36 protein-coding genes (1 of these 36 only partly in view) are annotated in these 44,596 nt (G+C 52.2%); 13 read left to right on the top strand and 23 right to left on the bottom strand.

What is annotated here, in order from left to right:
• The 8 genes from NAZ64_RS19950 to napF form a co-directional block, all read right to left on the bottom strand.
• Positions 1-129: ATP-binding cassette domain-containing protein (locus tag NAZ64_RS19950; protein WP_031569207.1), on the bottom strand; the 129-nt coding region annotated here is incomplete at its 3' end.
• A gap of 20 nt (positions 130-149) precedes the next feature.
• A complete protein-coding gene (napC, locus tag NAZ64_RS19945; RefSeq protein WP_024158649.1) occupies positions 150-752 on the bottom strand; it encodes a cytochrome c-type protein NapC in 603 nt (200 codons plus the stop codon).
• Positions 753-761: 9 nt separating this feature from the next.
• Positions 762-1,211, bottom strand: a complete 450-nt coding sequence (gene napB / locus NAZ64_RS19940; protein ID WP_000835182.1) for a nitrate reductase cytochrome c-type subunit — start codon at positions 1,209-1,211, stop codon at positions 762-764.
• Positions 1,212-1,326: 115 nt separating this feature from the next.
• On the bottom strand, positions 1,327-2,196 hold the full coding sequence (napH, locus tag NAZ64_RS19935; protein WP_000013533.1) for a quinol dehydrogenase ferredoxin subunit NapH: 870 nt from the start codon (positions 2,194-2,196) through the stop codon (positions 1,327-1,329).
• Positions 2,183-2,878 (bottom strand): ferredoxin-type protein NapG, encoded by a 696-nt coding sequence (gene napG / locus NAZ64_RS19930; protein WP_000091679.1) that lies wholly within the window; start codon positions 2,876-2,878, stop codon positions 2,183-2,185. The genes napH and napG overlap by 14 nt, the downstream gene beginning before the upstream one ends.
• Before the next feature lie 6 nt (positions 2,879-2,884).
• Positions 2,885-5,371: a nitrate reductase catalytic subunit NapA gene (napA, locus tag NAZ64_RS19925; protein ID WP_000778097.1), complete on the bottom strand. Its 2,487-nt coding sequence runs from the start codon at positions 5,369-5,371 to the stop codon at positions 2,885-2,887.
• Positions 5,368-5,631 (bottom strand): chaperone NapD, encoded by a 264-nt coding sequence (gene napD / locus NAZ64_RS19920; RefSeq protein ID WP_001260057.1) that lies wholly within the window; start codon positions 5,629-5,631, stop codon positions 5,368-5,370. The genes napA and napD overlap by 4 nt, the downstream gene beginning before the upstream one ends.
• Positions 5,621-6,112 (bottom strand): ferredoxin-type protein NapF, encoded by a 492-nt coding sequence (gene napF / locus NAZ64_RS19915; RefSeq protein WP_220569765.1) that lies wholly within the window; start codon positions 6,110-6,112, stop codon positions 5,621-5,623. The genes napD and napF overlap by 11 nt, the downstream gene beginning before the upstream one ends.
• A gap of 413 nt (positions 6,113-6,525) precedes the next feature.
• Between napF and eco the strand changes: the two genes are divergently transcribed.
• Positions 6,526-7,020 carry a serine protease inhibitor ecotin gene (eco, locus tag NAZ64_RS19910; RefSeq protein ID WP_220569911.1) on the top strand — a complete coding sequence of 165 codons (495 nt, stop codon included), beginning with the start codon at positions 6,526-6,528 and terminating at the stop codon, positions 7,018-7,020.
• 191 nt (positions 7,021-7,211) lie between these two features.
• Here eco and NAZ64_RS19905 read toward each other — a convergent pair whose 3' ends face one another.
• The 5 genes from NAZ64_RS19905 to NAZ64_RS19885 all read right to left on the bottom strand — a co-directional run bounded on the left by NAZ64_RS19905 (position 7,212) and on the right by NAZ64_RS19885 (position 13,029).
• Positions 7,212-8,855: a multidrug ABC transporter permease/ATP-binding protein gene (locus NAZ64_RS19905; RefSeq protein WP_000421577.1), complete on the bottom strand. Its 1,644-nt coding sequence runs from the start codon at positions 8,853-8,855 to the stop codon at positions 7,212-7,214.
• A gap of 75 nt (positions 8,856-8,930) precedes the next feature.
• Complete coding sequence (alkB, locus tag NAZ64_RS19900; protein WP_000884991.1) at positions 8,931-9,581, bottom strand: DNA oxidative demethylase AlkB; 651 nt, start codon at positions 9,579-9,581, stop codon at positions 8,931-8,933.
• A 2-nt stretch (positions 9,582-9,583) separates the two neighbouring features.
• Positions 9,584-10,645, bottom strand: a complete 1,062-nt coding sequence (gene ada / locus NAZ64_RS19895) for a bifunctional DNA-binding transcriptional regulator/O6-methylguanine-DNA methyltransferase Ada (RefSeq protein WP_000975970.1) — start codon at positions 10,643-10,645, stop codon at positions 9,584-9,586.
• An 80-nt stretch (positions 10,646-10,725) separates the two neighbouring features.
• Entirely contained in the window at positions 10,726-11,778 is a 1,053-nt protein-coding gene (gene apbE, locus NAZ64_RS19890; RefSeq protein WP_079980515.1) for an FAD:protein FMN transferase ApbE, read from the bottom strand.
• 114 nt (positions 11,779-11,892) lie between these two features.
• Positions 11,893-13,029 carry a porin OmpC gene (locus tag NAZ64_RS19885; protein WP_000865526.1) on the bottom strand — a complete coding sequence of 379 codons (1,137 nt, stop codon included), beginning with the start codon at positions 13,027-13,029 and terminating at the stop codon, positions 11,893-11,895.
• 728 nt (positions 13,030-13,757) lie between these two features.
• Between NAZ64_RS19885 and rcsD the strand changes: the two genes are divergently transcribed.
• Both rcsD and rcsB read left to right on the top strand, forming a co-directional pair.
• The gene (gene rcsD, locus NAZ64_RS19880) at positions 13,758-16,427 is read left to right on the top strand and encodes a phosphotransferase RcsD (protein WP_000083201.1); all 2,670 of its coding nucleotides are present in this window, start codon (positions 13,758-13,760) and stop codon (positions 16,425-16,427) included.
• A 16-nt stretch (positions 16,428-16,443) separates the two neighbouring features.
• The gene (gene rcsB / locus NAZ64_RS19875; protein WP_001061919.1) at positions 16,444-17,094 is read left to right on the top strand and encodes a response regulator transcription factor RcsB; all 651 of its coding nucleotides are present in this window, start codon (positions 16,444-16,446) and stop codon (positions 17,092-17,094) included.
• A 102-nt stretch (positions 17,095-17,196) separates the two neighbouring features.
• Here the strand turns inward: rcsB and rcsC are convergent, their stop codons facing one another.
• From rcsC to NAZ64_RS19855, 4 genes are all read right to left on the bottom strand, one after another.
• The gene (gene rcsC / locus NAZ64_RS19870) at positions 17,197-20,043 is read right to left on the bottom strand and encodes a two-component system sensor histidine kinase RcsC (RefSeq protein ID WP_000876075.1); all 2,847 of its coding nucleotides are present in this window, start codon (positions 20,041-20,043) and stop codon (positions 17,197-17,199) included.
• A 117-nt stretch (positions 20,044-20,160) separates the two neighbouring features.
• Positions 20,161-22,797, bottom strand: a complete 2,637-nt coding sequence (gene gyrA / locus NAZ64_RS19865; protein ID WP_016716060.1) for a DNA topoisomerase (ATP-hydrolyzing) subunit A — start codon at positions 22,795-22,797, stop codon at positions 20,161-20,163.
• 409 nt (positions 22,798-23,206) lie between these two features.
• Positions 23,207-24,409, bottom strand: coding sequence for a mandelate racemase/muconate lactonizing enzyme family protein (locus NAZ64_RS19860; RefSeq protein ID WP_000705581.1), 1,203 nt, complete (start codon positions 24,407-24,409; stop codon positions 23,207-23,209).
• Between the two features lie 14 nt (positions 24,410-24,423).
• Complete coding sequence (locus NAZ64_RS19855) at positions 24,424-25,749, bottom strand: MFS transporter (RefSeq protein ID WP_000098078.1); 1,326 nt, start codon at positions 25,747-25,749, stop codon at positions 24,424-24,426.
• 49 nt (positions 25,750-25,798) lie between these two features.
• Between NAZ64_RS19855 and NAZ64_RS19850 the strand changes: the two genes are divergently transcribed.
• From NAZ64_RS19850 to yfaE, 5 genes are all read left to right on the top strand, one after another.
• Positions 25,799-26,683, top strand: a complete 885-nt coding sequence (locus NAZ64_RS19850; protein ID WP_000944714.1) for a GntR family transcriptional regulator — start codon at positions 25,799-25,801, stop codon at positions 26,681-26,683.
• Positions 26,684-26,765: 82 nt separating this feature from the next.
• Complete coding sequence (ubiG, locus tag NAZ64_RS19845) at positions 26,766-27,494, top strand: bifunctional 2-polyprenyl-6-hydroxyphenol methylase/3-demethylubiquinol 3-O-methyltransferase UbiG (RefSeq protein WP_001091009.1); 729 nt, start codon at positions 26,766-26,768, stop codon at positions 27,492-27,494.
• A 355-nt stretch (positions 27,495-27,849) separates the two neighbouring features.
• Positions 27,850-30,135 carry a class 1a ribonucleoside-diphosphate reductase subunit alpha gene (gene nrdA, locus NAZ64_RS19840; protein WP_001076491.1) on the top strand — a complete coding sequence of 762 codons (2,286 nt, stop codon included), beginning with the start codon at positions 27,850-27,852 and terminating at the stop codon, positions 30,133-30,135.
• Positions 30,136-30,247: 112 nt separating this feature from the next.
• A complete protein-coding gene (gene nrdB / locus NAZ64_RS19835) occupies positions 30,248-31,378 on the top strand; it encodes a class Ia ribonucleoside-diphosphate reductase subunit beta (protein ID WP_000332026.1) in 1,131 nt (376 codons plus the stop codon).
• Positions 31,378-31,632, top strand: a complete 255-nt coding sequence (yfaE, locus tag NAZ64_RS19830; RefSeq protein ID WP_000533921.1) for a ferredoxin-like diferric-tyrosyl radical cofactor maintenance protein YfaE — start codon at positions 31,378-31,380, stop codon at positions 31,630-31,632. Before nrdB ends, yfaE begins: the two co-directional genes overlap by 1 nt.
• Before the next feature lies 1 nt (position 31,633).
• Here the strand turns inward: yfaE and NAZ64_RS19825 are convergent, their stop codons facing one another.
• Complete coding sequence (locus tag NAZ64_RS19825; RefSeq protein ID WP_000660247.1) at positions 31,634-32,824, bottom strand: MFS transporter; 1,191 nt, start codon at positions 32,822-32,824, stop codon at positions 31,634-31,636.
• A gap of 161 nt (positions 32,825-32,985) precedes the next feature.
• Here NAZ64_RS19825 and NAZ64_RS19820 point away from each other — a divergent pair, with 161 nt between their 5' ends.
• On the top strand, positions 32,986-33,864 hold the full coding sequence (locus tag NAZ64_RS19820; RefSeq protein ID WP_000176719.1) for a LysR family transcriptional regulator: 879 nt from the start codon (positions 32,986-32,988) through the stop codon (positions 33,862-33,864).
• Between the two features lie 115 nt (positions 33,865-33,979).
• On the opposite strand, the gene glpQ is transcribed toward NAZ64_RS19820, so the two are convergent.
• Both glpQ and glpT read right to left on the bottom strand, forming a co-directional pair.
• Positions 33,980-35,050 carry a glycerophosphodiester phosphodiesterase gene (glpQ, locus tag NAZ64_RS19815; RefSeq protein WP_023136795.1) on the bottom strand — a complete coding sequence of 357 codons (1,071 nt, stop codon included), beginning with the start codon at positions 35,048-35,050 and terminating at the stop codon, positions 33,980-33,982.
• A 4-nt stretch (positions 35,051-35,054) separates the two neighbouring features.
• Complete coding sequence (gene glpT, locus NAZ64_RS19810; RefSeq protein WP_000948739.1) at positions 35,055-36,413, bottom strand: glycerol-3-phosphate transporter; 1,359 nt, start codon at positions 36,411-36,413, stop codon at positions 35,055-35,057.
• Between the two features lie 272 nt (positions 36,414-36,685).
• Here glpT and glpA point away from each other — a divergent pair, with 272 nt between their 5' ends.
• The 4 genes from glpA to sseL all read left to right on the top strand — a co-directional run bounded on the left by glpA (position 36,686) and on the right by sseL (position 42,198).
• Complete coding sequence (gene glpA, locus NAZ64_RS19805; RefSeq protein ID WP_000857205.1) at positions 36,686-38,314, top strand: anaerobic glycerol-3-phosphate dehydrogenase subunit A; 1,629 nt, start codon at positions 36,686-36,688, stop codon at positions 38,312-38,314.
• The gene (glpB, locus tag NAZ64_RS19800) at positions 38,304-39,563 is read left to right on the top strand and encodes a glycerol-3-phosphate dehydrogenase subunit GlpB (RefSeq protein WP_000667152.1); all 1,260 of its coding nucleotides are present in this window, start codon (positions 38,304-38,306) and stop codon (positions 39,561-39,563) included. The genes glpA and glpB overlap by 11 nt, the downstream gene beginning before the upstream one ends.
• Complete coding sequence (glpC, locus tag NAZ64_RS19795; protein ID WP_001285726.1) at positions 39,560-40,750, top strand: anaerobic glycerol-3-phosphate dehydrogenase subunit GlpC; 1,191 nt, start codon at positions 39,560-39,562, stop codon at positions 40,748-40,750. The genes glpB and glpC overlap by 4 nt, the downstream gene beginning before the upstream one ends.
• A 425-nt stretch (positions 40,751-41,175) precedes the next feature.
• Positions 41,176-42,198, top strand: coding sequence for an SPI-2 type III secretion system effector deubiquitinase SseL (sseL, locus tag NAZ64_RS19790; RefSeq protein WP_220569759.1), 1,023 nt, complete (start codon positions 41,176-41,178; stop codon positions 42,196-42,198).
• A 233-nt stretch (positions 42,199-42,431) separates the two neighbouring features.
• Here the strand turns inward: sseL and NAZ64_RS19785 are convergent, their stop codons facing one another.
• The 3 genes in view from NAZ64_RS19785 to NAZ64_RS19775 are tightly spaced (at most 25 nt apart) and all read right to left on the bottom strand, a layout consistent with a single transcriptional unit that may run on beyond the window.
• The gene (locus tag NAZ64_RS19785; RefSeq protein WP_001112766.1) at positions 42,432-42,608 is read right to left on the bottom strand and encodes a hypothetical protein; all 177 of its coding nucleotides are present in this window, start codon (positions 42,606-42,608) and stop codon (positions 42,432-42,434) included.
• A 5-nt stretch (positions 42,609-42,613) separates the two neighbouring features.
• Positions 42,614-43,417, bottom strand: a complete 804-nt coding sequence (gene yfaU / locus NAZ64_RS19780) for a 2-keto-3-deoxy-L-rhamnonate aldolase (protein ID WP_000992941.1) — start codon at positions 43,415-43,417, stop codon at positions 42,614-42,616.
• Between the two features lie 25 nt (positions 43,418-43,442).
• Positions 43,443-44,596, bottom strand: the 3' portion of a protein-coding gene (locus tag NAZ64_RS19775; RefSeq protein WP_000028931.1) for an MFS transporter. Its footprint extends 136 nt past the window's final position; only the last 1,154 of its 1,290 coding nucleotides appear in the window; the start codon falls outside the window, past its right edge; it ends in the stop codon at positions 43,443-43,445.

Here is a 44,596-nt window from a genome sequence, read left to right as displayed (position 1 = left end):
CAGGGTGGTTTTTCCGGCGCCGTTGCCGCCGGTGACCTGCACCCACTCCCCGGCGTCCACGGTGAACGACAGCCCGCGAAACAGCGTCCTCTCGTCCCGCTCGCAGTACAGATCTCTGGCTTCAAGCATTCCCACTCATCAACGCCCTGTCAGAAACCTAGTTTAACATCACGCATATCCGGCAGTTTATGCGCGATCCCTTTGTGGCAATCGATACAGGTCTGTCCGTCTTTGACCGCCTGATCGTGCATTTTCGCCGCGACGCCTTTTTGCGCGGTCAGATCCATAAAGTCGAAATTGTGGCAATTACGGCATTCCTGCGAGTTGTTGTCTTTCATGCGCCGCCACTCATTTTGTGCCATTGTCAGGCGATGAGCTTCAAATTTCTGCGGTGTATCTATCAGCCCAAATACCTTCGCGTACAGTTCTTTACTGGCTTTGATCTTACGGATCATCTTCGGCCCCCACTCATGCGGCACATGGCAGTCAGGACAGGTGGCACGAACGCCGCTACGGTTGTTGTAGTGGACGGTTTCCATATACTCCTCATACACCGTGTTGCGCATTTCATGGCAGCTAATACAAAACTCTTCGGTGTTAGCCTTTTCCATCCCGGTATTGAAGCCGCCCCAGAAGATGATGCCGCCGATAAAACCGATTAACAGCAGCGTCCCCAGCGCCAGGCGGCTGGGGCTGCGCCACCATCGCCAGACGCGCTTTATCCAGCCAGGTTTACGGTTAGAATTTTCCATAATGACCTCTTATTTCCCGTAACCTTGCGAGGGGGTAAAGGTATTGTCGATAATCGGCGCGGTATCAGACTGCGGTACGTGGCACTGCAGGCAGAAATAACGACGCGGCGCGACGTTGCCCGACACTTTACCGTCGCTGTCCATAAAGTGCGTCGGGCTGATACGCGGCGCGCCCGTCGTACGATAACTTTCCACGCCGTGGCATTGCAGACAGCGGTTGGTATTGGTCGTCACCTGGTAGCCCTCGACGCTGTGCGGGATCATCGGCGGCTGGTTGACGTAATTTAGCGGCATACGTTCCTGCTCTTTCGGCATACGAATCGCCCCTTCCTGCGTCCCGGATACTTCCGGCGACTGGCTCAGATCCACTCCGTTTGCCGCCCAAACCGCACCACTTACCACCAGGGCAAGCGTGGCCATCCATTGACACAGCGCTTTCATCAGGTCATGGCTTTTCATTGTTTCGCTCCCGAACTCCATCGCATTTACACTTCATCCTTCGAGCTGCCTCTTTGTTGGCTGCGCTCGAAAATCCCAGTCACATCGTTATCTATGCTCCTGGGGATTTCCTCGCTTACCGCCGCGATGCATCCCGAATGATGTTGCGTATCGTTATTGTAAAAACATCCTCAGAACAGACATCCACGCAGCGACCGCAGGTCATGCAGTCGCGGTGAGTGACCTGTGCCGGGCTTTGCTCATCCAGCACCGGCGCACGTAGCACATGCGGTTCCGGGCAAACATGAAAACAATCCATACAGCGATTACATTTCTCACGTTTTTTGGCCGTCACGGTCACTACGCCTTTACTGCCCAACACGCCATACAGCGCGCCCATCGGGCAAATATGCCCGCACCAACCGTGCTCAACGACTAATAAATCAAATAAAAACAAAGCAATAATCAGCAACGCGCCGCTACTAAATCCCATAACCAGACTACGGCCTAACAGCGACACGGGATTAATCCATTCCCACAGCAGCGTGCCGGTCAACGCCGAACCGATTAACACCACCACCAGAAGGACGTACCGTATATGGCGTGGAATCGTCGCAGACTGGTTCAGGTCAAATTTCCTGCGCATCCAGTTAGCCAAATCGGTAACGGGGTTTAGCGGGCAAACCCAACTGCAAAATAATCGCTTTCCCGCCAGCGCATACAGCACAGCGATAATCACTGCTCCCGTCAGCGCCACGGTAGCGGGAAGATGTCCACTGGCGAGACTTTCCAGGGTAATCAGCGGATCGGTCAACGGGAGGGTATCGAACAGCAAACTACTGCTGTAGTTGCCATGCAAAACCCAAAAGCCCAGCCACGGGCCGCTGAGAAACATCCCCAGCACCATAAACTGGCTGATACGCCGTAACACCAGCCAGCGGTGGCTACGCCACCAGCCTTTTTTCGCCCGCGCTTCTCGCCCGGCGTCGCGTTTACGATTTGCCATCTTTCCCCTCCAGCCAGCCGAAGCGGTAATGGTGTCCTAACTCCCCTTTCGCCAATGACAACGGCAACACTTTTATCGCTGGTTGCTCCAGTACGCAGACTTTTTCGCATTTGCCGCAGCCGGTACAGGCGTCGCTGTGTACGGTGGGCAGAAAGCGCGCATGTTTGCCGGTGCGCATGTTGCGATCCAGCTCCAGCGTGATGGCCTCATCGATTTTCGGGCATTCGCGGTAACAAACGTCGCAGCGCAGCCCCTGAAAGTTGAGGCAGTTTTCCTGATCCAGCAGCACCGCCAGCCCCATGCGCGAGTCATCAATGGAGGCGATATCTTTATTCAGCGCCCCGCTGGGGCAGACTTTGGCGCACGGAATGTCTTCACACATTTCGCAGGGGATGTCGCGAGCGACGAAATAGGGCGTACCTGCCGATAGCCCGGAGGCCAGCGTCGCCAGTTTTAGCGTGTCGTATGGACACGCCTGAACGCACTGCCCGCAGCGCACACAGGCGCTGGCGAAGACATTTTCATTCAGCGCGCCAGGCGGACGCAGCCGCACGCCCGTTGCGCGCGCGGTTTGCTGTTGCAAGCCCAGCGCCACGCCAACCGCCGCCAGCCCGCCCGCAGTGCGCACAACATCACGCAGGAAGCGGCGGCGGCCATTTTGGGGTTTCGCTGTACGGGACATAACGCGTTACACCTTCGCCAGCTTAACGGCGCACTTCTTGAAGTCCGTCTCTTTAGAGAGCGGGTCCGTCGCATCCAGCGTCAGGTTGTTCACTAGCTGAGCGGCATCGAAGAACGGCATATACACCAGTCCCTGCGGCGGACGGTTACGTCCACGCGTTTCGACAATCGAAATCACTTCGCCGCGGCGGGACGACACTTTAACCTTATCCCCACGACGCAGATCGCGCGCTTTCGCATCCAGCGGGTGAATAAAGACCACTGCTTCCGGGAAGGCGCGATGCAATTCAGGCACGCGGCGCGTCATACTGCCGGTATGCCAGTGTTCCAGCACGCGACCGGTGGAAAGCCACAGATCGTACTCGTTGTCCGGCGACTCCGCCGCGGGTTCAAATGGCAGCGCGAAGATCACCGCTTTGCCATCCGGTTTACCGTAGAATTTGTACCCTTCCCCCGCTTTTACATACGGGTCGTTGCCTTCGCTGTAACGCCATTGCGTCTCTTTGCCTTCGACGACCGGCCAGCGCAGACCGCGCGCGTTGTGGTAATCGTCGAACGGCGCCAGATCGTGACCGTGGCCACGTCCAAACCAGGCGTATTCTTCAAACAACCCTTTTTGCAGATAGAAGCCCAGCTCACGAGACTCATCGTTTAACTGATCCTCTTTCAGCTCGCTCAGCGGGAATTTGCTGACCGCAGGCGTGGCGAACAGAACGTCATACAGCGTTTTACCGCGCAGCTCCGGCTTCTGGGCCAGCAACGCCTCCGGCCAGACCTCCTCAGTTTTAAAACGACGGGAGAACTGCACCAGTTGCCAGAGGTCGGATTTAGCTTCGCCCGGCGCTTTAATTTGCTGACGCCAGAACTGCGTGCGGCGTTCGGCGTTGCCGTAAGCGCCTTCTTTCTCAACCCACATGGCGGTCGGCAGGATCAGATCCGCAGACAGCGCGCTCACCGTCGGGTAAGGATCGGAGACAATGATAAAGTTACGCGGATCGCGCCAGCCCGGCATTCGATCTTCATTGATGTTCGGCCCGGCCTGCATATTGTTATTACACATTACCCAGTAGACGTTCAGCTTGCCGTCTTTCAACGCGCGATCCTGCGCCACCGCATGTAAACCCACTTTTGCCGGGATAGTGCCAGCGGGGATCTGCCAGTGTTTTTCGCAGATATCACGGTGTTTTTCGTTCGTCACGACCATGTCTGCGGGCAGACGGTGTGAGAAGGTTCCCACTTCACGCGCCGTACCGCAGGCGGAAGGCTGGCCGGTCAGCGAGAAAGGACCGCAGCCAGGCTGGGAGATTTTTCCGGTCAGCAGATGGAGGTTGTAAACCAGGTTATTCGCCCACACGCCGCGGGTATGCTGGTTAAAACCCATCGTCCAGTAAGAGATCACGCGCTTATTCGGATCGGCGTAGAGCTGCGCCAACTGTTCCAGCTGATCTTTCGGCACGCCGGTCATTTCAGCGGTCTTGTCCAGCGTATATTCCGCCACGAAGGCTTTATACTCATCGAAGCTCATCGGCTCGGAAGCATCGGAGCCCGGATTCTTCGCCGCTTTTTCCAGCGGGTGCGTCGGGCGTAAGCCGTAGCCGATATCCGTCGCCCCTTTACGCAGATTCACATGCTTTGTGAAGAAATCCTGATTTACCGCGTTGTTCTGAATAATGTAATTCGCGATATAGTTAAGGATCACCAGATCGCTTTGCGGGGTAAAGACAATACCGTTGTCCGCCAGCTCAAAGCTACGGTGCTGGAAGGTGGAGAGGACAGCGACTTTCACATTCGGGTCGGACAAACGGCGGTTAGTGATGCGCGACCATAAAATCGGGTGCATCTCCGCCATGTTGGAACCCCACAGCACAAACGCATCGGCCTGCTCAATATCGTCGTAGCAGCCCATCGGTTCATCCATGCCAAAGGTGCGCATAAAGCCCACCACCGCCGAGGCCATGCAGTGACGCGCGTTCGGGTCGATGTTGTTAGAGCGGAAACCAGCCTTGAACAGTTTCGCGGCGGCATAGCCTTCCCAGATGGTCCATTGACCCGATCCAAACATGCCGATCGCTTCTGGTCCTTTCTCTTTCAGGGAGGTTTTAAACTTCTCCTCCATCACATCGAAGGCCTGTTCCCAGCTCACCGGCGTAAACTCGCCGTCTTTGTGATAGCTGCCGTCTTTCATGCGCAGCATCGGCTGCGTCAGACGATCTTTACCGTACATGATTTTGGGCAGGAAGTAGCCTTTAATGCAGTTCAGACCACGGTTGACCGGCGCGTCGGGGTCGCCCTGGCAGGCGACCACACGGCCCTGCTGCGTTCCCACTAACACACCGCACCCCGTTCCGCAAAAACGGCACGGCGCTTTATCCCATTTGATGGCTTCCTGCTGCCCGACAACGGCGCGGGCGACGCCCGGCACGCTCAGACCGGCAGCCGCCGCAGCGGCCGCAACGGCGTTAGCTTTCATAAAGCTACGACGACTGAGTTTCATGGTGTTTCCTCACCTTGCTCATCCTGCTGGTGATAAACCAGCGACACCGCCAGTACGCCCTCGACATTGCGTACTGACTCAATTGTTTGCATCAGCGTTTCACTCTGATCTGCTTCCACCACCACGATCAGTTGCCCGCTTTCAATGTCGCTTAACGCGACTTCGCAACCCGGCAACGTGTTCAACTGTGTGCCAATGGCGGCGATGTTCTGACTTTTGGCCTGCACGACCAGGCTACAGACCTGCCAGTTAGTGCGCATGGTGGTTCTCCGCTTTGATGGCTGACACGGGACAGATAGCCACACACGCCCCACATCCGTTACAGGCCTGCGAGTCAAGCTGCGGCTGGTAAATGCCGGATAGCGTGGGACGAAAGGTAATGGCCATAGGTTCACAACTGTCCTGGCAGCGATGGCATTCAACCGATTGCCTGGCGAGGCAGTTTTCCGTGAGCGTAAAAACCAGATCCCAGGCCCTGGTGTGGCGCGGAAGAAAAAGCGATTCAGTACAGGCCTGCGCACAGGCATAACAAAAGCTGCACTCGCCCCGTTTGAAATCTACGCTCGGATATCCCCCCGCCCCTCGCTGCAGGATGTCGGCCTCACACGCCTGGATGCAGGCGTCGCAACGCAGACAATGTGCGAGAAAATAGGTCGTTTCTCTGGCCCACGGCGGAAGAATCCCATCGCTGGCGTTGCGCCAACTGCCGGTCAACATGCTTCGACGGGATAAATCAACCATGATATCGCCCTTCCATAACGACACGCTTCCATAGGGAGTGAATACCAATAAAAACCGTACAATTTATGAGTAGTTGTTTTTGTAAATAAGATATTTCAGGATGTGTAAGAGATGCATACCCCGATAGAGGTAAATGCTGTTGCCGGATCAAAAGAGTGCCAGGTAAAGACCCGTAAACGTGCTTTTTCTCACATTTCAATTAGTTATATAGATGCTTATATAACGAAAATCACTAATAGTTGATAATTTCATTTACATTATCAATATCGGAATATTCCACTATATAAAAAGACGCTATTTTATTAATAATCTTGAAAATATGAGTAAATACAGATTAATAGACAATATGAATATGTTAATCTGTTGCCCGTGCATACCGAAAACAGCAGAAAGGAAATACTGTGAACAATCAAATGAAGATGTTTGTCCCTGCCGTTGTCTTCGCCGCCCTCGCCAGCGCCTCTGCCTGGGCTAACAATGGTGATACCGCCCAGCCGCTGGAAAAAATCGCCCCCTATCCGCATGCGGAAAAAGGAATGAAGCGGCAAGTGATAACCCTTACCCCTCAGCAGGATGAATCTACCCTCAAAGTGGAACTGTTGATTGGTCAAACGCTGAATGTGGATTGTAACCAGCATCGCCTCGGCGGCACGCTGGAAACAAAAACGCTGGAAGGCTGGGGCTATGACTATTATGTCTTTGATAACGTCACCTCTCCGGTATCAACCATGATGGCCTGCCCTGAAGGTAAGAAAGAGCAAAAATTCGTCACCGCCTGGCTGGGTGAAGACGGGATGCTGCGCTACAACAGCAAGCTGCCGATCGTGGTGTATACCCCAGCGAATGTGGACGTGAAATACCGCATCTGGAAAGCGGACGCTAACGTACAGAACGCCGTCGCGCGATAATGTTACGCTGCCCGGTCACACTTACCGGGCATCTGAACACGCCGGCTCACGCAGCGCTCCGGGGTTCTTTTCAAAACACGTCTGGAAATCCGCTCGCCCGATGCCTGGTGGCGACGCGTAGCATCTTATCAGGCCTACCCGCGTGCGGACGTAGGGCTGCCATCAGGCGGTTCATCCGGCGCCATAGTCCATTACGCAGTACGCGCAACCGCATCACGCGAGGCGGCATCACGTTCGTCGCCGGTGAGTTCGGTTAGCTGTCCGTTACGCATTTCAAGCAGACGATCGGCGTGAATAAAATAGTGATCATCATGGCTGATGGCGAAAATGGTTTTGCCCATTTCCTGCATTAACGGCAACAGTACCTGATAAAACTCCCGGCGGAAATGCGGGTCCTGATCGGCGGCCCACTCATCCAGCAAAATAATATCGCGCTCTTCCGCCAGCGCCAGCAGCAGCGCAATGCGCTTTTTTTGCCCTTTCGACAGTTTAAGATTCAAAATGCGCCCGTCGTTTAGCTCCAGCTTGTGCGTCATTTTCAGGTGCTCAAGCCACTTTTCGACCAGAGCGGGATTGGCGGGTTTCCCCTGCGGCCCCAGCAGGCGGTCGAATAACCACACATCGGTGAACACCGCAGAAAACAGTTTGCGATAATCTTCCGGCTGCCCGGCGGCAATAGGTTGACCATCAAGTAAAATCGTTCCCGATTGCGGCTGGTATAATCCGGTCAATAACATGGCCAGCGTCGATTTCCCGCTACCGTTGCCGCCAATTAAAAACAGCAGTTCGCCGCGGTGAATCGTCAGGTTGATGGGCCCCACGGAAAACGCGTTATCCTGATAGTGAAAAACCACGTTGCGCAGCTCCAGCGTCTTCCAGTCGGGAAAGGCTTTCGGCTGCGGAAAATCAGGCTTATACGGGGCGAGCGCGAATTTATTCAGTTTATTAAACGCCACTTGGGCGGTCAGTAGCGTTGGCAACGCCCCCACCGCAGACAGTAGCGGCGTGCGCAGGAACAGCAACGTCAGTGAATAGGTCGCCGCGACGTTGGTATCCGCCCAGCCGAGACTATTCGCCATCCAGAAGACCAGGCCTATCGCCCCCAGCATCATGATATTCGACCAGTTGACGGCGCTCAGGTGAAAAGTATCGGCACGGATAATGTGATGACGGTACTCTTTGGCGTCCGGGGTATAGCATTGCTGAAAAATCTGCTCCGCACGCTCGCGGTTTAGCGTCAGCTCTTTGCGTCCTTCCAGCACCGTCTGATAGTCGTTGTACAGCTTATCTTCGGTCTCGCGCAGGGTCGCCATATGCTGGTAAACCCGCGCCACCAGCACAAATCCGCCCCAGATAGTGACCGCCATCCAGATAGCCGTAACCAGCAGCATTTTTGTCGATAGCATCGCCAGATACGCCGCCGAGCCGACGGTGAGGATAATGCCCTGCACCAGCTCAGGCAGACGCACAAAGGCGATAGTAATATTGCGAATATCGCTGGTCAGACCGGCCAGTAAAGAGGCGCTGCCCAGTTGCTCAATGCGTTCAACGTGCGTATCCAGAATGCGCTTGATAAATTCGCTGCGCAGGCGGTATACGAAATGGTGTCCCAGAGTGGTGAGCGCCAGTTGGGAACCTAATGTGACGACCATTAGCAACAGGAGCAGGCCGAGAAATTCCGGCAGCACCATGACGTTGGTGTCCACCGTTTCAATCAGGCGCTGATTGATAAACGCGATCAGGCCAATCCCCAGCGCCGCGCTGGCGAGGCTCAGCGCCATCACGCTAATAAATGGCCAGCGGTACTGCCGCCAGACAAGAATAAGAAGTTCCATGCATACAACCCGGACCGATAATAACAGCCCGCAGTTTAACTAACTCCACCTGCACAGCAATAATAATTCTTATTTTTATTCTTTTTCAGCCGCCTGACGGAAGGTGAGATTGTAACGAAATTCACCGGTCATGGGATGAAAGCCCGCTTTAAGCGGCTGGATACCATGATAAAACAGACGGGACTCGCCGCCCCAGACCACGATATCGCCATGCTCCAGTAAGATCCGCTGAAGCGGATCGCTGCGACGCAGGCCGCCAAACTGAAAAACCGCCGGCACCCCCAACGAAACTGAGACGATAGGCGCGCGCAGATCCGGCTCGTCTTTATCCTGATGCAGCGACAGTTTTGCGCCGGGCGCGTAGCGATTGATCAGGCAGGCGTCCGGTTGGAAGCTCGCATACCCTGCCGCGATTGCCGCCTGACGACATACGCTGGCAAACGATAACGGCAGCGCAGGCCAGGGTTTATCGGTCAACGGATCGCGCACGGCATAACAATAACCGTGACGATCGGTGGTCCACCCTAACGCGCCGCAGTTGGTCATCGCCACCGACATGGTGTAACCGCCCGGCGTCACCATCTGACGAAACGGAGACTGACTGGCGACAAACCCGATATCATCTAATAGCGACTGCGCCGCGCGAAACGCAAAGCGGCGCAACACCACCGCGCCAGGCGCCAGGGGCTCTTGCCAGGGCGCTTCATCAGCAAATAGATCCAGCATTGCTACTCCTCTTTTTGCGCTTCTCGCTTTAATAGCTGCGCTTTTCGACGCACGCCCCAACGATAACCGGAGAGCGCGCCATCGCGACGCACGACCCGATGACACGGGATCACCATCGCCAGTTTATTCGCGCCGCACGCGCTGGCGACCGCGCGTACTGCCGTGGGTTTACCGATAGTCGCGGCAAGCTGTTGATAGCTTACGGTTTCGCCGCAGGGAATCGCGCATAACGCCTGCCAGACCTGCTGTTGAAACGCGGTTCCCTGAATATCCAGCGGCAACGAGAGCAGCACATCGCGTGTGTTGATAGCCGCGACAACCTGCCGCACCCGTTGCTGAAAAGGCGCGTCAGCAGGTTCGTGGCGGGCCGCCGGGAAAAGGGTGTGTAATTCAGCCAGTAGCGCATCGTCGCTATCACCGGGGAGAATCGCGCAAATCCCCCGCTCGCTCTCCGCCACCAGGCACCGTCCGTAAACCCAGTCCGTCAGCGCATAGCGAACGGAGACATTATCGCCGCCTTTGCGAAACTGTTTTGCCGTCATGCCCAGCGTCTGGTCGGCATGTCGGTAGTAGCTACTGCTATCCGGGAAGCCGGCGCGGTAAATAGCCGCCGTGATCGGCTCTCCTTTCGCCAACGCCTCACGCAGCCGCCGGGCGCGCCACGCCTGCTGCCACCCTTTCGGCGTCATTCCGGTGCTCGCTTTAAACAGACGGTGCAGATGAAACGGGCTCATCGCCACCGCCTGCGCCAGAGACGCCAGCGTTACCGGCGTCTCCTGCTCAAGCAAACGGCAGGCGCAGGCAATCTTATCCAACCGCCGTTGCTGCGCGCGCGCATTATCCGGCTGACAGCGCTTGCAGGGGCGAAAACCGGCGTCCAGCGCCTGCTGCGCGTTGGCAAAAAAGCGAACATTTTTACGTAACGCCCGCTTCGAGCGACAAGAAGGGCGGCAAAAAACGCCGGTGGTTCGCACCGCAAAAACGAAACGCCCATCCGCGCTGGCATCGCGCGCCTGCACCCGCAGCCAGCATTCATCATCGGTAAGTAACGCTTTTTTCATCATAGACTCCTTCATTAAGCATAGTGCTTGCTTATATGCAGTGTGTCCGTAAATCCGCCCACAAAAACCCGTAATCTTGCGTTTTAATTCTTATCGCTCACCAGGAACGTTTTGAACTGCGGCGACATCCAGGTTTTAAAGCCCTCACCTTCTTTCATGATCATAAAGACCGCCAGCCCTTCCCGCCGCACGACCTCTTGCGCCTTTTGCGTACCAAGCACCATCAGGCCGGTGTCCCAGCCGTCCGCTTCCAGCGCCGTTGGCGCGATAACCGTAACCGATACCAGATTGTGTTCAATGGGGCGCCCCGTTTGCGGATCGATAACGTGCGAGATACGCTTGCCATCCAGCTCATAATAGTTGCGGTAGCTGCCGGAGGTGCTGATGCCATGCCCGTTGATATCCACAATCGCCTGCACCGCATTTTCCCGGTCGGTCGGCTTCTGAATCGCGACGCGCCACGGCTGCCCCTGCGCATTCATCCCGCGACTGCTTAATGCGCCGCCCACCGAGACCAGATAACGCGCAATGCCCTCCTGCTCCATCAGACGCGCCAGATGATCCGCCGCATAGCCCTCCCCGACCGTGGAGAGATCAACATAAAGATCCGGCAGATCTTTTTGCAAAAACTGATGTCCAGCCCTGTCGATAACCTGCAAATGTTGTAGGCCTGTTTTCGCTTTTGCCGCATCGATTTGTGCTGGTGTTGGGATATGCAGCGGCTGCCGATCCGGTCCAAACCCCCACAGATTGACCAGCGGGCCCACGGTGATATCCATCGCGCCATCCGTCTTCGCGCCAATACGTAGCGCCGAGGTCACGATATCCGCCATGGCTTCGCTGACCGGCCAGGGCGCAAGGCTGCGTGAATGGTTAAAACGCATCAGCGCGGAGTCATTTTTATAGGTAGAAAGCAACCAATCATCAGCATCAAGCTGAGTCTGGATTTTAGTCTGTAACTCTGCGGCGCGTTTCGCATCGATACCAACCACGCTCACCCGCCAGAGGGTCCCCATCGTTTTACCTTCCAGCACCTGAGCGGCAGGTGACGCTGTTGTCGTTTCGGGAGCCTCATCGCAGCCCATAAGTAAAAAAGCCGCCGCCAGACACACGGCCCGGCAAAAAGTCATTTTCATCGCTGTTTATCCTCATTCGAATGGACGCAAGCGTATATCAAAACGTCGTATTTGTACGCCGGAATAAGGCATGAAAAAAGGGCCCGCAGGCCCTTTAGCAACATCTTTTGCTGATTAGAACTGGTAAACCAGACCCAGCGCTACGATGTCGTCGGTGTTGATGCCCGCATCGCGGGTAAAGTCGTTTTTATCCAGCAGGTTGATTTTGTAATCAACATAGGTGGACATGTTTTTGTTGAAGTAGTAAGTCGCGCCGACATCAACATATTTTACGATGTCCTGGTCGCCATAGCTGGCGCCGTAGCCGTTGCTGATGTCCTTACCTTTAGACTGCAGGTAAGCCACAGACGGACGCAGACCAAAGTCGAACTGGTACTGAGCAACCACTTCAAAGTTCTGCGCTTTGTTGGCAAAACCATAAGAGGTGGACGGGTTGCTACCGTTAGAGGTACCAAAACGGGTTGCGTTATAGGTCTGAGAATACTGCGCTGCCAGATAGATGTTGTTCGCATCGTATTTCAGGCCGCCGGTGTAAACCGTGGCGCGATCGCCGTTACCATACAGGCGAGCGTTAGCGGTGTTGTTCTGATCGGCAGTACGTTTAGACGTGGTGATAGCGCCACCGACAGAGAAGCCTTCGCCGATTGCATAAGTCAGCGATCCGCCGTAACCGTCGCCGTTCTGGTTCAGCAGGCTGCGACCGTTGGTGTTTTCACCGCTCACGCTGCCGTTTTTGCCCTGATACTGCAACGCGAAGTCCAGACCATCCACCAGGCCGAAGAAGTCGGTGTTACGGTAGGTAGCATAGCCATTACCACGCTGCTGCATAAAGTTGTCAGCGCCGTAGGTGTCGCCGCCGAACTCCGGCAGAACGTCGGTCCAGGAGGTCACGTCATAGGTTACGCCGTAGTTACGACCATAATCGAAGGAACCTGCGTCAGCGAATTTCAGACCCGCAAACGCCACACGCGTCCAGGAGTCGTTGCTGCCTTCAGTCTGGTTGCCCTGAATCTGATATTCCCACTGGCCATAACCGGTCAGCTGATCGTTAACCTGCGTTTCGCCTTTGAAGCCGATACGCATGTAGGTCTGGTCGCCGTCGCTGCCTTTGTCGTCAGAGAAGTAGTGCAGGCCATCAACTTTACCAAACAGGTCTAATTTGTTGCCGTCTTTATTATAAATTTCAGCCGCATTCGCTGCGCCCGCCACCAGCAGAGCTGGTACCAGGAGGGACAGTACTTTAACTTTCATGTTATTAACCCTCTGTTATATGCCTTTATTGCTTTTTTATGCCACTGCTTACTGGTTAACCCTCATTAACCAGTCGGCAAGTCCATTCTCCGCAAAAATACAGAATAATCCAACACGAATATGATACTAAAACTTTTAAGATGTTACAGTTATCTACATAGATGTTTCAAAATATGAATTTTACGGAACTTTTTTAAAGCAAAAATCAAGTAAAAATAAGCACAAATAGACAAAATATATTCACGAAACTTTTAAAATCAACGGGTTAAATTGATGAAATTCATAGCACTGAATGATAAAACAGAATCTTCATTCGCAACTAAAATAGTGACCGCTATCATCATTAACTTTATTTATTACCGTCATTCACTTCTGAATGTCTGTTTACCCCTATTTCAACCGGATGCTTCGCATTCGGTTTTTTTTACCCTTTTTCAGACACACCCGGCTGATTTATGCTACCTGCCTAAAACTATCACGGTTATTCACTACCCTCCCCTGCTCGACCGTTCGTAAGACATTAGCAAATAATTTCTTGATATTTAGTGCTAAACATTTATAAGTAGTCTTTATATTTGTACCATTCTGCGAAGGTTGTACGCTTTTCCCGTCCCGCCGACGGAGCGCGTGTTAAGTTGCCCGGCATGACGTAAGAGTCTGGAAATTCATTCATTACCCTTTATACTGCCCTTCACCTTCAGCGTTGCTTTTACAGGTCGTAAACATAAATGAGTCAGTCTGACACAACGGTCTCTACCCGATTCTCCCTTCTACCGGGAAGCATTACCCGTTTCTTCTTATTGCTGATCATTGTGCTGCTGGTAACGATGGGCGTTATGGTACAGAGCGCCGTCAACGCCTGGTTGAAAGACAAAAGCTATCAAATTGTCGATATCACCCACGCTATTCATAAACGCGTGGATACCTGGCGGTATGTTACCTGGCAAATTTATGACAACATCGCCGCGACCACTACGCCATCGACAGGTGAAGGACTTCAGGAAACGCGTCTGAAGCAGGATGTGTATTATCTTGAAAAGCCGCGACGTAAAACTGAAGCGCTGATTTTCGGTTCCCATGACAGCGCCACGCTGGAAATGACGCAGCGTATGTCAACCTATCTGGATACGCTGTGGGGCGCGGAAAACGTGCCGTGGTCAATGTATTACCTCAACGGACAGGATAACAGCCTGATTCTTATCTCTACCCTACCGTTGAAAGATCTCTCTTCCGGCTTTAAAGAGTCCACTATTGGCAATATCGTCGATTCCCGCCGGGCAGAGATGTTGCAGCAGGCGAATGCGCTGGATGAGCGCGAAAGTTTCTCCTCATTGCGAAAACTGGCCTGGCAAAACGGTCACTATTTTACGCTGCGCACGACCTTCAATCAGCCAGGACATCTGGCAACCGTGGTGGCGTTTGATCTGCCCATTAATGATTTAATCCCGCCGGGAATGCCGCTGGACAGTTTTCGGATAGAGCCTGACGCAACCCAGGCGACGGGGCGAAGCAGTGAAAAGGAAGCGCCTGATAGCGTCACGATTAGCTTTAACGGTTCAAAAATTGAGATCTCCTCAGCGCTTAACTCTACCGGAATGCGCCTGATCTGGCAGGTACCGTTCGGTACGCTTTTGCTTGATACGCTGCAAAATATTTTGCTGCCTTTACTGCTGAACATCGGGCTGCTGGCGTTGGCGTTATTTGGCTACGCCACGTTCCGTCATCAGCCGGGACGGTCGACGGAATCGACATCCGGCAACGCGGCGAATAATGAGCTTCGCGTCTTACGCGCCATTAATGAAGAGATCGTTTCTCTGCTGCCGCTGGGTCTGCTGGTCTACGATCAGGAAGGCAACCGCACCGTGATCAGCAATAAAATCGCCGATCATCTGTTGCCGCATCTTAACCTGCAAAATATTACCAGCATGGCGGAACAGCATCAGGGCGTGATTCAGGCGACAATTAATAACGAACTGTATGAGATCCGTCTGTTTCGCAGCCAGATCGCTCCCCGCACGCAGATCTTTATTATTCGCGATCAGGACCGGGAAGTGCTGGTGAATAAGAAGCTTAAACAGGCGCAGCGTTTGTATGAGAAGAATCAGCAGGGCCGCGCCGCCTTTATGCAAAATATCAGCAACACGCTTAAAGAGCCCGTACGCCAACTGGCGGTTAACGCCGCGGCAGTCACCACGCCGGAAAGCCTGAAACTGGCGGATCAGGCGGATGTATTGGTACGTATGATCGATGAAATCCAACTGGCGAATATGCTGGAAAATGACGCATGGAAGAGCGAAGCAACGCTGTTCTCCCTGCAGGATCTTATTGACGAAGTCGTGCCGGAAGTGCTGCCCGCCATTAAGCGTAAAGGGCTGCAACTGCTGATTAATAACCATCTTAGCGGCAACGATGAACGCTGGGGCGATCGCGACGCCCTGCGCCGGATTTTGCTGCTGTTGATTCAGTATGCCGTCACGACGACCGCTATGGGTAAAATTACGCTTGAAGTCGAGCAGGATGAATCTATCGCGGAGCGTCTGACTTTCCGTATTCTGGATACGGGCGAAGGTGTAACGTTAAACGAGATTGATAATCTGCATTTCCCGTATATGAATGAAACGCAGGGCGATCGTTACGGCAAAGCGAATCCGCTCACCTTCTGGCTGTGCAATCAACTGGCGCGCAAACTGGGCGGTCATCTCAACATTAAAGCGCGAGAAACGCTGGGCACGCGCTATACCGTTCATGTCAAAATGCTTCCTCACGATCAGCATACTCAGGTCGAAGAGCGCCTGCTGGACGACGTGAGCGTGATGGTCGATGTGACGTCCAACGAGGTTCGCGCGATTGTGCTGCGTCAGTTAGAAAACTGGGGCGCCACCTGCATCACGCCGGATGAAAGGCAGATAAGTCAAGAATATGATCTCTTTTTAACGGATAATCCGTCTAATCTTACTGCCTCGGGCTTGCTTTTAAGCGATGATGAGTCAGGCGTGCGGAAAATTGGCCCGGGTCAGTTGCGCGTCAACTTTAATATGAGCAATGCTATGCAGGAAGCTGTACTACAACTTATCGAAGAGCAGCTGGCGCAGGAAGAGATTCCCGCCTCCCCGCTCGGCGGAGATGAAAATGCCGAGCTTCATGCCAGCGGCTATTATGCGCTATTTGTAGACACAGTACCGGATGATGTTAAGAGGTTGTATACTGAGGCGGCAACCAGCGATTTCGCTGCGCTGGCCCAAACGGCCCACCGCCTGAAAGGGGTGTTTGCCATGCTTAATCTGGTACCCGGCAAGCAGTTATGTGAAACGCTGGAACATCTGATTCGTGAGAAAGATGCTCCAGGTATAGAAAAATATATCAGCGACATTGACGCCTACGTCAAAAGCTTGCTGTAGCAAGGTAGCCCAATACATGAACAATATGAACGTAATTATTGCCGATGACCACCCGATTGTACTGTTCGGTATTCGCAAATCACTTGAACAAATCGAGTGGGTGAATGTTGTCGGCGAATTTGAAGATTCCACAGCATTGATCAACAACCTGCCGAAATTAGATGCGCATGTGTTGATCACTGACCTCTCCATGCCGGGAGATAAATACGGCGATGGGATCACCTTGATCAAGTACATCAAGCGTCATTTTCCGAGCCTGTCTATTATCGTTCTGACCATGAACAACAATCCGGCGATCCTGAGCGCCGTGTTGGATCTTGATATTGAAGGGATCGTACTCAAACAGGGTGCGCCAACCGATCTGCCTAAGGCGCTGGCCGCGCTGCAAAAAGGCAAAAAATTCACCCCGGAAAGCGTTTCTCGTCTGCTGGAGAAAATCAGCGCAGGCGGTTACGGCGATAAGCGCCTGTCGCCAAAAGAGAGCGAAGTATTACGCCTGTTCGCCGAGGGCTTCCTGGTCACCGAAATCGCCAAGAAGCTCAACCGCAGCATTAAGACCATCAGCAGCCAGAAGAAATCGGCGATGATGAAACTGGGCGTAGAGAATGATATCGCGCTGCTCAACTATCTCTCTTCCGTCACCCTGAGTCCGACAGACAAAGAATAAATCGCTTTTATGTTACCCAGCCTGATGGCGCTACGCTTATCAGGCCTACCAGTCGACTCATCTTTTACAGGCCGGACAGGCGACGCCGCCATCCGGCATTTTTTATGCCCGCGTTTTACGTACCCGCTCGGCATACACCGCCAGCGTCTGTTTCAACACATCCAGCGTCACAGGCTTCGACAAACAGCTGTCCATACCGGACTCCAGGCAACGTTGTTTCTCTTCCGCCAGCGCGTTCGCCGTCACGCCGACGACCGGCAGCGTCAGCCCAAGCTGACGGATACGCTGCGTCAGGCGATAGCCGTCCATGTTCGGCATGTTCACATCGCTCAGAACAATATCGATAGCATTTTTACTCAGAACATTCAGAGCGTCCACACCATCATTGGCTGTCTTACACTGATATCCCAGCGATCCCAGTTGATCGGCCAGCAAGCGGCGATTGATCGGATGATCGTCAACGACCAGAATCATCATGTCGTCATTTGAATCTGCGGTTTTATCCGTCGTCGGCAATGCGCTGGAAAGCGCTTCACTATCCAGCTCAATACTATAAATACGCGCCAACAGTGCGGGCAACTCATGCACCGACGCCACACTATGCACCCACTCGCCCGGCGCTCTTTCCAATGGAATCCCGATATGACGGCGGCAAAAGACGACCGCCGCCCTCCCCTGCCAGGTATGCTCCAGCGCGTCATCGACAATCAAAATATCGTCCGCGGCGGGTTCTTGCCCTTCATAACGCTGTGTATGAACGCCGCTACGCGCCAGACTGGTCTCAATAAACTGGCACAAAGAAGTATTGCGCACCGCCAGCCAACAGCAGGTTCCGGCGAGTCCTTCCACGCTCTTTTTCACAGGGTATTGCGCGCCATAAAGCGGGATGCGCAGCGTAAACTGGCTTCCCATGCCCGGCTCCGAATCGACGGAAATATCGCCGTCCATCATGCTGATCAATTTTTCGCAAATCGCCAGCCCCAGACCGGTCCCCTGAAAGTTACGCTGTACGCCGGTTCCCACCTGGAAGAAGGGATCGAACAGGCGAACCACCTCTTTTGCCGGAATACCGACGCCGGTATCCCGCACGCGAATGCTGAGATAATCCCCATCACAGCGCACATGCAGCACGATGCAGCCAATATCGGTAAACTTAATGGCGTTGCTCAACAGGTTTGAAATGACCTGCTGTAAACGCATCGGGTCGCCGTTCAGCGATACCGGCACGTCAGGCTCAATAAAACAATACAGGCCGAGCTGCTTACGCACCACCAGCGGCAGATAATTGGCGGTGATATGGTTCATCACCTCTCGCGGTGAAAATTCGCGCGGCTCAATCTTTAGCTGTTCCGACTCAATTTTCGAGAAGTCGAGAATGTCGCTGATAATTTTCAGCAACAGGCTGGAGGAGTTATTCATCGCCGTGACCAGCCGATCCACGCCTTTTGGCAACTCTTTGGTTTGCAGCAGATCGAGATTGCCAATGATACCGTACAGCGGTGTGCGCAATTCATGGCTGACCGTCGCAAGGAACATGGATTTAGACTGGCTAGCCTGCTCCGCTGCCTGCGCCATCTCCTGCAGCGACTCTTCCATTTTGACGCGCGTACTCACATCTACCAACACGCAAATCGCGACGTTTTCATTGCGATAGCGGGAATGGACGAAGCTAATTTGCAAATTGGTATTATTACTGGTCAATACATCAACGAAGTTAACCTGCTGGCCGCAAATGATTTGCGTCAGGCGCTGTCTGTCTTCATGCGTGAGCATGTTCAGGTAGGTGTGCGCCAGTTCGTTACTCAGAATATTGACACCATCGATAGTGCGCAGAATACAGATCCCCACCGGCGCGGAGGCGACGATTTTACGGTTGAACTGTTCATGTTCTTCCAGGCGCTGAGCATCGCTCTCCGCCGGAATGAAAATTCGCCGCTCATACATCCGCGCAAGCGTAAACAGCCCTGCGCCCACCAGCACGTTCAGCAGGATAGCGTTCAGGATAAGAATACGAATACGCTCCAGGACTAAATCTACAGGCACAGAATAGACAATACTGAGCGAGGATGGCGGCAGGCTTTTTTTGAGTACCAGTTCGCGAAAACCTGGCGTATAACCAAACCAGGAACGCTCCTGCATCCAGCGCGGCTCCGCTTTAATAATGCCGTCAGGACCGGTCAACGAAATCAGCGAATGGCCGTTCTCATCAATAATAGTGACGCCCATCGGCAAACTGCCCGGCGTGAAAAAATTTTCCATACGGATGGACTGCTCGACGCCCAGCAGCGCCTGCAGACGGTTGGCCAGATACACCGGCGTCAGCGCATAAAAGTAGCCCACGCCCTGACGCGCGCCCTGGCTTATCCAGAAAAGGTTATTCCCACTTTCTTCCTGCGGCGCGTTGCGGTATTTCATAATCCGCTCATGTAACGCTTTTAACGCATCATCGCGCTCCACGGGCATTTCACGCAGGCCGAAATTCGCCATACAGAGGTTATCGCTGCCAATCAGGAAAACGCGGTTAAGATCATACGCCGCTGAAAAGTTGTCGCGCCAGTAACGCATAAACCATGCCAGCGACTCCAGCGATCCGCGCCAGGCGGAGCCCATCGCCGCACAGTCTGAGTCGGCGAATAGCGGTTCAAAGTCCGGCACCACCATTTTGTCATCACGCGCACGCGACGACATGACGCCGTTTTCCGCCGTTAAACGGTTCTCGGCAATATATTTGAGCTCTTTCATCACATCCGACGTGCGCTGGATAAAACGCTGCGCCTGATCGGAGCTAAGGTTGAACTCCTGACGAATTTCAGATTCCCGCTGGTGCAAGGCATTGACGATGTAAAACACCGAAACAAAGGCGATTAAGAGCCAAATGAGTAACGCTAACGCTCTGAATAAGTAGCGCGAGACTTTCAGCGTAGTTCGAAAGGAAGCAAGGTATTTCAAAGGGGCGAAGCTCCGCCTCAGGATGTAAATAGAGTGTGACTAAGGTAGCGGTAAATGACGCAGCCCGCAACGGCAAAGAAAAAGGGCCGGATATCCGGCCCTCGCACAGTAATAACATTACTCGTCAGCGTCATCCGCAACGTCGTCATCGCTTTCCGCTTCCGGGGCGATATCCTCATCCCCTTCCGCCACGCTACCGTCGATAGCGTCGAGTTCTTCGTCATCTACCGGTTCAGCAACGCGTTGCAGACCCACCACGTTTTCATCTTCCGCCGTGCGGATAAGGATAACGCCCTGGGTATTACGTCCCACTACGCTGATCTCGGACACTCGGGTACGCACCAGAGTACCGGCATCCGTGATCATCATGATCTGGTCGCAATCGTCTACCTGTACCGCGCCGACAACGGAACCGTTGCGCTCGGTCACTTTGATAGAGATAACGCCCTGCGTCGCACGAGACTTGGTCGGGTACTCGTCCGCTGCGGTACGCTTCCCGTAGCCGTTTTGCGTTACGGTCAGAATAGCGCCTTCGCCGCGTGGGATGATCAGAGAGACGACTTTATCGTCTCCCGCCAGCTTAATACCGCGCACACCGGTCGCGGTACGCCCCATCGCACGGACGGCGTCTTCTTTGAAGCGCACCACTTTGCCCGCGGCCGAGAACAGCATGACTTCGTCAGAACCAGAAGTCAGGTCAACGCCAATCAGCTCGTCGCCGTCGTTGAGGTTCACCGCGATAATACCGGCGGAACGCGGACGGCTGAATTCGGTCAGCGCCGTTTTCTTCACGGTACCGCTGGCGGTCGCCATAAAGACGTTGACGCCTTCTTCGTACTCACGAACCGGCAGAATCGCGGTGATACGTTCGTTGGCTTCCAGCGGCAGCAGGTTAACGATCGGACGACCGCGCGCGCCACGGCTGGCTTCCGGCAACTGATAGACCTTCATCCAGTACAGACGGCCCCGGCTGGAGAAGCAGAGGATAGTGTCATGGGTGTTGGCCACCAGCAGGCGGTCGATAAAGTCTTCTTCTTTAATACGCGCGGCAGATTTACCTTTCCCACCACGACGTTGCGCTTCGTAATCCGTCAGCGGTTGATATTTGACGTAACCCTGGTGAGACAGCGTCACGACAACATCTTCCTGGCTAATCAGATCTTCGATATTAATATCGGCGCTGTTGGCGGTGATTTCGGTACGACGCTCATCGCCGAACTGATCGCGAATTAACTCCATCTCTTCACGGATCACTTCCATCAGGCGATCGGCGCTGCCCAGAATGTGCAGCAGTTCAGCAATCTGCTCCAGCAACTCTTTGTATTCGTCGAGCAGTTTTTCATGCTCCAGGCCGGTCAGTTTCTGCAAACGCAGATCCAGAATCGCCTGCGCCTGCTGTTCAGTCAGGTAGTACTGACCGTCACGCACGCCAAATTCTGGCTCCAGCCATTCCGGACGCGCGGCGTCATCACCAGCGCGCTCCAGCATCGCAGCAACGTTGCCCAGATCCCACGGACGCGAAATCAGCGCCGCTTTCGCTTCCGCCGGCGTCGGCGCGCGGCGAATCAGTTCGATAATCGGGTCGATGTTGGCCAGCGCAATCGCCAGAGCTTCAAGGATATGCGCGCGGTCACGGGCTTTACGCAGTTCAAAAATAGTACGACGCGTCACCACTTCACGGCGGTGGCGCACGAACGCTGAAATGATATCTTTCAGGTTCATGATCTTCGGCTGGCCGTGATGCAGCGCCACCATGTTAATACCGAAGGAAACCTGTAGCTGGGTCTGGGAGTAGAGATTATTAAGCACCACCTCGCCCACCGCATCGCGTTTTACTTCAATCACGATGCGCATCCCGTCTTTGTCGGATTCGTCACGCAGCGCGCTGATGCCTTCCACGCGCTTATCTTTCACCAGCTCGGCGATTTTCTCGATCAGGCGCGCTTTGTTCACCTGATAGGGAATTTCATGGACGATGATGGTTTCACGGCCCGTTTTGGCGTCAACTTCAACTTCCGCGCGGGCGCGAATGTACACTTTGCCACGACCGGTACGGTAGGCTTCTTCGATACCACGACGACCGTTGATGATCGCGGCGGTCGGGAAGTCCGGACCCGGAATATGTTCCATCAGCCCTTCAATGCTGATGTCTTCGTTGTCGATATACGCCAGGCAGCCGTTAATCACTTCCGTCAGGTTGTGCGGCGGGATATTCGTCGCCATACCAACTGCGATACCGGAAGAACCGTTCACCAGCAGATTCGGAATTTTGGTCGGCATGACGTCCGGAATTTTTTCCGTACCGTCATAGTTATCCACGAAATCCACCGTCTCTTTTTCGAGATCGGCCATCAGTTCGTGGGCGATTTTCGCCAGACGGATCTCCGTATAACGCATTGCCGCCGCGGAGTCGCCGTCAATAGAACCGAAGTTACCCTGACCATCCACCAGCATGTAACGCAGCGAGAATGGCTGCGCCATACGAACGATGGTGTCATACACTGCGGAATCGCCGTGGGGATGGTATTTACCGATTACGTCACCAACGACACGGGCAGATTTTTTATAGGCTTTGTTCCAGTCATTGCCCAATACGTTCATGGCGTAAAGTACGCGACGGTGTACCGGCTTCAGGCCATCTCGGACATCCGGCAGCGCACGGCCAACAATGACCGACATCGCATAATCCAGATAGGAGCTCTTCAGCTCTTCCTCAATGTTGACCGGTGTAATTTCTCTCGCAAGGTCGCTCATCTAACCGCTATCCCTCTACTGTATCCCGGATTCAAAGGTCGCAAATTATAACACATTCGCCCACGTACTGGTAAACGGAATGCAGCCAGACAATGCTTTATTCGGGTGCCGCATGCTCTCTTCATTTATAAGCGTGGTCTCGGCGTTTATCGGCGATCGGCTTCAGAGGCGACACAGGGGAGATCGGGGCCTGGCCAGGAAGAGGTTAGAAAATCAATACCTCCCGTGTATACCCGTCATACTTCAAGTTTCATGTGCGTTGGCAGCGAGTTACTCGGCCCATCCCTGGGCCTCGCCCCGTCGGGGTTAGCGCAAGCGCTGTTCAAGACGGTTAACCGTTTTATCCTGCAACTCGAATTATTTAGGGGATATGCCGGGAGGCATAAACCATAATCAGTATCACCAGATGCTATTTAATCACATAGGCCAGATATTCTTTCACTACCTCATCGTTTAATTCCTGACCCAATCCGGGCTGTTCTGGCGCGACATAATAGCCATTTTCCGGCTGATAATCGTGGGTACAAAGTTCCCGAATAGATGCTTTCATCGCATTGGTATGATGCTCATGAATAATAAAGTTGGGAATTGCTGTTTCCATATGCAGCGCGGCTACCGTGGAAACAGGACCGCCGCAAACATGCACCTGTACAGTGGTGTCATAAATATTAGCATAGTCACAGATTTTCTTTCCTTCGGTAATTCCGCCGCAGAGACACAAATCAGGTTGCGCTACGGCAATAGACTGCTTCTCCAGTAATTCCCTGTATCCCCATCTTGTGTAGGAACGCTCGCCAGTGGCGATTGGAATCGTTGTTGAACGGGAAACTTTCTGCATATTATCAGAATTTAATGGATGAATCGGTTCTTCATAAAGAAAGATACGATACTTTTCTATCGCCTTCGCAAATTGAATAGCTGAGTTTGTACCGAGAAGAGAATGGATTTCCACGATAATATCAGCATCATCCCCCATTGCTTCACGCATAGCGGCAATTCGCGCTTCCCCCATTTTTAATTGATCGGCCAGTAACAATCCTGAATAGTTACGATTTTTATTCTGAAAAACACAGTCATCGCCATTACGATCGATTTCGAGTGGATCCACTTTAATCGCATCATATCCATCGTCAAGAGCCGCACGCGCCGCCTCAGCATATTCATCAGGTGTCACTAATATCTGGCGTTTATCCCCCCAACCAAATTGTAACTGACTAGCATAGGTTCTTAATTTTTCATTAGTTTTCCCGCCAAGGAGCTGATAAACAGGTACACCTAAATATTTACCTTTGATATCCCAAAGAGCAATATCAATAGCGCTCATTCCGGCATAAAAAACGTTCCCGCCCCCCATCCCCCAAAAAGTCTTTCTAAAAAAGAACTCCCAAATTTTTTCGATATTTAGTGGATCTTCACCCACAATCAATGGCGCCAGATCTCTGATGATCCCTACGCCAGCTTTAGCGCCTGCGCCATAGGCCAGTCCTACTTCGCCAATACCACTTAATCCTGAGTCGGTATTCACCCGAATAAGTACTGGATTATAGGAGGACATCGTTTGATCTCTTTTTTTTAATTCACAGTCAAAAACTTCAATAGACGTAATTTTCATAATTTCTCCATTTATCAGGTTCGTGATACAACATTTGTTTGTTGGCTTTTTTCTTTTTTCACATCAATTTTCATTAACGCCAGAACGGCTACCGCAGCGAAGCAAAGTATTGCCTCTACAATAAATATTCCTGTCGCACCATAATGAGTAGAAACGAATCCCAGTGATTTATTAATCAGGAATCCGCCAAGACTTGAACATGAGTTAATAAACGCAATGCTGATAGCCAACCCTGACGGCGACAATAATGCAGAAGGCAGCGCCCAGTAAGGTCCGTAATAGCTGAGGATCCCAACACCATAGAACGTTAGCCCCAGCATTCTCAACGACATTGAGGGGACAAGAGCAATCATCAGAAAACCACAGCCTGCCAGAAACATGGGTAATGCAGCATGCCATTTTCGTTCATTCTTTTTATCGGAATGCCAGCCCCACCAGGGCATGCTGAACATAGCGAAAATAAACGGAATACTCATGATTAAACCAACGTCAGTATCCGTAAAATCAGCTGAAAATCCCTTCACCAACCCCGGCAACCAGTAGTTTGCCGCCAGAGCAGCCGCCTGAATCAACATGTAGGCGAAAGAAAGCTGAAGCAAAACTGGATTTTTGATTACTGAAAGAAAGGATGAGTTGGTATTTTTATTTAATGCCGCTGCGGTTTCATTGTCAGTGCGTAATTTATTAACTAAGGCCGATATCTGCTGTGGCGTAAGCCATTTAGCCTTTTCTGGACTGTCAGGCAGTAAATAAAATGTCAGGATGCCAAGGAATACGGTAGGGATACCTTCAATAGCAAAAAGCCAGCGCCAGCCTTCATAATCCGGGGTATTCAAATGCTCGATGATCCAACCAGACATCGGTGCAGCCAATACCGATGCTACAGCAATAGATAACATGAAGAAACTATTGACTTTTCCGCGTTCACGAGCCGGGAACCAGCATGCAAGATAATAAACCATGCCTGGGAAAAAGCCAGCTTCAAATACCCCCAAAAAAATGCGAGCCAGCAAAATATGTTGAGTATCTTTAGCAAAAAAAATCAGCCCAGTTACCGCTCCCCAGCCGATAATAATGGAACTAATCCATTTTCTTGCGCCAAGCTTTTGCAAGCCAATGCTACTCGGAATTTGAAAGATTAAATATGATATGAAGAATATAGAAGAAATATTAGCGAAATCCTCAGGCGTAATACCGAGAGATTCATTCATGCGTAATGCAGCAAACCCAATATTGACACGATCCATATAGTTAAAAAAGTAAAGAATAAAGGCCAAAGGAATGATTTTCCTTTTTACAATACGAATTGCATCGTATAAATTTTCTTGTGGACTACTCATTTTGCATCACCTTTTATGATTCAATGAATAAGGGTATTGACCGGAATCGATGTTACGTAAAAAACAATACAATTCAAAAGCTAATGTGTCATATCTGATATATCAGCAAGCAAACTTAATGAAATATACAATAACAACAATAAAGTATGTAAATTTTCTTATATCTGATATATTAGATCCGTTAATTTTGAATAAATTAATTACAATGGAGCCTGGTTTAACCATGGAGGAGAAGAAAATGAAAAATAGATTAAAGCGTGACTTTAGTCACATATCAATTGAAATACCCAAATCCATCACCCAGGTGATTAAAGAGAAAATAAGGGAGATGATTATCCATGGCGATTTCGATCTTGGGCAAGCGATCAGTGAAAATGAACTATCAAATATTCTGATGGTAAGTAAAACACCAATTCGTGAAGCTTTTATTTGGCTGAGCTATAATGAAAACCTGGTCAACATCATTCCCCGCAGTGGGACATTTGTTTTTTCTGTCACCGACGAGGATATCAATGATCTCATCAAAATGAGGGTTATCCTTGAACAGGGCGCAATTCGTGAAGCGATGGAGAAAAATGCTAACAATGTCATAGTCGAATTAAGCAATATTTTATCGAAGTCAGCAAAAATTAATGCAGAGCGAGATACGCAAGCTTACCTCAAACTGGATCATGATTTTCATTATGTTTTTGTGAAATATGCCGATAATAAATACATTTCACAAGCACACCTGTTGATCTCAGCACGTTTATTGGCAATTCGCTACAGACTGGATTTTACCGCTGAATATATCACCAGCTCTAACCGTGGACATGCCACTATTTTGGATATGTTAAAAAACAACAACGTCGAGGGCGTCTGTAATTTTATCACGCACCACATCGGTAGCGGTTTTACAGAACGCGCAAGAAAACTTCTTGCGCTGAAAGCGTAATAAAGACGGCAGTAGATATAACGCAGCGACTTTGCACCTGCTATACTGCCCCGATAGATCAATAGCGGAATCTCATGTACTCATGAACACTGAAAAACCGTCGGTAGCTCACAACGTTGACCATAATGAAATCGCCAAATTCGAAGCCGTCGCGTCGCGCTGGTGGGATCTGGAGGGCGAATTCAAGCCATTGCATCGCATCAACCCCCTACGCCTTGGCTACATTACTGAGCGCTCAGGCGGCCTGTTCGGTAAAAAGGTGCTCGACGTCGGCTGTGGCGGCGGTATTCTGGCGGAGAGCATGGCGCGCGAAGGCGCTACCGTTACCGGGCTGGATATGGGCTTTGAGCCTTTGCAGGTCGCCAAACTGCATGCGCTGGAAAGCGGCATTGAGGTAGAGTACGTGCAGGAGACGGTTGAGGAACATGCGGCAAAACACGCCCAGCAATACGACGTCGTCACATGTATGGAAATGCTGGAGCATGTTCCCGATCCGCAATCGGTCGTCCACGCCTGCGCCCAACTGGTTAAACCCGGCGGCGAGGTGTTCTTCTCAACGTTGAACCGCAATGGGAAATCCTGGCTGATGGCGGTCGTCGGCGCTGAGTATATTCTGCGCATGGTGCCAAAAGGCACGCACGACGTGAAGAAATTCATTAAGCCGGCTGAACTGTTAAGCTGGGTAGATGAAACCGTCCTGAAAGAGCAACATATCACCGGGCTGCACTACAACCCGATAACCAATACTTTCAAACTCGGTCCCGGAGTAGACGTTAACTACATGTTGCATACCCGCGCTAAAAAAGCCTGACATCAAAGAATTTTCCTATAAGGGTTGCGTTAGATCATCGGGCGCAACCTTTCTCTTCGATGAAGAAATCAGCATTCGATCAAATTTTGATTTTTTTTTATGAATTGTTGACATCCTCTCCAGGCCTTATCAGACGCGCATTTAGCGATTCTTACTCTTTTACAACCGCAATTTAACGCCAAAATCAACTCTTGTACTCAAAAGAATCCCTACTAGAATACTCACCATATAGCGTTTCACTTATCGATTACCCCCTATATATAGTATTTATCCACAGAGTTAGTCACAACGTGGCGTTGTGGATAAGCGGGGGGATATTTTTCTTTCACGGACAGGTAAACAGGTAGAAAACCACATGAATCAGAGTCTGCTGGTGACAAAGCGTGACGGCCGTACTGAGCGCATCAATCTCGACAAAATTCATCGCGTGCTTGATTGGGCGGCAGAAGGACTGAATAACGTATCGGTTTCTCAGGTCGAGCTACGCTCGCATATTCAGTTTTATGATGGGATTAAGACCTCCGATATCCATGAAACTATCATTAAGGCCGCCGCAGACCTGATCTCTCGCGATGCGCCGGATTATCAATACCTGGCTGCGCGTCTGGCGATTTTCCACCTGCGTAAGAAAGCCTTCGGCCAGTTTGAGCCGCCCGCACTTTACCACCATGTGGTAAAAATGGTTGAGCTTGGCAAATACGACAATCATCTGCTGGAAGACTACACGGAAGAAGAGTTCAAGCAGATGGATTCGTTTATCGTTCACGATCGCGATATGACCTTCTCCTACGCTGCCGTTAAGCAGCTGGAAGGGAAATATCTGGTGCAAAACCGCGTGACCGGCGAAATCTATGAAAGCGCGCAGTTCCTCTACATTCTGGTAGCGGCCTGCCTGTTCTCGAACTACCCGCGTGAAACGCGTCTTGACTATGTAAAACGTTTTTACGATGCGGTCTCTACGTTCAAAATCTCGCTGCCGACGCCCATCATGTCCGGTGTGCGTACCCCAACCCGTCAGTTCAGCTCCTGCGTACTGATCGAGTGTGGCGACAGTCTGGATTCCATCAACGCCACCTCCAGCGCTATCGTGAAATACGTTTCTCAGCGCGCCGGTATCGGTATCAACGCGGGACGCATTCGTGCGCTGGGCAGCCCGATTCGCGGCGGCGAAGCGTTCCACACCGGCTGTATTCCGTTCTACAAGCACTTCCAGACGGCGGTGAAATCCTGTTCGCAGGGCGGCGTGCGCGGCGGCGCGGCGACACTGTTCTATCCGATGTGGCACCTGGAAGTGGAAAGCCTGCTGGTACTGAAAAACAACCGTGGCGTGGAAGGCAACCGCGTACGTCACATGGATTACGGCGTACAGATCAACAAACTGATGTATACCCGCCTGCTGAAGGGCGGCGACATTACGCTGTTCAGTCCGTCCGATGTACCCGGGCTATACGATGCGTTCTTCGCCGACCAGGACGAATTCGAACGCCTGTACGTGAAATATGAAAACGACGACAGCATCCGCAAACAGCGTGTGAAAGCGGTCGAACTGTTCTCGCTGATGATGCAGGAACGCGCCTCTACCGGTCGTATCTATATCCAGAACGTTGACCACTGCAATACTCACAGTCCGTTCGATCCGGTTGTCGCCCCGGTACGCCAGTCTAACCTGTGTCTGGAGATTGCCCTGCCGACCAAACCGCTGCACGATGTCAACGATGAAAACGGCGAAATTGCGTTGTGTACGTTGTCTGCATTCAACCTGGGCGCCATTAAAACTCTGGACGAGCTGGAAGAACTGGCTATTCTGGCAGTACGCGCTTTGGATGCTCTGCTCGATTATCAGGATTACCCGATTCCGGCTGCCAAACGCGGCGCAATGGGCCGTCGTACGCTGGGCATTGGCGTGATTAACTTCGCCTACTGGCTGGCGAAAAACGGTAAACGTTATTCCGACGGCAGCGCCAATAATCTGACGCATAAAACCTTCGAAGCCATTCAATACTATCTGCTTAAAGCGTCCAACGAACTGGCGAAAGAGCAAGGCGCCTGCCCATGGTTCAACGAAACCACCTATGCAAAAGGCATTTTGCCGATCGACACCTACAAAAAAGATCTGGATGCGATCGTCAACGAACCGCTGCACTACGACTGGGAACAGCTGCGTGAGTCGATCAAAACCCACGGTCTGCGTAACTCCACGCTATCGGCGCTAATGCCATCGGAAACGTCGTCCCAGATCTCCAACGCCACTAACGGCATTGAGCCGCCGCGCGGCTACGTCAGCATCAAGGCCTCGAAAGACGGTATTTTGCGTCAGGTCGTGCCGGATTATGAGCATCTAAAAGACGCTTACGAACTGTTGTGGGAGATGCCGAACAACGACGGTTATCTGCAACTGGTGGGTATCATGCAGAAGTTTATCGATCAGTCGATTTCCGCCAATACCAACTACGATCCGTCACGTTTCCCGTCAGGAAAAGTGCCGATGCAGCAACTGCTGAAAGATTTGCTCACCGCGTATAAGTTTGGCGTGAAAACTCTGTACTATCAAAATACCCGCGACGGCGCGGAAGATGCGCAGGACGATTTGGCGCCTTCTATTCAGGACGATGGCTGCGAAAGCGGCGCTTGTAAGATCTGATGAATAGTGCCGGGTAGCGCTATGCTTACCCGGCCTACGATTGTACGGTTTGTAGGCCGGATAAGGCGCTTGCGCCGCCATCCGGCGCTCATCCCATAAAGGATTCACTTCAATGGCATACACCACTTTTTCACAGACGAAAAACGATCAGCTCAAGGAACCCATGTTCTTTGGCCAGCCGGTCAACGTTGCACGCTATGACCAGCAGAAATATGACATCTTCGAAAAACTGATCGAAAAACAGCTCTCTTTCTTCTGGCGTCCGGAAGAGGTCGACGTCTCCCGCGATCGTATCGATTATCAGGCGTTGCCGGAGCACGAAAAACATATCTTCATCAGCAACCTCAAATACCAGACGCTGCTGGATTCCATTCAGGGACGTAGCCCGAACGTCGCCCTGCTGCCGCTCATTTCCATCCCGGAGCTGGAGACGTGGGTAGAGACCTGGGCGTTTTCTGAGACGATTCACTCACGATCCTACACCCACATTATTCGTAACATCGTCAACGATCCGGCGGTCGTTTTTGACGATATCGTGACCAATGAGCAAATTCAGAAGCGCGCCGAAGGGATCTCCGCCTACTACGACGAACTTATTGAGATGACCAGTTACTGGCATCTGCTCGGTGAAGGCACCCATACCGTTAATGGCAAAACGGTTGTCGTGAATCTGCGTGAGCTGAAGAAAAAACTGTATCTGTGCCTGATGAGCGTGAACGCGCTGGAAGCCATTCGCTTCTACGTCAGCTTCGCCTGCTCTTTCGCATTTGCCGAGCGTGAACTGATGGAAGGCAACGCCAAAATTATCCGTCTGATCGCCCGTGACGAAGCTCTGCATCTGACCGGCACGCAACATATGCTGAACCTGTTGCGTAGCGGCGTGGACGACCCGGAGATGGCGGAAATCGCCGAAGAGTGTAAACAGGAATGTTATGACCTGTTCGTGCAGGCGGCGCAGCAGGAAAAAGAGTGGGCGGACTATCTGTTCCGCGACGGTTCGATGATCGGCCTGAATAAAGATATCCTGTGTCAATACGTTGAATATATTACTAATATTCGTATGCAGGCGGTAGGGCTGGATCTGCCGTTCCAGACCCGCTCCAACCCAATCCCGTGGATCAATACCTGGCTGGTGTCCGATAACGTTCAGGTCGCGCCACAGGAAGTGGAAGTTAGCTCTTATCTGGTCGGACAAATCGATTCGGAAGTCGATACCGACGATCTGAGTAATTTCCAGCTCTGATGGGACGCGTCACGCTGCGTATCACTGGCACACAGCTGCTGTGCCAGGATGAACACCCTTCTCTGCTGGCCGCGCTGGAATCGCATAACGTTGAGGTGGAGTATCAGTGCCGCGAAGGATATTGCGGCTCCTGTCGTACCCGGCTGGTTGCCGGTCAGGTTGACTGGATTACGGAACCTTTAGCGTTTATCCAGCCGGGAGAGATTTTGCCCTGCTGCTGCAGGGCAAAAGGCGATATCGAAATCGAGATGTAACTCAGTGCAACTCGCTGGTGGAAACCAAAGGCATCACGCCACGTTTTTTCATCTGCACGGCATACAGTGCGCCAGCGAGTACCACCAGCACCGCGCCAGCGACATAAATCATACGATAGCCAACCGACTCAACCATCATTCCCATGATAAAGGCGCCAATCGCCATTCCGGCATCCATCGCGTTAAAGAACAGTGAATTCGCCACGCCGATTTTATGCGGTTCAACCGAGCTGATAATTTGCGTCTGGAAAACCGGCGTGACCGAACCGTAGCCGATACCGATGAGACCGCCGGAAATAATCATCATGATGCTGCCATTGGTGTAGCCCAGCGCCACCAGACCGATGGTAAAAGCCAACAGGCATGGGAAAACAACATATTTCGGCCCTTTTTTATCACAAATATTCCCGGTGAAGGTACGGCATATCATCAGGAAAATCGCGTAGCACAGCAGGAAATTACTGGCCGCCGCCATTAAATCCAGCTCACGCGCATACAGCGCCAGGAAAGCCGACACGCCGGCATAGGAGAAAGTCATAAAAAAGGTGACCAGCGCAAAAGGCAAGGCGGCGCGGTCAAACATCGCGGCAAAACCCAGATTCGGTTTCGAACCATCGGCATGACGAATTACCGGAGGGACCGTCACAATCAGGGAAAGCACAATCCCTAACGCCGCTACAGCGGAACAAAGCCAGAATGCGGCAGTGAACGCGTTCCAGCGGGCCATATTCAAACCGATCCACGGTCCGACGACCATCGCCAGGCCCATCGCTAAAGAGAAAAAGCTGATGCCCTCTCCACGTCGGGAGGCCGGAATTAACCGCGCTGAAATAGTTCCTTTTACCGTGGTAATAACACCAAACGTAATCCCATGAAGTACGCGGATAAAGAGCAGCGACTCGATAGAATGGCAAACCGGATACAGCGCGGTAATCACCAAAAAAGCCAGAGAAGAGAGCACCAGAATCTTTTTATTCGAATATTTTCCCACCCATTGTCCGGCAAATGGCCGAATAACAATTGCCGCGGCCAGGAAACATGTCACTAACAGCCCGGCCTTATCTGCAGAAGCATGCAGGCGGTCAGCGATATAAATGGGTAATAAAGTTAGCAGTACATAAAAAACAAAAAAGATAATAAAACTGACTATGGTGATTGCCCAAAAATCCTTCGTCCATAATTTTTCTTTCATTCTTAACGACCCGTTCAGATGGCGCACGCAGGCAACGCTCAGCTCAACTGAACACCTATCAGGTGCGTCAAAATGTGATGTATTCGATAGAATCACAGTATAAACAAGTGCACTCTATTAGAAAAATTAATCGTTTTAATCATATTGATTAGGTTTTACTAATGACGCTAACCCAAATCCACGCCCTGCTTGCCGTACTGGAGTACGGCGGATTTACCGAAGCCAGCAAACGGCTATACATGACGCAATCCGCCGTCAGCCAGGCCATCTCCGCGCTTGAGGAGGAGCTCGGCGTTGACATATTGATTCGTGAGCGTCGTAAAGAGATTGAGCTTACCGCCGCCGGTAGCCGCATCGTCAGGCACTTACGCGCGATCCAGCGCGACGTCAACGCGGTAAAAGAGATTGCCGAACAAGAAAAAAAGAACCCGGCCCGTACGCTACGGATTGGCTGTTTTCCCAGCGCCTGCGCCTGCATTTTACCCGGCGTCATTCGCTATTTTGAAAGCCATCATCCAAATGTAAAAATTATCCCCTATGAAGAGAACAGTACGGCTATTATTGATTCGCTGCAGGACGGAAGTATTGATGCCGGTTTCGTTCCTTTTCCGGTCAACGGTATGTATTGCGTCCCCATTTACCGGGATAAATTCACCGTAGTGGTGCCTGAAAATCATCCCCTGGCGGCCAATAGTACGGTAACGGTCGAAGAACTGATGGACGAACCACTTATTGTCAGTAAAGGTCGTTATGAATTAAGCATTATGGCGTTGTTTAAAGAAAAGGGTATTGAGCCGATATTTAAATATGAATTTAACCATCCCGATACTGCGCTGAATTTTATTCGCCAGGGATTAGGTATCGCCTTATTGCCAGAATTAACCTTAAAAGCCACGACAGGAAAATTATGCTCCGTGGCGCTGGAACCCACCTTTTATCGACAAATTTCCCTGTTAGCAAAAGAACCGCCGGTAGAAGGAAGTCCGCTATTTTTATTACAAAAATGTATGGAAACACTGACCGATGAGGGTTTGCTATAAAACAACACCGCCTGATGTCATTGCGTTTACCAGACTTACGCTGGCAAACGTTGCGCCAGGCCGGATGAGGCGTTTATGGCCTCATCCGGCGCGTCACTTCTACTATGGCAAACCTTTAGTCATTTTTTTGCAGGAACATGACCGCCTTATCCGGGAAGTCAGTGAACAGCCCGTCGACGCCCGCCTTGTTATACAGGATGTCGTACAACTGATTAACGTCTGTGGCATAGTCCGGCAATTGATCGGCACGCACGGTGTAAGGATGCACTACCATCTTATTCTGATGTGCGTCTTGCACCATTCCAGTCAGCTTGATATTCCCTTTCGTTGAGCCTTCCGCGACCAGCATATGGTAATCCGGACCAATACCGTCCGCATATTCCGCCACCTGCTTCATAGCGCCCGGCTTAAACATCCAGTCGTAGTTGTAATTTACCCAACGACCGTCCGGCTGTTTCTGCTGTGTTTCATTCCAGTCGGTATACGCAATAAGTTGAACCAGATTGAGATCCATCCCCATTTTGGGTTCCAGTTCATTCTTAATACGTTTCAGCTCAGCGACATCAAAACACTGCAAATAGACATTGTCCTGCTTGCCGGTGTAACCATACTTCTTCAGCACTTCCAGCGTTTTCGCGGCAATATCTTTCCCTTCCTGATGATGGAACCACGGCGCTTTAATTTCCGGATAAATACCGATATTTTTACCGGTAGAGTGATTTAATCCCTGAACGAATTCAATTTCCTCTTCAAAGGTATGAATGCGGAAATCAGATTTTCCCATCGGGAAACGGCCCGGATAAGTTTGTACTTTTTTGCCGTTTTCAATATCAAACCCTTCGGTAAACTTCAGGGATTTAATTTCATCCAGCGTAAAATCGATAGCGTAATAGCGCCCATCTTTACGCGCCCGGTCCGGAAAACGGTCAGCGACGTCAGTCACCCGGTCAAGGTAGTGGTCATGGAGGACGACCAGATGGTCGTCCTTTGTCATCACTAAATCCTGTTCCAGATAATCTGCCCCTTGCGCATACGCCATCGCTTTCGCTGGTAGCGTATGCTCCGGCAGATAACCGCTGGCGCCACGGTGGGCGATAACGACTTTTTCAGCCGCCACGGCACAGCTTCCGATGGTCATTCCTGCCAACATTAACGCCACGCTAAGGTTTTTCAGTGTGGTTTTCATGTTATTAGCCTCCGTTGCGTTTTAACTGCAGCTCATCATGATGGCGTTTTTCACCAATCATCACGACCACCAGCAGGATTACCGCCAGAATGCTGCCGCCAATCATCACCATAAAGCCGCCATCCCAACCGAAGAAGTCAACGGTATAACCCACAATGGCGCTTGCAGCGACAGAACCGCCCAGGTAACCAAACAGACCGGTAAAGCCCGCCGCCGTACCCGCCGCTTTTTTCGGCGCCAGTTCCAGCGCGTGCAGACCGATCAACATTACCGGGCCGTAGATCAGGAAGCCGATGATAATCATACAAGCCATATCAACGTTCGGGTTCCCTGCCGGGTTCATCCAGTAAACGATGGTCGCGATAGTCACCAGGGTCATAAAGAACACGCCCGTCGCACCGCGGTTGCCGCGGAAGACTTTATCCGACATCCAGCCACACAGCAGCGTGCCCGGAATACCCGCGTATTCATACAGGAAGTAGGCCCAGGAGGATTTATCCAGTGCGAAATGCTTCACTTCTTTCAGGTAGGTCGGCGACCAGTCGAGGATGCCGTAGCGCAGCAGATAAACAAACACGTTGGCGATAGCGATGTACCACAACAGTTTGTTTGGCAGTACGTACTGCATGAAGATCTGCTTCGCAGTCAGCTCTTCTTCCGCTTTTTCGTTGTAGTCGTCCGGATAGTCGTTTTTATACTCTTCGATAGGCGGCAGACCGCAGGATTGCGGCGTATCGCGCATCATTGCGAAAGCGAACAGCGCCACCACAATCGCGCCAAAGGCTGGCATATAGAGCGCCGCTTTCCAGTCGTTAAACCACGCCATCCCCAGCAGGAACAGCAGTGGCGGGATCCCGCCGCCGACGTTATGCGCACAGTTCCAGACCGACACAATGCCGCCGCGTTCTTTCTGCGACCACCAGTGAACCATCGTACGTCCGCACGGCGGCCACCCCATCCCCTGGAACCAGCCGCAAAGGAACAACAGCACAAACATCACGGCGATGCTGGATGTCGCCCACGGTACAAAGCCCATAAACAACATGACTGCTGCGGCCAGAATCAACCCTGCCGGCAGGAAAACGCGCGGATTCGAGCGATCGGACACCGAACCCATTATAAATTTCGAAAAACCATAAGCGATGGAAATCCCGGACAGAGCAAAGCCCAGATCGCCGCGTGAAAAACCCTGTTCTACCAGGTAGGGCATCGCGAGGGCAAAGTTCTTGCGCACCAGATAATACGCGGCATAGCCAAAGAATATCCCCAGGAAAATCTGCCAGCGTAATCGGCGATAGGTCGGATCAATCTCCGCCGCTGGCAAGCGCGCTTTATGCGGCGCTGGTTTAAAAATACTCAACATATTGTAGCCTCCGTGGCCCATATTTTATTTAGAGGTAAACACCGCAGTTTGTTCAAACAACCCCGCTGCTCCCAGTGTGGCCGCGATGTTAAGTAAAGATACGTCACGTTAATGTGAATTACAGCACATATTGTTACAGTTTTACGACTAATGTTCAGAAAGGCGCACGAAATCACGTTTCATTTTCGAATAGTGAGCGATTATGCGCGAAATCAAACATTCCATATGATTTGTATGGCTAAATGATAAAAAACGAACTGTGAGGAAAAACAATGAAAACTCGCGACTCGCAAGCAAGTGACGTGATTATCATTGGCGGTGGAGCAACAGGCGCAGGGATCGCCCGCGACTGCGCGCTGCGCGGTTTACGTGTCATTCTGGTGGAGCGGCATGATATAGCGACCGGCGCGACCGGGCGTAACCACGGGCTGCTGCACAGCGGCGCTCGTTATGCGGTTACCGACGCGGAATCCGCGCGCGAGTGCATTAGTGAAAACCAGATTTTAAAACGGATCGCCCGCCATTGCGTCGAACCGACGGATGGTCTGTTTATTACGTTGCCGGAAGATGATCTTGCGTTTCAGGCCACCTTTATTCGCGCCTGTGAAGCGGCAGGCATTCGCGCTGAAGCCATCGATCCGCAGCAGGCTCGCATCATCGAACCTTCCGTTAACCCTGCGCTCATCGGTGCGGTAAAAGTGCCGGATGGCACCGTGGACCCTTTCCGCCTTACCGCCGCCAATATGCTGGATGCCAGAGAACATGGCGCAATCGTGTTAACGGCGCATGAAGTGACCGGGCTCATTCGTGAAGGCGCAACGGTCTGCGGCGTCCATGTGCGCAACCATCTCACTGGCGAAACCCAGACGCTTCACGCGCCGGTGGTGGTCAATGCGGCAGGTATCTGGGGGCAACGGATCGCCGAATACGCCGACCTGAGTATTCGCATGTTCCCGGCGAAAGGCTCGCTGTTGATCATGGACCATCGGATCAACCAGCATGTCATTAACCGCTGCCGGAAACCATCGGATGCCGACATTCTGGTACCTGGCGATACGATTTCACTGATCGGCACCACCTCTACCCATATTGATTACAATGAGATAGACAGCAACCGCGTCACCGCAGATGAAGTCGATATCCTGCTGCGTGAAGGGGAAAAACTGGCCCCTGTCATGGCGAAGACGCGTATTCTGCGCGCGTATTCCGGCGTCCGCCCGCTGGTGGCCAGCGATGACGATCCCAGCGGTCGTAACGTCAGCCGCGGTATTGTGTTGTTCGACCACGCCGAACGCGACGGGCTTGATGGCTTCATTACCATTACCGGCGGGAAGCTAATGACTTACCGCCTGATGGCGGAATGGGCGACCGACGCCGTGTGCCGCAAGTTGGGCAATACTCGCCCCTGCATCACGGCGGATACGCCGTTGCCTGGCTCAAAAGAGTCTACGGAACATACGCTGAAACGCATTATCTCGCTTCCCGCGCCGCTACGCGGATCGGCGGTTTATCGGCATGGCGATCGCACGCCGGGGTGGCTGAGCGAAGGCCGCCAACACCGTAGCCTGGTCTGTGAATGCGAGGCCGTCACGGCGGGAGAAGTGCAGTATGCCGTCGAAAACTTAACCGTGAATAGCCTGCTGGATCTGCGTCGTCGCACCCGCGTAGGGATGGGCACTTGCCAGGGCGAGCTGTGCGCCTGCCGCGCGGCCGGGCTATTGCAGCGTTTTAATGTGACGACCGCGGCGCAATCTATTACGCAACTCTCTGAATTTCTGAATGAGCGCTGGAAAGGCGTACAACCTGTCGCCTGGGGAGACGCGCTGCGCGAAAGCGAATTCACGCGCTGGGTTTATCAGGGATTATGCGGTCTGGAGAAGGAGCACCAGGATGAAATTTGATACGGTTATTATGGGCGGCGGTCTCGCCGGTTTGCTGTGCGGACTGCAACTCCAGCAGCATGGATTACGCTGCGCCATCGTCACCCGCGGACAAAGCGCACTGCATTTTTCCTCCGGCTCGCTGGATCTACTCAGCGCCCTGCCCGACGGCCAACCGGTGACCGACATTACCGCCGGGCTTGATGCGCTGCGCCGCCAGGCACCTGAACATCCTTATTCACGTTTGGGCGCGCAAAAAGTCCTTACGCTGGCGCAACAGGCGCAAACGCTACTTAACGCCAGCGGCGCGCAGTTATACGGCGACGTACAGCAGGCGCACCAGCGTGTCACGCCGCTTGGCACATTGCGTTCAACCTGGCTTAGCTCGCCGGAAGTACCGGTCTGGCCGTTATCCGCACAGCGAATTTGCGTCGTCGGCGTTAGCGGATTACTGGATTTCCAGGCGCACCTTGCGGCAGCGTCGCTGCGTCAACGCGATCTCAACGTGGAAACCGCAGAAATCGACCTTCCGGAACTGGACGTACTGCGTGATAACCCGACGGAATTTCGCGCGGTCAATATTGCGCGTCTGCTTGATAACGAAGAAAAATGGCCGCTGCTGTACGACGCGCTGTCGCCAATAGCGACAAACTGCGACATGATCATCATGCCCGCCTGTTTCGGGCTGGCGAACGATACGCTGTGGCGCTGGCTTAACGAACGTCTGCCCTGCGCGCTCACGCTGCTGCCGACGCTGCCGCCATCGGTGCTCGGTATTCGTCTGCACAATCAGCTCCAGCGCCAGTTTGTTCGTCAGGGCGGCATCTGGATGCCGGGCGATGAAGTGAAGAAAGTCACCTGCCGTCGCGGTACCGTGAGCGAAATATGGACCCGCAACCATGCCGATATCCCACTGCGCCCGCGTTTTGCCGTACTTGCCAGCGGTAGCTTCTTTAGTAGCGGTCTGGTTGCCGAGCGCGAAGGGATCCGCGAACCTATTTTAGGGCTCGACGTACAGCAAACGGCCACCCGCGCCGAATGGTATCAACAACATTTCTTCGACCCACAGCCCTGGCAGCAGTTTGGCGTCGTGACGGATGACGCTTTCCGCCCCTCCCTTGCGGGCAATACGGTAGAAAATCTGTATGCAATAGGTTCTGTGCTGGCGGGATTCGATCCTATAGCTGAGGGATGCGGCGGCGGCGTCTGCGCAGTCAGCGCCCTCCAGGCCGCGCACCATATCGCTGAGCGTGCAGGAGAACAGCAATGAGCGACACACGTTTTGAAAGTTGTATTAAATGTACGGTGTGCACCACCGCGTGCCCGGTCAGCCGCGTTAATCCAGGCTACCCTGGCCCTAAACAGGCCGGACCGGATGGCGAACGCCTGCGTCTGAAAGACGGCGCCCTGTATGACGAGGCGCTGAAATATTGCATTAACTGCAAACGGTGTGAGGTCGCCTGTCCGTCGGACGTGAAGATTGGCGATATCATCCAGCGCGCCCGCGCGAAATACGATACGACGCGCCCGTCATTGCGTAACTTTATTCTCAGCCATACCGATCTGATGGGCAGCGTTTCAACGCCGTTCGCGCCGGTGGTCAATACCGCCACCGCATTAAAGCCAGTGCGCCAGTTGCTTGATTACGCGCTCAAAATCGATCATCGCCGCACCTTACCAAAATACTCTTTCGGCACCTTCCGCCGCTGGTATCGTAGCGTGGCGGCGCAGCAGGCTAAATACAAAGATCAGGTCGCCTTTTTCCATGGCTGTTTTGTGAATTACAACCATCCGCAGCTCGGAAAAGATCTGATTAAGGTGCTGAACGCAATGGGTACCGGCGTACAGCTACTGAGTAAAGAGAAGTGTTGCGGCGTACCGCTGATCGCTAACGGTTTTACGGATAAAGCTCGCAAGCAGGCTATCAGCAATGTGGAGTCGCTACGCGAGGCGATTGCCGTCAAAGGTATTCCGGTCATCGCCACGTCATCCACCTGTACGTTTGCGTTGCGCGATGAATATCCTGAAGTGCTGGACGTGGACAACGCCGGGCTGCGCGAACATATCGAGCTGGCCACCCGCTGGCTATGGCGCAAACTGGATGCCGGGAAAACGCTGCCGCTTAATCCTTTGCCGCTGAAAGTGGTCTACCATACGCCGTGTCATATGGAAAAAATGGGCTGGACGCTTTACACGCTTGAACTATTGCGGCAAATTCCGGGGCTTGAATTGACGGTACTTGATTCACAGTGCTGCGGCATTGCCGGTACGTATGGATTTAAAAAGGAAAACTATCCGACATCACAGTCCATCGGCGCGCCGCTGTTCCGCCAGATTGAAGAGAGCGGCGCCGACATTGTCGTCACCGATTGTGAAACCTGTAAGTGGCAAATTGAGATGTCTACAAGCAAACGCTGCGAACACCCCATTACGCTACTCGCCCAGGCGCTCGGCTAAGTAAAAAGCGCCGGAGCCCCTCCGGCGCCATTACCCTACTCACCAGGGCCGATTTTCCATCAGACATATACCCTTCATACTTCAAGTTGCTTATGTGTTGGCTACGGATTATTTTGGGTATAAACGCGGATGTCTCTTTGCAATAACCTGCCCTATTTGGTTAACCATGACCGCTAACCCACGGTGGCATGACAGATAACGACGTTACTGTTTATAGAGCAATATCTCTTGTATCGACGCGTTACCAGCCTCCTTTAAAGAGGGAGATAACTGAATATCTCCGATAATAATTGAGTACTATGTGAATAATAATAAAATCAGGTCTATGCCTGATTTAATATATCCCCCACTAACAATAATATTTTTACAAATAATTATAAATTACATCATATTCGCTACTTTCACCTACCAGGAAACAGAGCAAAATGAATATATGTGTAAATTCACTTTACCGATTGAGCATACCGCAATTTCACAGCTTATATGCAGAAGAGGTGAGCGATGAGACGCTTGCGTTGTTGTTTAGCGCCGTAGAGAACGGTGATCAGAATTGTATTGATCTGTTATGCAATCTTGCGTTACGCAACGATGACCTGGGACATAGAGTTGAGAAATTTCTTTTTGATCTCTTTAGCGGAAAAAGATCGGGATCATCAGATATAGACAAAAAAATCAATCAGGCTTGCCTTGTATTACATCAAATCGCCAATAACGATATAACGAAAAATAATACTGAGTGGAAAAAGCTACATGCCCCTTCCAGATTACTTTATATGGCCGGTTCAGCGACAACCGACCTTTCTAAAAAAATAGGAATAGCACATAAAATTATGGGCGACCAGTTCGCTCAGACAGATCAAGAACAGGTAGGAGTTGAAAATCTTTGGTGTAGTGCGCGAATGTTGTCGTCAGATGAGCTGGCAGCTGCAACGCAAGGCCTGGTTCAAGAATCACCTTTTCTCTCGGTAAACTATCCTATTGGGCTTATTCATCCTACCACCAAAGAAAATATATTAAGCACTCAGCTACTTGAAAAGATGGCTCAATCAGGATTATCTCACAATGAAGTCTTCCTGGTAAATACAGGAGATCACTGGCTTCTCTGTTTATTTTATAAACTTGCAGAAAAAATAAAATGCCTTATATTTAATACTTATCATGATTTAAATGAAAATACTAAGCAAAAGATTATAGAAGCAGCAACAATTGCAGGCATATCAGAAAGCGATGATGTTAATTTTATCGAAATGAATTTACAAAATAATGTACCCAACGGCTGTGGTCTATTTTGTTACCATACAATTCAACTCTTATCGAATGCCGGACAAAACGATCCTGCTACCACACTACGAGATTTTGCGGAAAAGTTCTTAACGCTTTCAGTAGAGGAACAAACACTATTTAACACCCAAACCCGGCGACAAATATATGAATACAGTCTCCAGTAATGGTGAGTACTTAGAGCCTATCCCATTAGGCTATTTTATTCGCCATTTTGGGACCGGGCAGTGCTCAAAATCCTCACGTACTACGTGTACGCTCCGGTTTCTGCGCGCTGGCCGGCCCCAAACTGGCTTCAACAATTACGCCTGGTGGGATAGGCTCTTATCCTGAAATGATGCTCTGCGAAGAATTTATAAGTATATAAGGGTGGGAAGGCCAGGCCTTCCCACTAAAAGTTCTATGCCGTCAATGATTCAACCACGTCTATCCAGCCATGCTCGCTGGTAATGTCCTCGCCATTAAGCCAGCGGCGCAGCATATTTAGCGCCATCATCGCGCAGACCTCCTGACGTATTGCCAGACTATACCGATTGGCGCTAAAACGCACGCGTAAGGCATACGTGCCATCCGGCATTTTTCTCAATAACTACGTTTTGCCGTGCTTACTGACTGAACAGATTTAAACATCGCCAACCTGCTGTCCAGCGCCTCGGTGTAGAGCATCGTATCTACCCCGACCGCGACAAAATTCGCGCCCCACGCCAGACATTTCTGCGCCATTGCCGGATCGACCGCCAAAAAACCCGCCGCTTTTCCGGCGGCGCGAATACGATAAATACACGCTTCAATGATCCGCTGCACTTCCGGGTGTCCGGCATTATCGGGGTAACCCAATGAAGCAGAGAGATCTGCCGGACCGATAAAGACGCCATCAATGCCTTCAACCTCCAGAATCGCGTCAAGGTTTTCCAGCGCCACTTTGCTTTCAACCTGCACCAACAGGCAGAGCGACTCATTGGCCTGTGCCATATAGTTGTCGATTCTCCCCCAGCGCGCCGCACGCGCCACGCTCGCGCCAACGCCTCGTTGCCCCAACGGCGGGTATCGGGTAGCGGAAACGACCTGGCGCGCCTGTTCTGCGGTGTCAACCATCGGGATCAGTAGCGTTTGCGCCCCGATGTCCAGTACCTGTTTAATGAGCGCTTTACTTCCCTCGATCGGGCGAATCACCGGCTGGCTGGCGTATGGGGCGATGGCCTGTAACTGATGATACAAGTCCTGCACCGTATTAGGCGCGTGCTCGCCATCTATTAACAACCAGTCATAACCCGACGTCGCCGCAATCTCCGCCATATAAGAGGTGGTTGAACTGAGCCACAAACCAATTTGCGTATCCCCTTTACGTAATCCTTCTTTAAAAGGATTTGATAACAATGCGTTCATAGCGATCCTTACAACGTAGATAAGATTAATGATGCGCAGCGCCGGATTGCGCCACCGGACGATTAACGCTCAGCGTGAAGATAATTAATGAGCCAATGATGGCGACTCCGGCCAGCGTCAGCAGGCCCGCCGCATCGCTGGCAAACAACGTTTCCGCTTTTACGCGCAGAATTGGGGCAATAAAACCGCCCACAGCGCCAAACAGATTAACGAAACCAATTCCTGCCGCCAGAGCCGTACCGGAAAGTAGCTGCGTTGGCATGGTCCAAAATACGGGCTGAACGGCAATAAATCCTACTGCTGCAACACAGAGCGCCAGAATAGCGAGCACCGGAGAAACCAGACCTGACAGGCCAATGCCAATGCCCGCAGCCAGTAGCGTCACTGCCGCAACGTTACGGCGATCGCCGGTACGGTCGGAGTAGCGAGGAATAAGCCATGTGCCAAGCAAAGCCGCCACCCAGGGAACCGCTGTTACCACCGAAGCGGTAAAGCCCACTTTAGTGCCCAATAGCGCAGCAACCTGGGTAGGCAGGAAAAAGATGAGTCCGTATACCGCCACCTGAATCGTCAGATAAATAATAGCCAGTTGCCAGACGCGTCCATTACGCAGCGCATCCGCAAGCCTTGACGTGACCTTTTTCTCTTCTTCGCTCGCCAGTTGCCTGATAAGCGCGTTCTTTTCTTCCAGGCTAAGAAAACGCGCCTGCTGCGGAGTGTCATCAAGCCAGAAAAAGGTGAATATCCCTGCGCCAATCGCCAGTAGGCCTTCGATAACGAACATCCAGAACCATCCCGGGTGCCCCATAAAACCATGCATCTCCAGCAGAGCGCCGGAGAGCGGCGAACCCAACGTTAACGCCAGCGGCGCGCCCATATAAAATAGCCCCATAATGCTGGCACGGTTACGCTGCGGGAACCATTGTGAAGTTAGATAGATCATGCCGGGGAAAAATCCAGCCTCCGCCGCGCCCAATAGCGTGCGGATTATCAGGAATTTTGCTTCACTATCCGCCCAGGCCATCGCAGCAGAGAGAAAGCCCCACAGCAGGGTAGTCGTGCCGATCCAGGTTCTTGCGCCAAATTTGCGCATCAGCAGGTTAGCCGGTACGCCAAGGAAAGCGTAAACCACAAAGAAAATACCGGCCCCTAGCGCGTAGGCTTCATTACTTAGCCCGG

The organism is Salmonella sp. A1325 (genome assembly GCF_056991255.1).
Note: the sequence above shows the minus strand (reverse complement) of the source record. Positions and strands in the feature narration are given on the sequence as shown.

Excerpts from the sequence above, each read along its gene's own strand:
- NAZ64_RS19850 (WP_000944714.1), top strand. The coding sequence starts at position 25,799 with ATGTTACGTAAAAAACAATACAATTCAAAAGCTAATGTGTCATATCTG.
- glpQ (WP_023136795.1), bottom strand. The coding sequence starts at position 35,050 with ATGAAAACCACACTGAAAAACCTTAGCGTGGCGTTAATGTTGGCAGGA.
- napH (WP_000013533.1), bottom strand. The coding sequence starts at position 2,196 with ATGGCAAATCGTAAACGCGACGCCGGGCGAGAAGCGCGGGCGAAAAAA.
- NAZ64_RS19905 (WP_000421577.1), bottom strand. The coding sequence starts at position 8,855 with ATGGAACTTCTTATTCTTGTCTGGCGGCAGTACCGCTGGCCATTTATT.
- napB (WP_000835182.1), bottom strand. The coding sequence starts at position 1,211 with ATGAAAAGCCATGACCTGATGAAAGCGCTGTGTCAATGGATGGCCACG.
- yfaE (WP_000533921.1), top strand. The coding sequence starts at position 31,378 with ATGGGACGCGTCACGCTGCGTATCACTGGCACACAGCTGCTGTGCCAG.
- nrdB (WP_000332026.1), top strand. The coding sequence starts at position 30,248 with ATGGCATACACCACTTTTTCACAGACGAAAAACGATCAGCTCAAGGAA.
- napG (WP_000091679.1), bottom strand. The coding sequence starts at position 2,878 with ATGTCCCGTACAGCGAAACCCCAAAATGGCCGCCGCCGCTTCCTGCGT.
- glpB (WP_000667152.1), top strand. The coding sequence starts at position 38,304 with ATGAAATTTGATACGGTTATTATGGGCGGCGGTCTCGCCGGTTTGCTG.
- rcsB (WP_001061919.1), top strand. The coding sequence starts at position 16,444 with ATGAACAATATGAACGTAATTATTGCCGATGACCACCCGATTGTACTG.
- napD (WP_001260057.1), bottom strand. The coding sequence starts at position 5,631 with ATGCGCACTAACTGGCAGGTCTGTAGCCTGGTCGTGCAGGCCAAAAGT.
- ubiG (WP_001091009.1), top strand. The coding sequence starts at position 26,766 with ATGAACACTGAAAAACCGTCGGTAGCTCACAACGTTGACCATAATGAA.
- NAZ64_RS19820 (WP_000176719.1), top strand. The coding sequence starts at position 32,986 with ATGACGCTAACCCAAATCCACGCCCTGCTTGCCGTACTGGAGTACGGC.
- NAZ64_RS19885 (WP_000865526.1), bottom strand. The coding sequence starts at position 13,029 with ATGAAAGTTAAAGTACTGTCCCTCCTGGTACCAGCTCTGCTGGTGGCG.
- yfaU (WP_000992941.1), bottom strand. The coding sequence starts at position 43,417 with ATGAACGCATTGTTATCAAATCCTTTTAAAGAAGGATTACGTAAAGGG.
- eco (WP_220569911.1), top strand. The coding sequence starts at position 6,526 with ATGAAGATGTTTGTCCCTGCCGTTGTCTTCGCCGCCCTCGCCAGCGCC.
- napC (WP_024158649.1), bottom strand. The coding sequence starts at position 752 with ATGGAAAATTCTAACCGTAAACCTGGCTGGATAAAGCGCGTCTGGCGA.
- NAZ64_RS19855 (WP_000098078.1), bottom strand. The coding sequence starts at position 25,749 with ATGAGTAGTCCACAAGAAAATTTATACGATGCAATTCGTATTGTAAAA.
- alkB (WP_000884991.1), bottom strand. The coding sequence starts at position 9,581 with ATGCTGGATCTATTTGCTGATGAAGCGCCCTGGCAAGAGCCCCTGGCG.
- napA (WP_000778097.1), bottom strand. The coding sequence starts at position 5,371 with ATGAAACTCAGTCGTCGTAGCTTTATGAAAGCTAACGCCGTTGCGGCC.
- glpC (WP_001285726.1), top strand. The coding sequence starts at position 39,560 with ATGAGCGACACACGTTTTGAAAGTTGTATTAAATGTACGGTGTGCACC.
- rcsD (WP_000083201.1), top strand. The coding sequence starts at position 13,758 with ATGAGTCAGTCTGACACAACGGTCTCTACCCGATTCTCCCTTCTACCG.
- glpA (WP_000857205.1), top strand. The coding sequence starts at position 36,686 with ATGAAAACTCGCGACTCGCAAGCAAGTGACGTGATTATCATTGGCGGT.
- napF (WP_220569765.1), bottom strand. The coding sequence starts at position 6,112 with ATGGTTGATTTATCCCGTCGAAGCATGTTGACCGGCAGTTGGCGCAAC.
- glpT (WP_000948739.1), bottom strand. The coding sequence starts at position 36,413 with ATGTTGAGTATTTTTAAACCAGCGCCGCATAAAGCGCGCTTGCCAGCG.
- NAZ64_RS19785 (WP_001112766.1), bottom strand. The coding sequence starts at position 42,608 with ATGCCGGATGGCACGTATGCCTTACGCGTGCGTTTTAGCGCCAATCGG.
- nrdA (WP_001076491.1), top strand. The coding sequence starts at position 27,850 with ATGAATCAGAGTCTGCTGGTGACAAAGCGTGACGGCCGTACTGAGCGC.
- sseL (WP_220569759.1), top strand. The coding sequence starts at position 41,176 with ATGAATATATGTGTAAATTCACTTTACCGATTGAGCATACCGCAATTT.
- NAZ64_RS19860 (WP_000705581.1), bottom strand. The coding sequence starts at position 24,409 with ATGAAAATTACGTCTATTGAAGTTTTTGACTGTGAATTAAAAAAAAGA.
- apbE (WP_079980515.1), bottom strand. The coding sequence starts at position 11,778 with ATGAAAATGACTTTTTGCCGGGCCGTGTGTCTGGCGGCGGCTTTTTTA.
- gyrA (WP_016716060.1), bottom strand. The coding sequence starts at position 22,797 with ATGAGCGACCTTGCGAGAGAAATTACACCGGTCAACATTGAGGAAGAG.
- ada (WP_000975970.1), bottom strand. The coding sequence starts at position 10,645 with ATGATGAAAAAAGCGTTACTTACCGATGATGAATGCTGGCTGCGGGTG.
- NAZ64_RS19825 (WP_000660247.1), bottom strand. The coding sequence starts at position 32,824 with ATGAAAGAAAAATTATGGACGAAGGATTTTTGGGCAATCACCATAGTC.